General features: G+C 69.2%; 52 protein-coding genes and 3 pseudogenes (2 of these 55 running past the window's edge). 28 read left to right on the top strand and 27 right to left on the bottom strand.

The annotated features are described in order from the left end of the window. The 4 genes in view from LG388_RS12610 to LG388_RS12625 are tightly spaced (at most 38 nt apart) and all read right to left on the bottom strand, a layout consistent with a single transcriptional unit that may run on beyond the window. Nucleotides 1-132, bottom strand: partial view of an oxaloacetate decarboxylase gene (locus LG388_RS12610; RefSeq protein WP_225783081.1) — the 5' end (the start) only. The gene continues 729 nt to the left of window position 1, outside the view; the window shows 132 of its 861 coding nt (coding positions 1-132); its start codon is at nt 130-132; its stop codon lies off the left edge, out of view. Nucleotides 133-134: 2 nt separating this feature from the next. Beyond that, nucleotides 135-1,586, bottom strand: a complete 1,452-nt coding sequence (locus tag LG388_RS12615) for a bifunctional 2-methylcitrate dehydratase/aconitate hydratase (RefSeq protein WP_225783082.1) — start codon at nt 1,584-1,586, stop codon at nt 135-137. Nucleotides 1,587-1,624: 38 nt separating this feature from the next. Continuing rightward, nucleotides 1,625-2,782: a 2-methylcitrate synthase gene (prpC, locus tag LG388_RS12620; RefSeq protein WP_225783083.1), complete on the bottom strand. Its 1,158-nt coding sequence runs from the start codon at nt 2,780-2,782 to the stop codon at nt 1,625-1,627. Then, nucleotides 2,779-3,174, bottom strand: coding sequence for an acyl-CoA thioesterase (locus LG388_RS12625; protein WP_225783084.1), 396 nt, complete (start codon nt 3,172-3,174; stop codon nt 2,779-2,781). Before LG388_RS12625 ends, prpC begins: the two co-directional genes overlap by 4 nt. 126 nt (nt 3,175-3,300) lie before the next feature. Here LG388_RS12625 and LG388_RS12630 point away from each other — a divergent pair, with 126 nt between their 5' ends. Then, complete coding sequence (locus tag LG388_RS12630) at nt 3,301-4,713, top strand: short-chain fatty acyl-CoA regulator family protein (protein ID WP_225783085.1); 1,413 nt, start codon at nt 3,301-3,303, stop codon at nt 4,711-4,713. A gap of 5 nt (nt 4,714-4,718) precedes the next feature. On the opposite strand, the gene LG388_RS12635 is transcribed toward LG388_RS12630, so the two are convergent. After that, nucleotides 4,719-5,015, bottom strand: a complete 297-nt coding sequence (locus tag LG388_RS12635) for a hypothetical protein (protein WP_225783086.1) — start codon at nt 5,013-5,015, stop codon at nt 4,719-4,721. A 504-nt stretch (nt 5,016-5,519) separates the two neighbouring features. Between LG388_RS12635 and LG388_RS12640 the strand changes: the two genes are divergently transcribed. The 8 genes from LG388_RS12640 to LG388_RS12675 all read left to right on the top strand — a co-directional run bounded on the left by LG388_RS12640 (nt 5,520) and on the right by LG388_RS12675 (nt 14,562). Further along, nucleotides 5,520-6,318 (top strand): IS5 family transposase gene (locus LG388_RS12640; RefSeq protein ID WP_370630155.1). Its coding sequence is split into 2 segments (ribosomal slippage): nt 5,520-5,792 and nt 5,794-6,318, totalling 798 coding nucleotides; the frame shifts between segments, so codons are not numbered across the junction. Between the two features lie 249 nt (nt 6,319-6,567). After that, nucleotides 6,568-8,961 carry a TonB-dependent hemoglobin/transferrin/lactoferrin family receptor gene (locus LG388_RS12645; RefSeq protein WP_225783088.1) on the top strand — a complete coding sequence of 798 codons (2,394 nt, stop codon included), beginning with the start codon at nt 6,568-6,570 and terminating at the stop codon, nt 8,959-8,961. A 42-nt stretch (nt 8,962-9,003) separates the two neighbouring features. Continuing rightward, a complete protein-coding gene (locus tag LG388_RS12650) occupies nt 9,004-9,513 on the top strand; it encodes a hypothetical protein (RefSeq protein WP_225783089.1) in 510 nt (169 codons plus the stop codon). Between the two features lie 14 nt (nt 9,514-9,527). Then, a complete protein-coding gene (locus LG388_RS12655; protein WP_225783090.1) occupies nt 9,528-10,076 on the top strand; it encodes a DUF2271 domain-containing protein in 549 nt (182 codons plus the stop codon). A 62-nt stretch (nt 10,077-10,138) separates the two neighbouring features. Further along, nucleotides 10,139-11,314: a YncE family protein gene (locus LG388_RS12660; RefSeq protein ID WP_225783091.1), complete on the top strand. Its 1,176-nt coding sequence runs from the start codon at nt 10,139-10,141 to the stop codon at nt 11,312-11,314. A 123-nt stretch (nt 11,315-11,437) separates the two neighbouring features. Further along, on the top strand, nt 11,438-12,043 hold the full coding sequence (locus tag LG388_RS12665) for a PepSY-associated TM helix domain-containing protein (protein ID WP_225783092.1): 606 nt from the start codon (nt 11,438-11,440) through the stop codon (nt 12,041-12,043). Continuing rightward, nucleotides 12,036-13,100: an FAD:protein FMN transferase gene (locus LG388_RS12670; protein ID WP_225783093.1), complete on the top strand. Its 1,065-nt coding sequence runs from the start codon at nt 12,036-12,038 to the stop codon at nt 13,098-13,100. The genes LG388_RS12665 and LG388_RS12670 overlap by 8 nt, the downstream gene beginning before the upstream one ends. 19 nt (nt 13,101-13,119) lie before the next feature. After that, nucleotides 13,120-14,562, top strand: a complete 1,443-nt coding sequence (locus tag LG388_RS12675) for a flavodoxin domain-containing protein (protein WP_225783094.1) — start codon at nt 13,120-13,122, stop codon at nt 14,560-14,562. A gap of 85 nt (nt 14,563-14,647) precedes the next feature. Here LG388_RS12675 and LG388_RS12680 read toward each other — a convergent pair whose 3' ends face one another. Next, nucleotides 14,648-15,547 carry a DUF3014 domain-containing protein gene (locus LG388_RS12680; RefSeq protein WP_225783095.1) on the bottom strand — a complete coding sequence of 300 codons (900 nt, stop codon included), beginning with the start codon at nt 15,545-15,547 and terminating at the stop codon, nt 14,648-14,650. 141 nt (nt 15,548-15,688) lie between these two features. Further along, on the bottom strand, nt 15,689-16,141 hold the full coding sequence (aroQ, locus tag LG388_RS12685; protein ID WP_225783096.1) for a type II 3-dehydroquinate dehydratase: 453 nt from the start codon (nt 16,139-16,141) through the stop codon (nt 15,689-15,691). Between the two features lie 136 nt (nt 16,142-16,277). Between aroQ and frmR the strand changes: the two genes are divergently transcribed. The 5 genes from frmR to LG388_RS12710 all read left to right on the top strand — a co-directional run bounded on the left by frmR (nt 16,278) and on the right by LG388_RS12710 (nt 20,708). Continuing rightward, nucleotides 16,278-16,547: a formaldehyde-responsive transcriptional repressor FrmR gene (gene frmR / locus LG388_RS12690; RefSeq protein WP_225783097.1), complete on the top strand. Its 270-nt coding sequence runs from the start codon at nt 16,278-16,280 to the stop codon at nt 16,545-16,547. A gap of 50 nt (nt 16,548-16,597) precedes the next feature. Further along, complete coding sequence (locus tag LG388_RS12695; protein WP_225783098.1) at nt 16,598-17,710, top strand: S-(hydroxymethyl)glutathione dehydrogenase/class III alcohol dehydrogenase; 1,113 nt, start codon at nt 16,598-16,600, stop codon at nt 17,708-17,710. A gap of 9 nt (nt 17,711-17,719) precedes the next feature. Next, complete coding sequence (gene fghA / locus LG388_RS12700; RefSeq protein WP_225783099.1) at nt 17,720-18,556, top strand: S-formylglutathione hydrolase; 837 nt, start codon at nt 17,720-17,722, stop codon at nt 18,554-18,556. Between the two features lie 353 nt (nt 18,557-18,909). Next, nucleotides 18,910-19,911: a DUF72 domain-containing protein gene (locus LG388_RS12705; protein ID WP_225783100.1), complete on the top strand. Its 1,002-nt coding sequence runs from the start codon at nt 18,910-18,912 to the stop codon at nt 19,909-19,911. Between the two features lie 317 nt (nt 19,912-20,228). After that, entirely contained in the window at nt 20,229-20,708 is a 480-nt protein-coding gene (locus LG388_RS12710) for a TfoX/Sxy family protein (RefSeq protein ID WP_225783101.1), read from the top strand. 8 nt (nt 20,709-20,716) lie between these two features. Here LG388_RS12710 and LG388_RS12715 read toward each other — a convergent pair whose 3' ends face one another. Both LG388_RS12715 and LG388_RS12720 read right to left on the bottom strand, forming a co-directional pair. Beyond that, nucleotides 20,717-21,853 carry a porin gene (locus LG388_RS12715; RefSeq protein WP_225783102.1) on the bottom strand — a complete coding sequence of 379 codons (1,137 nt, stop codon included), beginning with the start codon at nt 21,851-21,853 and terminating at the stop codon, nt 20,717-20,719. A gap of 319 nt (nt 21,854-22,172) precedes the next feature. Then, nucleotides 22,173-22,700: a gluconokinase gene (locus LG388_RS12720; RefSeq protein ID WP_225783103.1), complete on the bottom strand. Its 528-nt coding sequence runs from the start codon at nt 22,698-22,700 to the stop codon at nt 22,173-22,175. Nucleotides 22,701-22,753: 53 nt separating this feature from the next. Between LG388_RS12720 and LG388_RS12725 the strand changes: the two genes are divergently transcribed. Next, nucleotides 22,754-23,434: a 3'-5' exonuclease gene (locus tag LG388_RS12725; RefSeq protein ID WP_225783104.1), complete on the top strand. Its 681-nt coding sequence runs from the start codon at nt 22,754-22,756 to the stop codon at nt 23,432-23,434. A 130-nt stretch (nt 23,435-23,564) separates the two neighbouring features. Here LG388_RS12725 and LG388_RS12730 read toward each other — a convergent pair whose 3' ends face one another. The 3 genes and pseudogenes from LG388_RS12730 to LG388_RS12740 form a co-directional block, all read right to left on the bottom strand. Beyond that, entirely contained in the window at nt 23,565-24,653 is a 1,089-nt protein-coding gene (locus LG388_RS12730; RefSeq protein WP_225783105.1) for a PA0069 family radical SAM protein, read from the bottom strand. A 76-nt stretch (nt 24,654-24,729) separates the two neighbouring features. Then, nucleotides 24,730-25,768: pseudogene (locus LG388_RS12735) on the bottom strand (IS1595 family transposase). Nucleotides 25,769-25,849: 81 nt separating this feature from the next. Continuing rightward, entirely contained in the window at nt 25,850-26,086 is a 237-nt protein-coding gene (locus tag LG388_RS12740) for a hypothetical protein (RefSeq protein WP_225783106.1), read from the bottom strand. Nucleotides 26,087-26,262: 176 nt separating this feature from the next. On the opposite strand from LG388_RS12740, the pseudogene LG388_RS12745 reads away from it, so the two are divergent. The 7 genes and pseudogenes from LG388_RS12745 to LG388_RS12775 form a co-directional block, all read left to right on the top strand. Beyond that, nucleotides 26,263-26,709 (top strand): annotated as a pseudogene (locus LG388_RS12745) (leucyl/phenylalanyl-tRNA--protein transferase); the annotation flags it as partial. Between the two features lie 78 nt (nt 26,710-26,787). Further along, nucleotides 26,788-27,210 (top strand): hypothetical protein, encoded by a 423-nt coding sequence (locus LG388_RS12750; RefSeq protein ID WP_003060859.1) that lies wholly within the window; start codon nt 26,788-26,790, stop codon nt 27,208-27,210. Nucleotides 27,211-27,276: 66 nt separating this feature from the next. Further along, entirely contained in the window at nt 27,277-27,672 is a 396-nt protein-coding gene (locus LG388_RS12755) for a hypothetical protein (protein WP_225783107.1), read from the top strand. Nucleotides 27,673-27,696: 24 nt separating this feature from the next. Next, on the top strand, nt 27,697-29,112 hold the full coding sequence (locus tag LG388_RS12760) for an ISL3 family transposase (protein WP_003060862.1): 1,416 nt from the start codon (nt 27,697-27,699) through the stop codon (nt 29,110-29,112). A 2-nt stretch (nt 29,113-29,114) separates the two neighbouring features. Beyond that, nucleotides 29,115-29,447: pseudogene (locus LG388_RS12765) on the top strand (leucyl/phenylalanyl-tRNA--protein transferase); the annotation flags it as partial. A gap of 50 nt (nt 29,448-29,497) precedes the next feature. After that, nucleotides 29,498-30,232: an arginyltransferase gene (locus tag LG388_RS12770; protein WP_225783108.1), complete on the top strand. Its 735-nt coding sequence runs from the start codon at nt 29,498-29,500 to the stop codon at nt 30,230-30,232. Between the two features lie 56 nt (nt 30,233-30,288). Further along, a complete protein-coding gene (locus LG388_RS12775; protein ID WP_225783109.1) occupies nt 30,289-31,104 on the top strand; it encodes an IclR family transcriptional regulator in 816 nt (271 codons plus the stop codon). 101 nt (nt 31,105-31,205) lie between these two features. Here the strand turns inward: LG388_RS12775 and LG388_RS12780 are convergent, their stop codons facing one another. From LG388_RS12780 to LG388_RS12810, 7 genes are all read right to left on the bottom strand, one after another. After that, nucleotides 31,206-32,372 (bottom strand): serine hydrolase, encoded by a 1,167-nt coding sequence (locus LG388_RS12780; RefSeq protein WP_225783594.1) that lies wholly within the window; start codon nt 32,370-32,372, stop codon nt 31,206-31,208. Nucleotides 32,373-32,596: 224 nt separating this feature from the next. Next, complete coding sequence (locus tag LG388_RS12785; protein ID WP_225783110.1) at nt 32,597-33,190, bottom strand: hypothetical protein; 594 nt, start codon at nt 33,188-33,190, stop codon at nt 32,597-32,599. A 54-nt stretch (nt 33,191-33,244) separates the two neighbouring features. Further along, a complete protein-coding gene (locus LG388_RS12790; RefSeq protein WP_225783111.1) occupies nt 33,245-34,783 on the bottom strand; it encodes a 2-isopropylmalate synthase in 1,539 nt (512 codons plus the stop codon). A gap of 113 nt (nt 34,784-34,896) precedes the next feature. Further along, entirely contained in the window at nt 34,897-36,612 is a 1,716-nt protein-coding gene (leuA, locus tag LG388_RS12795) for a 2-isopropylmalate synthase (protein ID WP_225783112.1), read from the bottom strand. Nucleotides 36,613-36,855: 243 nt separating this feature from the next. Further along, the gene (pssA, locus tag LG388_RS12800) at nt 36,856-37,680 is read right to left on the bottom strand and encodes a CDP-diacylglycerol--serine O-phosphatidyltransferase (protein ID WP_225783113.1); all 825 of its coding nucleotides are present in this window, start codon (nt 37,678-37,680) and stop codon (nt 36,856-36,858) included. Nucleotides 37,681-37,904: 224 nt separating this feature from the next. Next, the gene (locus LG388_RS12805) at nt 37,905-38,243 is read right to left on the bottom strand and encodes a P-II family nitrogen regulator (RefSeq protein ID WP_225783114.1); all 339 of its coding nucleotides are present in this window, start codon (nt 38,241-38,243) and stop codon (nt 37,905-37,907) included. Then, on the bottom strand, nt 38,240-39,937 hold the full coding sequence (locus LG388_RS12810; protein ID WP_225783115.1) for an NAD+ synthase: 1,698 nt from the start codon (nt 39,935-39,937) through the stop codon (nt 38,240-38,242). The genes LG388_RS12805 and LG388_RS12810 overlap by 4 nt, the downstream gene beginning before the upstream one ends. A 112-nt stretch (nt 39,938-40,049) precedes the next feature. Between LG388_RS12810 and LG388_RS12815 the strand changes: the two genes are divergently transcribed. Next, complete coding sequence (locus LG388_RS12815) at nt 40,050-40,994, top strand: DMT family transporter (protein ID WP_225783116.1); 945 nt, start codon at nt 40,050-40,052, stop codon at nt 40,992-40,994. Beyond that, nucleotides 40,991-42,280 carry a GNAT family N-acetyltransferase gene (locus LG388_RS12820; RefSeq protein WP_225783117.1) on the top strand — a complete coding sequence of 430 codons (1,290 nt, stop codon included), beginning with the start codon at nt 40,991-40,993 and terminating at the stop codon, nt 42,278-42,280. The genes LG388_RS12815 and LG388_RS12820 overlap by 4 nt, the downstream gene beginning before the upstream one ends. Here LG388_RS12820 and LG388_RS12825 read toward each other — a convergent pair. Beyond that, nucleotides 42,269-43,222: a LysR family transcriptional regulator gene (locus tag LG388_RS12825; protein ID WP_225783118.1), complete on the bottom strand. Its 954-nt coding sequence runs from the start codon at nt 43,220-43,222 to the stop codon at nt 42,269-42,271. The two genes, LG388_RS12820 and LG388_RS12825, sit on opposite strands and share 12 nt — an antisense overlap. 113 nt (nt 43,223-43,335) lie before the next feature. On the opposite strand from LG388_RS12825, the gene LG388_RS12830 reads away from it, so the two are divergent. From LG388_RS12830 to LG388_RS12845, 4 genes are all read left to right on the top strand, one after another. Continuing rightward, complete coding sequence (locus LG388_RS12830) at nt 43,336-44,757, top strand: M20 family metallopeptidase (protein ID WP_225783119.1); 1,422 nt, start codon at nt 43,336-43,338, stop codon at nt 44,755-44,757. Nucleotides 44,758-44,814: 57 nt separating this feature from the next. Continuing rightward, nucleotides 44,815-45,813, top strand: coding sequence for a tripartite tricarboxylate transporter substrate binding protein (locus tag LG388_RS12835; RefSeq protein WP_225783120.1), 999 nt, complete (start codon nt 44,815-44,817; stop codon nt 45,811-45,813). Nucleotides 45,814-46,027: 214 nt separating this feature from the next. Continuing rightward, nucleotides 46,028-47,431: a polyhydroxyalkanoate depolymerase gene (locus LG388_RS12840; RefSeq protein ID WP_225783121.1), complete on the top strand. Its 1,404-nt coding sequence runs from the start codon at nt 46,028-46,030 to the stop codon at nt 47,429-47,431. A 107-nt stretch (nt 47,432-47,538) separates the two neighbouring features. Next, complete coding sequence (locus LG388_RS12845) at nt 47,539-48,183, top strand: RnfABCDGE type electron transport complex subunit B (protein ID WP_225783122.1); 645 nt, start codon at nt 47,539-47,541, stop codon at nt 48,181-48,183. Between the two features lie 10 nt (nt 48,184-48,193). On the opposite strand, the gene LG388_RS12850 is transcribed toward LG388_RS12845, so the two are convergent. The 7 genes in view from LG388_RS12850 to scpA are tightly spaced (at most 33 nt apart) and all read right to left on the bottom strand, a layout consistent with a single transcriptional unit that may run on beyond the window. Then, nucleotides 48,194-48,697: a VOC family protein gene (locus tag LG388_RS12850; RefSeq protein ID WP_225783123.1), complete on the bottom strand. Its 504-nt coding sequence runs from the start codon at nt 48,695-48,697 to the stop codon at nt 48,194-48,196. After that, nucleotides 48,694-49,722 carry a biotin synthase BioB gene (gene bioB / locus LG388_RS12855; protein WP_225783124.1) on the bottom strand — a complete coding sequence of 343 codons (1,029 nt, stop codon included), beginning with the start codon at nt 49,720-49,722 and terminating at the stop codon, nt 48,694-48,696. Before bioB ends, LG388_RS12850 begins: the two co-directional genes overlap by 4 nt. Beyond that, on the bottom strand, nt 49,722-51,776 hold the full coding sequence (gene accC / locus LG388_RS12860) for an acetyl-CoA carboxylase biotin carboxylase subunit (RefSeq protein WP_225783125.1): 2,055 nt from the start codon (nt 51,774-51,776) through the stop codon (nt 49,722-49,724). Before accC ends, bioB begins: the two co-directional genes overlap by 1 nt. Before the next feature lie 21 nt (nt 51,777-51,797). After that, nucleotides 51,798-52,436: a hypothetical protein gene (locus tag LG388_RS12865; RefSeq protein WP_225783126.1), complete on the bottom strand. Its 639-nt coding sequence runs from the start codon at nt 52,434-52,436 to the stop codon at nt 51,798-51,800. Between the two features lie 17 nt (nt 52,437-52,453). Then, nucleotides 52,454-53,998: an acyl-CoA carboxylase subunit beta gene (locus LG388_RS12870; RefSeq protein WP_225783127.1), complete on the bottom strand. Its 1,545-nt coding sequence runs from the start codon at nt 53,996-53,998 to the stop codon at nt 52,454-52,456. A 33-nt stretch (nt 53,999-54,031) separates the two neighbouring features. Continuing rightward, nucleotides 54,032-55,054, bottom strand: coding sequence for a methylmalonyl Co-A mutase-associated GTPase MeaB (meaB, locus tag LG388_RS12875; RefSeq protein ID WP_225783128.1), 1,023 nt, complete (start codon nt 55,052-55,054; stop codon nt 54,032-54,034). Continuing rightward, on the bottom strand, nt 55,051-55,844 hold the 3' portion of the coding sequence (gene scpA, locus LG388_RS12880; protein ID WP_225783129.1) for a methylmalonyl-CoA mutase. 1,363 nt of this gene lie beyond the right edge of the window; only the last 794 of its 2,157 coding nucleotides appear in the window; its start codon lies beyond the right edge, outside the window — the gene reads right to left on this strand; the stop codon is at nt 55,051-55,053. The genes meaB and scpA overlap by 4 nt, the downstream gene beginning before the upstream one ends.

Genomic DNA, 55,844 nt, shown 5'->3' on the forward strand with positions numbered 1-55,844 from the left:
GGCGCCGGTGACGTAGATAGCCTCGAAGCCCAGGTCCTCGATGACCTTGGCGGACAGCGCATTGAACGCGCCGGGCACGAGCACGCCGCGGCGGGCTTCGGCCAGCGCGCGCAGCTTCTTGCGGGTTTCCATGCTCAGATCACGTACAGGTCCACATACTCGTGCACCGGCATCGCCGCCAGCGCCTGCGCGTCGAGCGAGGCGGCGAGGATGGCGTCCTGCTGCTTCTTCGGAAAGCGCCGCGCCAGGTTGGTCCGAAACTTGGCTTCGAGCAGCGGAATGCCCTCGGCGCGGCGGCGCTTGTGGCCGATGGGGTATTCGACGGCCACCTCGGGCAGCGTGCCGCCGTCCTTGAACTGCACGGTGAGCGCGTTGGCGATGCTGCGCTTGTCGGGGTCGTGGTAGTCCCGGGTGTACTGCGCGTCTTCCACGCAGTGGATGCGCGCGCGCAGTGCGTCGATGCGCGGGTCCGCTGCCGCTTCGTCCTCGTAGTCGGCGGCCGTCAGGTGGCCCTTGATGAGCGGCACGGCCACCATGTACTGGATGCAGTGGTCGCGGTCGGCCGGGTTGTTAAGTGGGCCCTGCTTGTCGATGATGCGGATGCAGGCCTCGTGCGTGCGGATGGTGATCTTTTCGATGTCGTCGATGCTCCTGCCCGCGTCACGCAACTGCCGGTGCAGCGTCACGGCGGCCTCGACGGCGGTCTGGCTGTGGAACTCGGCCGGGAAGCTGATCTTGAACAGCACGTTCTCGCTCACGTAGCTGCCATAGGTGCGCTGGAACTTGAACGGCCGGCCCTTGAACAGCACGTCGTAGAAACCCCAGGTCCTGGCCGTGAGCGCGCTGGGGTAGCCCATCTCGCCGGTCTGCGCGATCAGCGCCAGGCGCACGGCACGGCTGGTGGCGTCGCCCGCCGCCCAGCTCTTGCGGCTGCCCGCGTTGGGTGCGTGACGGTAGGTGCGCAGGCTCTGCCCATCGACCCACGCCAGCGACACGGCGGCCAGCGCCTCGTCGCGCGTCAGCCCCAGCAGCTTGCCGACCACGGCGGTGGAGGCGACCTTGACCAGCAGCACGTGATCCAGACCCACCTTGTTGAAGGAATTTTCCAGCGCGATCACGCCCTGGATCTCGTGCGCCTTCACGATGCCGCGCAGCACCTCGATCATCGTCAACGGCGGCTTGCCGGCGGCCACCGCGGTGCGGCTGATCCAGTCGGCCACGGCCAGGATGCCGCCCAGGTTGTCGCTGGGATGGCCCCACTCCGCGGCCAGCCAGGTGTCGTTGAAGTCCAGCCAGCGGATGAGCAGCCCGATGTTGAAGGCGGCCTGCACCGGATCGAGCTGGAACTGCGTGCCCGGCACCTTGGCGCCGTGGGGCACGGCGGTGCCCTTGACCACGGGACCGAGCAGCTTGCAGGCGGCCGGGTATTCCAGCGCCTCCAGCCCGCAGCCGAGCGTGTCGATGAGGATGTGGCGCGCAGTCTCGATGGCGAGCTCGGACTCGACTTCGTACTTCAGCGCGTAGTCGACGATGTCCTGGATGACCTGGTCGTAGTCGGGACGGATGTTGGAGATGGGGGAAGACATGGAAAGCTCTCGGGAGAAATGCTCGGCAGGGATGGACATCAGGCGCGCTGGTCGATGGGCACGAAGCTCCGGTCATCCGGGCCGGTGTAGTTCGCGCTCGGCCGGATGATCTTGTTGTCGACGCGCTGCTCGATCACGTGGGCGGCCCAGCCGCTGGTGCGCGCGATGACGAACAGCGGCGTGAACATGGCCGTGGGCACGCCCATCATGTGGTAGCTCACGGCGCTGAACCAGTCGAGGTTGGGGAACATCTTTTTGACCTCCCACATCACCGACTCCAGCCGCTCGGCGATGTCGAACATCTTGGTGGAGCCGGCCTCCTCCGACAGCCGCCGGGCCACGCCCTTGATGACGACGTTGCGCGGGTCGCTCACCGTGTAGACGGGATGGCCGAAGCCGATCACGACCTCCTTGGCCTCGACGCGGCGGCGGATGTCGGCCTCGGCCTCGTCGGGGTTGTCGTAGCGCTTCTGGATCTCGAAGGCCACCTCGTTGGCGCCCCCGTGCTTGGGCCCGCGCAGCGCGCCGATGGCGCCGGCGATGGACGAGTACATGTCGCTGCCGGTGCCGGCGATCACGCGCGCCGTGAAGGTGCTGGCGTTGAACTCGTGCTCGGCGTAGAGGTTGAGCGAGGTGTGCATCGCGCCCACCCAGGCCTGCGATGGCTTGCGCCCGTGCAGCAGGTGCAGGAAGTGCCCGCCGATGGAGTCGTCGTCGGTCTCGACCTCGATGCGCTTGCCGTGCGTGCTCCAGTGGTACCAGTACAGCAGCATCGAGCCCAGCGAGGCCATCAGCCGGTCGGCGATGTCGCGCGCGCCGGCCAGGTTGTGGTCCTCCTTCTCCGGCAGCACGCAGCCCAGGGCCGAGACGCCGGTGCGCATCACGTCCATGGGGTGCGCACCCGCGGGCAGGCTTTCGAGGGCCTCCTTCACGCTCACGGGCAGACCGCGCATGGCCTTCAGCCGGTTCTTGTAGGCGCGCAGCTCGGCCCGCGTGGGCAGCTTGCCATGCACCAGCAGGTGGGCGATCTCCTCGAACTCGCACACCTCGGCGATGTCGAGGATGTCGTAGCCGCGATAGTGCAGGTCGTTGCCGCTGCGGCCGACGGTGCACAGGGCGGTGTTGCCGGCGGCGACGCCCGACAGGGCGACGGATTTCTTGGGCCTGAAGGGGGCCGTCTCGGTGGCGGTGGTCATGTCGTTTCCTTGTCCAGGTAGGAGCGGTCGATGCAGGTGGGGCGGCCGGCGGCGTCCACGGCCACCATCTCGAAGACACCCTTGAACACTTCCTCGGCGGGCACGCCGGGCTGGTCCGCCAGCCCGGTGACGCACACGGTCATCGAGCTGCGGCCCACGCGGCTGACCCAGGCACGCAGGACGAGCTGGCTGCCCACGGGGATGGGCGAGAGGAAGTCGGCGCCGGTCACGCCGGCCATCACGACCTCGCGCTGCGCCAGGCCGCGCGCCGCCGGGAAGGCGGCCCCGGCCATCCACAGCAGGCCCTGCCCGGCGAACAGGGTGCCGTGGTGGTTCGCGTGGGCGGGCAGGACCAGCTCGCGCAGTTCCACTGTTCCCCGGGGTGTTGTCATGCTTCGCAATTTACGCAAAATCCACCCCTCCGCCCATGACTGAAATGGCGAAAGATTGCGAATGAAAAACCTGCGAATTGCGAATTCTGCGAATGATGTGCGCCACGGCTGCGCCGGAGCCCATCGGTGAAGAAGACCTTCATGGGCGTGCGCCTGCGCAAGCTGCGCGCCGAGCGCGGCCTGTCGCAGGTGGCGCTGGCGCATGCGCTGGGCCTGTCGCCGAGCTACCTGAACCAGCTGGAGCAGAACCAGCGGCCGCTCACGGTGGCCGTGCTGCTGAGGATCCACCGCGCCCTGGGCGTGGACATCCAGCAGTTCTCCGAGGACGAGGAAGCCCGCCTGGTGGCCGGCCTGCGCGAGGCGCTGGCCGACGCGCCCGAGCCGGTCACGCTGCCCGAGCTGAAGGAGGTGGCCGCTCAGATGCCGGCGCTGGGCCGCGCCCTGATCGCCCTGCACCGCCGCACCGTCGCGGCGCAGGAGCAGATCGAGACCATGGCCCTGCGCATGGGCGACGACCGCGCCGGCATCGCCGCGCCGCGCGCCATGCCCTTCGAGGTGGTGCGCGACTTCTTCTTCGCCCACCAGAACCACTTCGACGAAGTGGACCGCCAGGCGGAGGTCCTGGCGGCCGAGGCCGGCGCGTCAGGCGGCGCGCTGGCCGACTGGCTGGTGCAGCGCCTGCAGCAGCGCCACAAGGTCCGCGTGCTGGCCGGCACGGGCGATCACGAAGGCAAGCGGCAGTTCGATCCGGCGCGGCGCACGCTGAGGCTGTCGGCGTCGCTGGACGCAGCACAGCAGGTGTTCCAGCTCGGCACGCAACTGGCGCTGGTCGAGCACGCCGGGCTGATCGACGCGCTGGTGGACGCGCCCCCCTTCCACGGCGACGAGCCCTCGCGCCGGCTGGCGCGGGTCGGGCTAGCCAACTACTTCGCGGGCGCCCTGCTGCTGCCCTATGCGCCGTTCCTGCAGGCGGCCGAGCGGCTGCGCTACGACATCGACCTGCTGGGGCAGCAGTTCGGCGTCGGCTTCGAGACCGTCTGCCACCGGCTCAGCACGCTGCAGCGGCCCGGCGCGCCGGGCGTACCCTTCTTCTTCGTGCGGGTGGACCGGGCGGGCAACATCTCCAAGCGGCAGTCGGCCACGCACTTCCACTTCAGCCGCACCGGCGGCACCTGCCCGCTGTGGAACGTGTACGAGGCCTTCGCGCAGCCGGGGCGCATCGTTCCGCAGCTGGCGCGCATGCCGGACGGGCGCTCGTACCTGTGGATCGCGCGCACGGTGGCCAGCCGCCCGGGCGGCTACGGTTCGCCGGGGCGGGTGTTCTCGATCGGGCTGGGGTGCGACATCCGGCACGCGCCGCGGCTGGTCTACGCGAAGGGGCTGGACCTGCGCGACCCGGAGGCCGCCACGCCCATCGGCATGGGCTGCAAGGTCTGCGAGCGCCCGGACTGCCCGCAGCGCGCCTTCCCCTTCGTCGGCCGGCCGCTGGACGTGGACGAGAACCAGAGCCGGTTCACGCCGTACGGCGTGGCGCCATGAGCCGCTCAGGGCCGGCCCGGCGGCAGCGGCGAGAACTCGGCCGGCACCCAGGCGTAGCCCTGCCCCTCGGGCCGCACGTGGCCCAGCCCCGGGAAGGGCAGGTGCGCGCCGGCCACCCACCAGCCCTCGCGCGCGGCCTGCGCCAGCAGGCGCCGGCGCGAGGCGACGGCCTGGGCACGGTCCACGTCGGGCTCGTAGCTGGCCGCGGGCCGTGCGAACTGCACGACGTGGTAGTGCACCACGTCCCCCCACACCAGCAGTTGCCGGCCGTCGCCGGTGCCGAACGCCGCCGGACAGCGCATCGCCGGGCCCGAAGGTGCACAGCCGGCCCACCGCCTGGTAGGGCGCCAGCGCGCGCTGCGTCAGCCGGAAGCGATGGGCCGCACCCTGGTGTACGACATCGCCTTCGACACGCGTAATTCTTGCCGCAGTTCGCCGATCGCATATGGGCGCCGGCATCGGGTTGGCGTTCCTTTCTTGCTCCCACTCAACAGCTGCAATCGGCAAAGGAGAAAAATTCCTATCGCACTGCTGAGCGCCATTTCGCAGCCGCCCTGCGACTGCTGTGGACGACACAAAGAACTTTCGAGCATCCCTCGCCTGCCCGACGACGGACTGGTCCAGGGCATCGCCGGCGTAACGAAAAGAAAACGGGTCCTGCGGACACGCCGTGGTCACGTGGTCCGCGCTGATCCGCGGCGCCTGGCACGGACCGACCGTTTCTGCACCGGCCTCATCCCTCCTGGACGTGCTCGGCGACTTGCCTTAGAACGTGTTTACGATCTTCCCCCGCCGACAATCGGGAGGTGAAGAGAAAGCCGTACGCCAGCGACATCAGCCGAGAGAAGTTTGCCGAGATTGAGCCACTGCTGCGAGGCGTTCGGCGCAGCACCAAGCCGATCAAGCTGGACCTGTACGAAGTGTTCTGCGCAGTGCTGTACCTGCTGCGCACGGGCTGTCAGTGGCGGTATCTGCCACCGGACTTCCCCAAGTGGCAGAACGTGTATGCCTACTGGCGCAAGTGGAGCGAGCCTGACCCGCACGGCGTGAGCGTGCTGGAGCAGGCACTCAAAAAATCAGGTTGGCGCGGCCCGCGAGAGACTGGGGCGCAACGCCTGCAGCACGCTCTTGATCGTGGACGCGCAGAGCGTGAAGAACGCCGACACGGCGAGCCTGAAGGGCTATGACGCGGGCAAGAAGGTCTCTGGGATCAAGCGCCACATCTGCGTGGATACCCAGGGGCTGCCGCACGCGGTGGCCGTGACAACGGCCGAGGTGACGGATCGCAAAGGGGCCTTGGCGGCGCTCAAGCGTTGCAAGCCCAGGCTCGCAGGGGTGCAAAGCCTGCTGTGCGACAGCGCCTACGCGGGCCAGCCCTTTGCGCAGGGTGTGCAAGAAATTCTGGGCGGGCATGTGACGGTGCAGATCGCCAAGAGAAGCGACCTGCGCACCTTCAAGGTCATGCCCAAGCGCTGGGTGGTGGAGCGCAGCTTTGCGTGGCTGCAGAAGAACCGCAGGCTGTGGAAGAACTGCGAGAGGCTGCTCAACACCAGCTTGCAGTTCATCCACATGGCGTTCTTGGGGCTGCTACTCAGAAGATCGTAAACACGTTCTTAGTGCACAGCGCCGATTCCCATAGTGCTTCTCTCGATGCTGAGGTGGTCAGACCGTCCGGACAGTGGACCCGCTTGGACCGCCCCTGAGGCTCCTGCGAGACATCCCGTGACACGCAAGGGCGCAATTGATACTAATTTTCATTTGCGTGATAATAGGAACGACCTAGCCAGATGTTGTCTGCCCTGCTTCAGAGGGACGCAGTCCAGCGATCTCCCCTCTGAATTCCAAGGCAGAACCATGGCCCAGCCCGACCTTGTGGCGCCGTCGCGCGCCCGCACCCACGCTTTTCTCCCCTCTTTCCCCTGCCCCAGCCTCGTCGCCCTCGCCGTGCAGGGCCTGATGCTGGCCGGCGCCGCGCCTGCCCTGGCGCAAAGCACCGCAACATCCACCGTGGATGTCAACCGCAGCGTGCTGCCGGCCATCGAGGTCAATGCCGACACGCTGCGCCAGGAGCCCGGCGCCAAGACCGTGATCACGCAGGAAGAGCTGGAGCGCACCGGCGCCACCGGCATCGCGGACGTGATCCGCTACCAGCCGCTGGTGGAAGCGCCGGGCACGGTGCAGGGCGCGACCAAGGGCGCCAGCCGCTACGACCGCGGCGGCACCACCGGCTACAACATTCGCGGCATCGAAGGCAACCGCATCGGCCTGGACGTGGACGGCATCGAGATGCCCGACGCCATCAGCCGCGCGCCGCTGACCAACCGCGCGCAGGACGGCACCTTCGGCATGGGCCGCGACTTCATCGAGCCCGAGATGTATTCCTCGGTGGAAATCCAGTCGGGCACCACCAACGCGCAGCGCACGGCCGGCGGCATTGGCGGCGCGGTGAGCTTCCGCACCAAGTCGCCCGAAGAGTACGTGAGCGTGACCAAGCCCTGGTACGCGGGCGCCAAGCTGGGCTACAACGAAGCCAACCGCGCCTGGACCAAGGGCGTGACGGCCGCCGGCCTGTGGGGCAGCACCAGCGCGCTCGTCAGCTACGTGCGCCGCGACGGCGAGCAGACCGAGAACCACGGCGACAGCACGGTGGCCAGCTTCCCGGACGACTGGAGTTCCGACGCCCTGCTGCTCAAGGGCGTGACGCGGCTGAACAGCGAGCACAAGCTGGAACTGGCGGCCGACCTGTACCGCAAGCGCAGCCGGTCGCAGTTCGAGACCTGGAACTCGGCCGCCACGGCCGTCTCGGGCTGGTCCACGCAGGACGCGCGCACCCGCCGCGACACGCTCTCTCTGAGCCACACCTGGACGCCCGCCGGCGGCTTCATCGACCGCCTGGAAAGCCGGCTCTTTTACCAGAAGTCGGATATGGACGACGTGACCGACACCGTGCTGAGCGCCACAGCCGCCGCCCCGGCTCGCCTGGGCAAGGATCTGTCGCAGAACACCACCCACCAGGTCGGCTTCTCCACCGTGGGCGACAAGCGCATCGCCAACCACCTGCTGAAGTTCGGCTTCAACTACTCGCGCACGAAGAACGAGCACCCGTTCACGTCCACCATCGACACCTCGACCTACCAGCCCTTCCCCGACACACTCACCACGCGCTGGGGCTTGTTTGCCGAAGACACCATCGACTTCCAGGTGGGCGGGCGCCGCCTGGCGCTGGTGCCGGGCCTGCGCGTGGACCGCGTCAAGCCCGAGATCCGCAACGCGGCGGACTTTGACCAGCCCCGGCTCGATGCATCGCAACTGGAAAACCTTTTCGGCAACGCGCCCGCCAACACCATCGTCAGCCCCAGCTTTGCGGTGCTGTACGACATCCAGCCGCGCCTGACGGCCTACGCGCAGTGGAAGCGCGGCGGCCGCGCGCCCACCAACAGCGAGATCTTCGGCTACTGGAACGGCGGCGGCCCCACCTACGCTCTGCTGGGCGACAAGAACCTCAAGAAGGAAACCAGCAACGCCTTCGAACTCGGCCTCAAGGGCTCGCCCACGCCCGGCGTGTCGCTCAACGGCTCGGTCTTCTACACGCGCTACAAGAACTTCATCTCCTACACCCGCTACACCAAGGCGGCCAATCCCGAGAAGTTCACGAACACGCCGCCGGCGTTGACCATCCTGTACCAGGCCAGCAACCGCGACGAAGCCACCATCTACGGCACCGAGCTAGCCGTGCGCCTGGACCACGGCGCCTGGGCACCCTCGGTCAAGGGCCTGTACAGCACCTGGGCCTTCGGCTACAGCAAGGGCGATTCCAGGTCCAGCTACCTGGGCGACAGGGACGTGCCCCTGGACACCGTGCAGCCCGGCAAGGCCATCATCGGCGTGGGCTACGACGCACCCGAAAAGCGATGGGGTATCAACCTGACCGGCACCTTCGTGCGCGGCAAGCAGGCCGAAGCTACCAACCGCCAGTCTTTCAGTAACGACCCGGGCGCCACGCTCACGGATTCCGCCGTGACCTACTACCGCATTCCCGGCTACGCCCGCTTCGACCTGAGCGGCTACTGGCGCGTGGGTCGCAATGTGCGCCTAACGGCCGGCATCTACAACCTGACGGACAAGAAGTACTGGGCCTACAGCAACACGCGCAACCTGGAGCCGGCGCTGGCGCAGGACCGCCGCCAGCTCGAACTCTCCACCGCGCCCGGCCGCACCTATGCGGTCAACCTGAACGTGGACTTCTGATCCGCCCCGCCGTTTCATCCCACCCCAACGAGGAACACACGCATGACGTCTTACCCCACACCTCTTCTGGCCGGCCTGGCGCTGGCTGCCCTGCTGTCTGCCTGCGCTGCGCCCCAGCCGGCACAGGGCCCGACCCGACCCGCCGGCGGCCATGGCCTGGACGCCTTCCTGGGCAGCTACGACGCCGACCGCGACGGCCAGGTGACGCGCGCCGAGTTCGATGCCATCCGCCTGCAGCGCTTCAAGAGCGCCGACACCAACGGCGACGGCGTACTGAGCGAAGCCGAGTACGTGGCCGAATACGAAGGCCGCCTCAAGCGCCAGTACTTCGACCAGGGCCGCCAGCCCGACAAGGCCTACGAGAACAACATCAAGCAGGCGCATGTGCGCTACGCCATCGTCAACCGCGCCCGCGACGGCAAGTTCACATGGGCCGAAGACCAAGCCATCGCCGACAAGACCTTCAAGGCCCTGGACACCAACGGCGACGGCGTGGTGTCGAAGGCCGACCCGCAGCGCACGCCCGAGCAGCGCCGCCAGGCCAACAACTGAGCCGGCTGCCGCGCATGTCCCAGCCTGAAGAAGCACGAGACGCCGCCCGGCTGACGCTGTGTGCCGCCACCCTGGCGGCGCTGGCCGCCAGCAGCCCGGCCGCGGCGGCCTCGCTGACCGTGCAGCTCACGCTGCCCTCCATCGACACCGCCACCTACTACCGCCCCTACCTGGCGGCGTGGGTGGAGAAGGCCGACGACAGGGCGACGGTCGGGCCGCTGGCCGTCTGGTACGACACGAAGCTGCGCGACAACCTGGGCCAGAGCTGGCTGCGCCAGTTGCGCACTTGGTGGCGCAGCAGCGGCGAGAAGCTCGCGTTGCCCGCCGATGGCATCAGCGGCGCCACGCGGCCCGCCGGCACCCACACGCTGCAGTTCAGCGACGCCAAAGGGGTTCTGGCCGGCCTGCCCGCCGGCCGCTACCAACTGGCCGTGGAAGTGGCCCGCGAACAGGGCGAACGCGAACTGCTGCGCGTGCCCTTCGATTGGGGCGGTAGCGCCAATGATGCCAGGGCGCAGGGCCGCAAGGAACTGGGGCCGGTGTCGGTACGCGTGCAGCCCTGAACCTCCGCCGAAGCTCCCGCGCGGTCGGCCACGCCGCCCGCGCCACTCAACAGGAACCCGACATGAAGAACCGCTACACCCTGTCTCTTTCGCTGCTCGCCGCCGCCCTGGTCGCAGCCTGCGGCACGACCTCCTCGCCGACGCCCGGCGCCTCGGCCCCGTACCGGGTCGTGCAAGCCGCGCAGATCCAGCGTGCCGCCGTGGCGCCGGCCGTGTACGAGCTGGCCTACTCCGCACGCCAGAACGCCGTCTTCGTGGCCTCGGCCGGCGGCTTCGGCGACAACGCGCCCGCCAGCAAGCTGCTGCGCCTGCATCCCACCACCCTGGCCGTGCAGGCCGAGCTGCCGCTGCGCGGCTTCGGCGTCGCGCTGGACGACGCCGCCAACCGCCTCTACATCGGCAACACCACCCAGGGCTCCATCACGGTGGTGGACACAGCCACCTTCCAGGTGATCAAGACCATCGAGATGATGGACAAGGTCAAGGGCGCCGACGGCAAGGAGAAGTACGAGCATCACTTCCGCGAACTGGTGATCGACAGCGCCAACCACCGCGTCTACGCGCCGGGCCTGAGTTCGGACGGCAGCTCGCTGTACGTGCTGAACACGCGCACGCTCACGCGCGAGAAGGTCATCCCGGGCTTCGGCCAGGTCGCCACCGGCATCGCGCTCGATGCGGTCAACCACCGTCTGTTCGTCTCTAACCTGCGCGGCGGGCTGTACGAGGTGGACACCCGCACCCTGAGCATCACCAAGAGCCACGCGGTGGCCGCCGACCAGCTGCTGAACCTGGCGTACGACGCGCAAGGCCAGCGCCTGTTCGCGGTGGACCAGGGCCTGTCCACCATCAGCGAACGCCGGCAGAAGGCCGAGCCCAGCTTCAAGCCCACGCCCGGCAACCGCGTGGTGGTGTTCGACCCCGACACGGCCGCGATCCGCGCCAGCCTGCCCACGGGCGACGGCCCCATTGCGCCGCTGTTCGATGCCCAGCGTCAGCGCCTGTACGTGACCAACCGCGGCGCCGGCACCGTGAGCGTGTTCGACGCGCGCAGCCAGCAGTTGCTGCAGACCCTCGCCGTGCCCACGCACCCGAACAGCCTGACGCTGGACAGCCGCAACAACGTGCTCTACGTGACGGTGAAGAACGGCCGCGACGCCGCGCGTGGCAGCCACGAGTCCGTGGTCCGGATCGCCCTCGGAGAAACAACCCCCAGGCCGCTTCGCGGCTCCTCCTTCTGATTCCCGAAGGGGGCGCATCCAGTGGCCGGGCAAAGCCCGCTCCACGGGTGCCCTCGGGGCTGCGCTGCGCTTGCCTTGCCTGGCACTCGGGCAGGCATGCGCACGACACGTTGAAACAATGACATGCGCGCCTTCTGGCTCAAGCAACTGCACACCTGGCACTGGATCTCGGCCGCGCTGAGCCTGACCGGCATGCTGCTGTTCGCCGTCACCGGGCTGACCCTGAACCACGCCGACTGGTTCGCGGCCCATCCCAGCCGCCACGAACAGACGGCGGACATCCCGGCCGAACTGCGCGCCGCACTGGAAGCCATGGCGGACAGCGGTGAGCAGCCCCTGCCGCCCGCGCTGGCCGGCTGGGTGCGCGAGACCTTCGGCGCCGACGTGCGACAACTGGCTGCCGAGGCCGACCCCGACGAGCTGTACCTGAGCCGGTCCCTGCCGGGCGGCGAGGCCAGCCTTCGCATCGACCGAACCTCCGCCACCGCCACCTACATGCGCAGCAGCCGCGGCTGGATCGCTTACTTCAACGACCTGCACAAAGGCCGGCATACGGGTGGCGTGTGGTCGGCCTTCATCGACCTGCTGGCCATCAGCTGCATCGTGTTCACGCTCACGGGCCTGGCGCTGCTGTGGATGCACGGCCGCACACGCCCGCTGACCTGGCCGGTCACGGGGCTGAGCCTGCTCGCGCCCTTGCTGATCGCACTGCTGTTCATCCATGGCTGAAACCCTCGGCGCCACCCGGCCCCACGAGGTCTTTGTGCCTGCCGACGAAACGCAGGCGCTGCCGGTGCGGCCGGCGGCCGACTGGCAGGCGCATCGCTTCGCGGGCACGGCGATGGGCACTTCCTGGGCCGTGAAGGCCTGGGCGCCGGCCGGCGCGACCGGCGAGGCGCTGCAGGCCGCCATCCATGCGCAGCTGCAACGCACCGTCGACCTGTTCAGCCACTGGCACGCGCACAGCGAGATCGGTCGCTTCAACGATGCGCCCGCCGGCGCCTTCGGCTTCTCGGAAGCGGCCTGGCCTGTGATCGAACGCAGCCTCGCGCTGGCCCAGGCCACGCAAGGCGCCGTCGACCCCACGCTGGGCGCGCTGATCGACCTGTGGGGCTTCGGCCCGGCCGGGCCGCGGGAGCCGCCCGACGCGGCAGTGCCCGACGCGGCCCGGATCAACGCCGCGCTGCAGGTCAGCGGCTGGCAGCGCGTGCGGGTCGACGCCGCCACGCGCAGCCTGCACAAGCCCGCCGGCCTGCGGCTGGACCTGGGCGGCATCGCCAAGGGCTGGGCAGTGGACCAGGTCTCGGCCGCGCTGCTGCGCGCAGGCGCCGCCGTGCACCTGGTCGAAGTCGGCGGCGAGCTCAAGGCCCGTGGACTCAAGCCCGACCTTCAACCCTGGTGGGTGGAGCTGGAGTCCCCGTCTTCGGAAGCCCGGCCGCGCGAGGACGGTCGGCGCAGCCTGCTCGCGCTGGTCGACGCGGCTATTGCCACGTCGGGCGACGGGCAGCGCCACTTCGAGCACGAGGGCCAGCGCCTGGCCCACACCCTCGACGGCCGCACCGGGTGCCCGGCAGGGCATGGCATCGCGACCGTCAGCGTGCTGCATGCGAGCGCGATGGAGGCCGACGCGCTGGCCACCGCGCTGACCGTGATGGGCCTTACGCGCGCGCTGGCCTGGACCGCCCACAACGGCCTGGCCGCGCGCATCACAGTCCGCGGCGCGCAAGGCCTCTCGCACCACCTCAGCCCGGCCATGCAAGCCTTGCGATGCACGCAAGAAGCCTGATCCACCGCGGAGTCTGCGTTTGAGCGCCGACGCCACCCGCTGGGCCTGGGCGCTACTCTGCGTCGGCCTGTGGCTGAGCCTCTGGCTGCTGCCCTGGCGCCAGCGGCAGCGGCAGCGGCAGCGGATCCGGCCGACCCGCGGCAGCGACGCGCCACCGCTGCTGGTGGCCTTCGCGAGCCAGAGCGGCGAAGGCGCCCAGTGGGCGGAACGCACGGCCCGCCTGCTGGCGGCGCAGGGTCGCGCCGTGCGCCTGCTGCCGCTGGACCGCGTGCAGGCCGCCGAGCTGGACCGCGCGGGTGAGGTGTTGCTGATCGCCAGCACCACGGGCGCCGGCGACGCGCCCGACAACGCCGCCGGCTTCGAGACGCGGCTGATGCGCACGCCGCACGCCTGGCCGCAGCTGCGCTATGGGCTGCTGGCGCGCGGCGACCGCAGCTATGCGCACTTCTGCGCCTTCGGCCAGCGCCTGGATGCCTGGCTGCGCGCCAGCGGTGCCACGCCTGCCTTCGAGCGCATGGAGGTGGACGGCGACGACCGCCTGATGCTGAACCGCTGGCTGCGCGAAGCGGCACGGCTGGCGGGGGCCGAAGATCCGGCCCCATCCGCTCCGGATGCCCCAGAGGCCGTGGACGCCGGGGAAGAAGCCGCGCCCGCTGCCCTGTCGGCTCCGCAGCCCTGGCGCCTGCTGCAGCGCCAGGTGCTCAACGCCGGCAGCCCCGGCGCTCCCGTGCATCACCTCGTGCTACAGCCGCTGGAAACCGGGGTGCAGTGGCAGGCCGGCGATGTCGCACGCCTGCATCTGCCCGCGCAGAACGGCGAGCCCGCCGCCTGGCGCGAATACAGCCTGGCCTCGCTGCCGCGTGAAGATCCTGAAAGCCCGGACAGCCGCGCCGAGTTCCTGCTGCGCGAAGTACGGCGGCCCGATGGCTCGCGTGGCCGCGGCTCGGGCTGGCTGTGCCACGCGCTGCCGCTGGGCGGCACCGTGCAGCTGCAGCTGCGCCGCAACCCGGGCTTTCATGCGCCCGAGCCCGAAGTGCCGCTGGTCCTGATCGGCAACGGCACCGGCCTGGCGGGGCTCGTCGCCCACATCCAGCAACGCGAACACGCGAGCAAGGCCGGCCGGCGCGTGGGCCCGATCTGGCTGCTGCATGGCGAGCGCAGCCGCGCCTTCGACACGCACTGGCGCGCGAAGCTGCAGACCTGGCGCGCCCAGGGCCTGCTGCATCGTCTGGACCAGGCTTTCTCACGCGACGCGGATGCGCACGCGCGTTACGTGCAGGACCTCATCGCGCCAGCCGCGCAACGGCTGCACCACTGGGTGGCCGACGGCGCGGCCCTGTACGTGTGCGGCCAGCGCCAGGGCATGGCTCAGGGCGTGGACGATGCGCTGGCCCAGGTGCTGGGCCGCGAAGCGCTGGACGCGCTGCAGGCGGCCGGCCGCTACCGCCGCGACCTGTACTGAGCTTTGCGCGGCCGGTGCGCCGAAGGATGGCGGCGAAGCCTCACTGCGCGGGTTTGGCGGCCACCTTGAGGAGGGCGGCGAAGCCTCACTGCGCGGGTTTGGCGGCCACCTTGGCCACCTGCGCCCGCCAGCCGCGCAGCACGGCCTTGAGCCGCTGCGCGTTCTCGCCGCCCATGCGCAGCATCATCTTCTGGCCCGCCGACAGCGATTGCAGGCGCGGGTCGGCGAATTCGTAGCGCATCCATGGGCGCTCGCTCGGCACCTCGCCGCGCACCTCGACGACGCGGATGGCCAGCGGGCCCTCGGCGGCCGGCGCGGCCAGCAGGTGATCGATGACGGCGATCAGCCGGTCGTTGAAGTAGCGGCCCGGGTAGCCCAGCTCCTCGTAGGCCTGCTGGAACAGCGGGTAGAGCCGCGCGTAGACGCGGGCGCCGCCGGCGCTGTCCATCGCCTCGGCAAAACGCACGAAGGCCGTGTAGCGCGCGCTGTTTTCCGGCGCCAGGGTACGCAGGTCGCCCTCGCCCTGCAGCGCCATGCGGCCAGTGGTCGGGCGCACGGGCCACAGCGCGGGCGCGGCATGCTCGCGCGGCAGGTTGTCGACCGTGGCGACCACGCGGCGCACGAAGCCGTCGACCTGCAGCCATTCGCCCATGCGCCCGGCGCCGATCAGGCCTGCGATCGCCTCACGCACGACCGCGTCGGCATCGGCCAGGGCTGGCAGGGCCGGATCGGGCGGCGCGATCGCGTCGACCGGATTCTGCGGGCCCGTGTCGGCAGGGGCGGCGGCCGGGGCCGGCTCGGGCCGGTCTTCCGGGGAGGACGTCCGCGCGACGGGCGCCGGCGCAGGCGCCTGGTGCTGCTGCCAGGCCCGGTAGCCGAAGAAGCCCGCGACGGCCAGGATGACCACCAGCACCGCCCAGGGCAGCGGCGAACGGGCGGCGGGAGGGCGGTAGTCGGCGTCGCGGTGGGACTCGGATTCGGTCATGGGCAAGGGCTCCGGCGTTCGGGTGAGCATGGCACAGGCGGCCATGCCGCGCCACCCTTTGGACGCGCGGGTGCGCCGCAGTTCCGTCACTCCATGTAAATGCGCCGTCTTCGGCCTGGCGAAAGAGCTGCCTTTGCGTGCTCAGGACGCCGCCAGGGGCGCCAGCGCGTCGATCGCCAGCTCGTACCCGCGCACGCCCAGCCCGACGATGATGCCCTTGGCCACGGGCGAGATGTAGGAGTGGTGGCGGAAGGCCTCTCGCGCATGCACGTTGGAGATGTGTACCTCGATCACGGGCACGTTGGCCCCCTTGATCGCGTCATGGAGGGCCACCGAGGTGTGGGTGTAGGCGCCCGCATTGAGCACCACCCCCAGCAGCGTGCCCGCCGCGGCTTCGCGCCCGGCTTCGTGCAGCCAGTCCAGCAGCAGGCCTTCGTGGTTGCTCTGGCGGCATTCGATGGCCACGCCGCGCGCCCGGCCGGCCGCCTCGCACAGCTGTTGCACGTCGGCCAGGGTGTGATGGCCGTACTGCGCGGGCTCGCGCGTGCCCAGCAGGTTGAGGTTGGGACCGTTGAGGACGAGGATCTTCTTCATGGCGGGCACGCAAACGGATGAGCGGAGAGGGCGGGCATGTTAGCGCGGCGCGCCCATGCGGCCGCCTGGGCGCCAGGCCCCGGCACAGCACTGGGGCACTGGATTCCTATACTCCCCCGGGGTATAGTGCGCACCCATGCCCCACTCCCCCGCCGAGAAGAAGAAGGCCCTCGTGCGCGTGCGCCGCATCCGCGGTCAGACCGACGCGCTGGAGCGCGCGCTGGAAGCCGGCGCCGACTGCAGCGCCGTGCTGCAGCAGCTCGCGGCCATCCGCGGCGCCGTCAACGGCCTGATGGCGGAGGTGCTGGAGTCCCACATCCGCGAGGAGTTCGCCGGCCCGGCGGATGCGCGGCAGGCGCAGCGCGTGCGGGACATGACCACCCTCGTGCGCACTTACTTGAAATGACACCCCCGGCGGCATGCCCCGCATGACGCCCCACCCAGGAGCCCCCACCCATGAAATCCAGAGCCGCTGTCGCCTTCAAGGCCGGAGAACCCCTGCAGATCGTCGAGATCGACGTGGCACCACCCCAGAAGGGCGAGGTGCTGGTGAAGATCACGCACACGGGCGTGTGCCACACCGACGCCTTCACCCTCTCGGGCGACGACCCCGAAGGCATCTTCCCCGCCGTGCTGGGCCATGAAGGCGCGGGCATCGTGGTCGAGGTCGGCGAAGGCGTGACTAGCGTCAAGCCCGGCGACCACGTGATCCCGCTGTACACCGCCGAATGCGGCGAATGCCTGTTCTGCAAGAGCGGCAAGACCAACCTGTGCGTGGCCGTGCGCGCCACCCAGGGCAAGGGTGTGATGCCCGACGGCACCACCCGCTTCAGCTACAACGGCCAGCCCGTCTACCACTACATGGGCTGCTCCACTTTCAGCGAGTACACGGTCGTCGCCGAGGTTTCGCTGGCCAAGATCAACCCTGACGCGAACCCCGAGCAGGTCTGCCTGCTGGGCTGCGGCGTGACCACGGGCCTGGGCGCGGTCTGGAACACCGCCAAGGTGCAGGAGGGCGACACGGTGGCCGTGTTCGGCCTGGGCGGCATCGGCCTGGCGGTGGTCCAGGGCGCGAAGAAGGCCAAGGCCGGCCGCATCATTGCCGTGGACACCAACCCCGACAAGTTCGCGCTGGCCAAGACCTTCGGCGCCACCGACTGCGTGAACCCCAAGGACTTCGACAAGCCCATCCAGCAGGTCATCGTCGAGATGACGGGCTGGGGCGTGGACCATTCCTTCGAGTGCATCGGCAACGTGAACGTCATGCGCGCCGCGCTGGAGTGCGCGCACCGCGGCTGGGGCCAGAGCGTGATCATCGGCGTGGCCGGCGCGGGCCAGGAAATCTCCACACGCCCCTTCCAGCTGGTGACGGGCCGCAAGTGGCTGGGCACGGCCTTCGGCGGCGTGAAGGGCCGCAGCCAGCTGCCCGGCATGGTCGAAGACGCGATGAAGGGCGAGATCCAGCTCGCGCCCTTCGTCACCCACACCATGCCGCTGACCGGCATCAACGAAGCCTTCGACCTGATGCGCGAGGGCAAGTCCATTCGCTCCGTGGTGCACTACGCCTGAGGCTGCAGCATGGAGCGCGTTGAACAGCACGCCAGCTTCGGCGGCCGGCAGGAGGTGTGGAAGCACGCCTCGTCCACACTGGGCGTGGAGATGAAGGTGGGCGTGTACCTGCCGCCCGCCGCCCTGCGTGGCGACACCTGCCCGGTGCTCTACTGGCTCTCGGGCCTGACCTGCACCGAGCAGAACTTCATCACCAAGGCCGGGGCCCAGGCGCTGGCCGCGAAGCACGGCTTCATCGTGGTCGCGCCCGACACCAGCCCGCGCGGCGAAGGCGTGGCCGACGACCCGGCCTATGACCTGGGCCAGGGCGCCGGCTTCTATCTGAACGCCACGCAGGCGCCGTGGGCGCCGCATTTCCGCATGCAGGACTACGTGGCGCTGGAGCTGCCGGCGCTCATCGAGCAGCACTTTCCGGCCAGCCAGGCGCGCGGCATCTTCGGCCATTCGATGGGCGGCCACGGCGCACTCGTCACGGCCCTGCGCCACCCGGGCCGCTACCGGAGCGTGTCGGCCTTCTCCCCCATCGTCGCGCCCACGCAGGTGCCCTGGGGCCAGAAGGCTTTCACCGCGTACCTGGGCGAGGACCGTGCGGCGTGGAAGGCGTGGGATGCCGTGGAACTGGTGAAGACGGCGCAGGAAAAGTTGCCGCTGCTGGTGGACCAGGGCGAAGCCGATGAATTCCTGGCGGGCCAATTGCGGCCCGAGCTGCTGCGGGCCGCCTGCGAGGCCGCGGGCCATGCGCTCACCTTGCGCCTGCAACCGGGCTACGACCACAGCTACTACTTCATCGCCACTTTCCTGGGCGATCACTTCGCGCACCATGCACGCGGCCTGAGCGCTGGCTGACCCCTTGCCCGCCCGGGCCGCCGCCTGGGCAGGGCGCGCTGCCGGCGTGGAGCCCGGCGCGGCCATCCGCCGCAACCGCCACGGCGATCCGGCGCGCTCCTACATGGCGTTCGTGTCGGGCCCGCCATCGTGGCGGCTCGCCGCCTGCTGCTGCCCTGCGGGGGATGGCTCCGTGACGAATCTTCCCTGCGCCCTCCTCCTTCTTCCCAAATGCCGCGGCTGTCGGCCGGCGGGATCGCACGCGTGCCACCAGAAGGCCCGCTCCCACTGGGGCGCTCTTGCGGGCCGGGTTCGCGGCGGTGACACGGCCGCCCGCCAGGCACACGGGCGTCTGGGCCTGTCGAGGTCGGCGCTTGGCTCGACGGGCTGAAAGCCGAGCGACGTCGCCGGCCGGCAAGGGGCGCGGCGACATCCGCATCGGCATTTCCGGCTGGCGCTACGCCCCGTGGCGGGGGCGCTTCTATCCGCGCGGCCTGGTGCAGCGCCAGGAACTGGCCTATGCCTCCCGGATGCTGCCGAGCATCGAGCTCAACGGATCGTTCTATGCGCTGCAGCGCCCCGCGTCCTACCAGGCATGGCACGACGAGACGCCGGAGGGCTTCGTGTTCGCGGTCAAGGGCTCGCGCTACATCACGCACATGCTGCAGCTCGACGACATGCGCACGGCGCTGGCGAACTTCCTGGCGTCGGGCGTGCTGGCGCTGGGGCGCAAGCTGGGTCCGTTCCTCTGGCAGCTGCCGCCGCGCATGCGCTTCGACCCGCAGCGGATGGAGAACTTCCTCGCGCTGCTGCCGCACGACGCAAAGGCCGCGCTGGCCCTGGCGCGCGCACACGACGAACGGATGAACGGCCGCACCTTCCTCCACGCACCGCGCGGCCTGCGGCTGCGCCACGCGGTCGAGGTGCGCCATCGCAGCTTCGTCGACCCCGCCTTTATCGCCCTGTTGCGCCGGCACGGCGTGGCGCTGGTGGTCGCCGACACGGCGGGGCGATGGCCCCTCGTGGAGGACCTGACGGCGGACTTCGTCTACATCCGCCTGCACGGCGACAAGGAGCTCTACGCGAGCGGCTACGGCGACGCCGCGCTCGACCGCTGGGCCGCGCGCATCCGGGCCTGGCAGGCCGGGCGGCAGGTGGCCGATACGGCCCTGGCCTCGCCCATTGCCGCGCGGCGCGGCAGGCGCGACATCTACTGCTATTTCGACAACGACACGAAGGTCCACGCGCCCTACGACGCGGCCCGCCTGGCCCAGCGCCTGGGCCTTCCCACGGGCCTGGGTGCCGACGGGCGGTTTGCCGACGCGGGGAATGCCGGCGGCATCGAACGGGCAGCAGCGTCCAGCGGCAAGCCCTGAGTTCGCGCGCTGCGCCCACCGGCCTGCCCCTGCAGCGGTCCATCCCTGGCCATGCACCAGCGGCCTGGCCGATCACATCGGGCACCGGGCGAAGGCCGGGGCCTGGAGAGCGCCGGCCGGGCGGCGCCGACCGCGGGCAGCAGGCAGCAGGCAGCGGGCAGCGGGCAGCGGGCAGCGGGCAGCGGCACAATGGCATTCCCCGCTCGACGGTCCGTGCTGCATGGGTGCCGGGGACGGCGAAAGCGTGGCATCGGACCCGGGCCCCGCCACGTCGAGATCACGGCCTGAACACCTGACACCTCTGCCCCTCGGACCTCATGAGCCAGTTCGCCGACAGCCTGCACGAAGTCTTCGCCGCCCTCGGCCCGGTGCAGATCCGGCGCATGTTCGGCGGCCATGGCGTTTTCCATGACGGCCTGATGTGCGCGATCGTGATCCGCGACACGCTGTATCTCAAGTGCGACCCGCAGACGCAGCCGCACTTCGAGGCGCTAGGCCTGGAGCCCTTCAGCTACGAGCGCCAGGGCAAGCGCCTGCCGATGTCCTACCGGCTGGCGCCAGAGACGGTGTTCGAGGACCGTGCCGACGCCGCCCTGTGGTCGCGCCGCGCCTTCGAGGCGGCGCTGCGCGTGGCCAATGCCAGGCCGCCGGCCGCACCGAAGCGCAAGGCGGCGGCTAAGAAGGCCCCGGCCCGCACGAAGGCGGCCGCGAAGGACGCCGCGAGGCCGGCCGAGAGGACGCCCGCGAGAGCGCCCATGAGAGCGCCCGTGAAGGCGCGGCGCGGGAAGGCCGCCTGAAGCCGCACTCAGAATGCGTGCGTCATGCCGACCGCATAGCCCAGGGCCGAGCGGCGGCCCTGGTCATCGGTGAACCTCCATTGCACGCGTGACAGGTCCGCGAACAGGCGGGTGCGCCTGGACAACGCGTAGGCATAGCCCACGCTGACCTGGGTGATCGGGCCCGAGTGGTGCGTGCCGGCATCGGCAAACGTGCTGCCGATGTAGTTGAAGCCATCGGTCGCGCCCTGAAAGTCGCGCGCGTAGCCCAGCTTGAAGCTGGACGCGCCCACCGTGTAGATGCCGCTCAGCGTCAGCGCCGTGCGCTTGGCGTGGGGCTGGCTGGCGCCTGCCCAGTTGGTCCAGGCAGCGCCGAAGATCTCGCCCTCGCGGTTGAGCTTGACATGGCTGTAGCCTGCCATGAGCTGCAGTTGCGGCAGCAGCTGGTAGCTCGCCCCGACGAAGGCCACTTCGTCCTTCTGGCTGTTGCGCTCCAGGCCGACCATGGCCGACAGCGGGCCGGACTGGTAGCGGACGGCGCCGCTCAGGCCGCGCGCGAGGTCCTGCTCGTCGCGCTGCACGGCGGCCGAGACATGGGCGCTGAAGCCGTTCCAGGTCGGCGAGTCGTAGAAGATGCCGTTGTTCAGGCGGCTGTACTCGCGCGTCTGCGGGTTCGACAGATAGTCGGGCGCGAAGGCGAACCATTGCGGCGAAGCGATGCGGTCGTTGTTGTACCAGGCGTCATAGGCCCAGGAGAGCTCCCACAGCGGCGTGAGCGCCCGACCCAGCCGAACGGCGCCGAAGCCGCCCTTGAGGCCCACGGTGGACTCGGCTTTCCAGTACGGCCGTTGCGCGTCCGAGTCTTCCTGCGTGCCGGTGTCCACGTCGAAGCGCGTGTTCAGCTTGAAGGTGGCCGCCAGGCCGCCGCCCAGATCCTCGGTGCCCGAAAACGCCAGATTGCTGCGGCCGATGGTGCCCAGGTGCGTGGTGCCGCCGGTCTTTCTGCTGACGCCGATGTCCAGCGTGCCGGAGATGGTGACGCTGGACTGCGCCTGGGCCAGGCCGGCCAGGGTCAGGCCGGCGGCCAGCAGGGCCAGCGGTCGGACCGTCGAGCGCAGGGCGCGGCGAGAAGAAAAACGAGGAAGACAGCGGGATGCCAGAGTCATGCGAATAAAAATGCGCGCAGGGGCGCAGACTGAGGCCGGAATTACAAAGACCTGCAGCACCGGGCGGGGCCGGCATGCAACCCTTCGTCCCGGACCGGGGCGGAAAGGCACGTGGCACGCAGAACCCAAGCAGGTCTGCAGCGCCACGCAAGGCGGACTGGCGCTTTCGCAGTCATCGCGCAGCGATGCACCAAAGGCCAGGGGGACAGGGCACAGGGCGTGCCCCAAAGACAGCCCGCAAGGCGCGGGCCGGGTCTGATTGTAACTGCCTGCTTCTTGAGCAATGGATCCGGCGGGCGCGGCGGGCCCGCCCGGGCGCTCAGGGGCGGCTCGGTCCCGCCATCGTCGCCAACCAGTCCCGGACGGTCTGCACCGACACCGCCAGCGGCGCCCCGGCGCCCACCGTCAGCACACCGGCCTCGCCCTCGGGCGACTCCAGGGTGGCGAACTGGCTGGCGACCAGGCTGGCCGGAAACATGTGGGCCCCCGCCCGCTCGGCCACCCGCCGCTGGGCTTCTTCGGCCTCGATGCGCATGAAGACGAAGCGCAGCCCCGGCGCCGCAGTGCGCAGCTGGTCTCGGTAGGCTCGCTTGAGCGCCGAGCAGGTCAGCACCGCGCCCTGCGCATGGCCTTGCAACCGCTCGCCCAGCGTGCGCAGCCAGTCCTCACGGTCTGCGTCGACCAGCGGGATGCCCGCGCGCATTTTGGCGATGTTGGCCGGCGGGTGAAAATCATCGCCTTCGATCAGCGGCAACGCCAAGGCCTGCGACAGCGCCAGGCCCAGGCTGGACTTGCCGCAGCCCGACACCCCCATCACCACCATCCGAAGCGGCTGCTCGTCTTGCATGGCCTGCACTGTAGCGTGCGCCGCCGCCTCTGCCGCCCTGCCCTGTCGTCTTGATGAACACTGCGCGCCTCCTTTCGCCCGAAGAACGCCCCGCGCCGGCCCGTGCGCCGCACGCATTGCGCCCGCCGCGCCCTCTGCCTCCTTCGCGCGAAGAGATCGCGGCCCTGCCGCCTTTCGAGCCGCTGCCGCTGGGCCGGATCGCGCGTGTGGCCAGCGCGGAGGCCGCGGCACAGGCGCGGGCACAGATCCGCAACCACGCCTGGCTGGGCTTCGACACCGAGTCCAAGCCCACCTTCCGCAAGGACGAACACTCCACCGGCCCGCACACCTTGCAGCTGGCCAGCGCGGAGCGGGCCTGGGTGATCCAGCTGATCGACCCGGCCTGCCGTGCGCTGGCAGCCGAACTGCTGGCGGATGCGTCGCTGCAAAAGGTCGGCTTCGGCCTGGACGGCGACCGCACGCAGATCCGCGCACAGCTCGCCATCGAGCCGCAAGGCGTGCTGGACCTGGACACCGTGTTCCGCCGGCAGGGCTTTCGGCAGAGCATCGGGGTCAAGACCGCGGTGGCCCTCGTGTTCGGCCAGCGCTTCACCAAGTCGCGCAAGCAGAGCACGACCAACTGGGCCGCGCCGGTGCTCAGCGAGGGGCAACTGCGCTATGCGGCCAATGACGCCTGGGCGGCCTTGCGCGTGGCGCAGGCGCTGGGCATCGTGCCGGCCGCGGCGCACGGCTGAAGAAGCCGCTTGCGCCGCCACGCCCAGGGCGGCGCTCAAGCACGGCGTCCATGTGCTGAAACGTCCGCAGGAAGCCGCTCGATGCGCGCCTGCAGGCCGTGCCGCAACGGGATCCCGCTGACAGGCGGTCTCAAAACAGTTCGCCCTGCCCCAGGTCACCGCGGGGCCGGAACGCCTCGGTCCCCAGCAAGATGCGCTCGCGGTTGAAGCCCAGCCGGTGCGTGGCCTTCTGGAAGCGCTGGCGGATCAGCTCCGCCCACAGGCCGTCGCCCTTCATGCGCGTGGCGAAATCCGCGTCATAGTCCCGGCCGCCGCGCATGTCGTGGATGCGCGCCAGGATGCGCTGGGCGCGCTGCGGATAATGCAGCTGCAGCCATTCGCGAAACAGCGGCGCCACCTCCCAGGGCAGGCGCAGCACCGTGTAGAAAGCCGAGCGCGCGCCCGCTTCCCAGGCGGCTTCCAACACCTGCTCCATGTCTTCGTTCACGAAGGGAATCTGCGGCGCCACGCTCACGCCCACCGGCACGCCGGCCTGGGCCAGCGTGCGGATGGTGCGCAGCCGCCGCTGCGGGGCGGCGGCGCGCGGCTCCAGCTTGCGGGCCAGTTCGCCATCGAGCGTGGTGACGGTGATGTAGACCGCGGCCAGGCCCTGCGCGGCCATCGGTGCGATCAGGTCGAGGTCGCGCTCGACCAGGCTGGACTTGCTGACCAGGGCGAAGGGATGGCGCGCGTCGCGCAGCACCTCCATCACCGCGCGCGTGAGTTTCAGTTCGCGCTCCACCGGCTGGTAGCAATCGGTCGCGGTGCCGATGGCGATCTCGGCCGGCTGGTAGCCGCGCCGGGCGATCTCGCGCCGCAGCAGATCGGCGATGTTGCGCTTGGCGATCAGCTTGGTCTCGAAGTCCAGGCCGGGCGACAGGTTGAGGTAGCTGTGCGTGGGCCGCGCGAAGCAGTAGATGCAGCCGTGCTCGCAGCCGCGGTAGGGATTGAGCGAACGGTCGAAGGGGATGTCCGGCGATTCGTTGCGGCTCAGGGCCGAGCGCGCGTCCTCGAAACGCAGCTCGGTCGCGGGCGGGCGCGGCGCGGCGGCCTCGTCGTCACCGAGCGACGCCCAGCCGTCGTCGAAGGCCTGCCGCGCCTCGCTTTCGAAGCGGTGCGCCAGGCGCGAGGCCGCACCGCGGCCCTTGATGGCTTGCAGAGGAATGAAGGTATCGCCCACGCGACAACTGTATATTCATATGGGGTATCCAATTAGCTCCAATTCGAGCCAACTGCTGGATGTTCATACAGCCATCCTACTCCGAGTTGGCAACCACGGGTTGCCGACTGACGACATCGTTGTAAGTGAGCGGATCGGTGATGACGGCTTGCTGCAGCAGCCGGTAGAACAGCAGACCACGAGAGCCGGAGGTCCGCCGGTTGAAGCGGAAGACGAACTCGTCCAGGTAGGCGTCGAGATGGCCCGGCTGGACAGCGCCATGGTGGGTTCCGAGGATCCATCGCTTGACCAGCGATGCCACGCGATGGACGCCGACCATGGAGACGTGAGCGGGAACGTCGGAGCCCAGCATGACGGTGCGCTGGTGGGTGTAGCCGCGCTGCGTCAACGAACGGTAAGCCGCCGAGCCGTCGGTCCTCACCACGGAGCCTGGTTCGATGTTCGCCTCGACGAATGGCACGACGCAGACGTCCGCGTCGCTGTCGACGCGCTGCAGCCGGATGCGGCCGAACCCCTTGGGCTCATGCACCTCCACGGCTATGGCGATGAGCACCTTGCTGGTGTTGTTCTTGCGCTTGGCCTTGGAGATGGGCGCTTCACGGTCGGTGATCGCCAGGTAGGTTTCGTCGACCTCGACCAATCCGCCCAGCCGCTCCCGATCCAGGCGGACCATCGCCTTGCGGAACCGATGCAGCATCGTCCACGCTGTCTGATAGCCACCCAGCCCCAGCACCCGCTGTAGGCCAAGCGCGCTGACCCCCAGCTTCTGGTTGGTCACGTACCAGGCGCCAGCCAGCCACACCCGCAGTGGCGTGCGCGTCTTGTCGAAGATCGTGCCTGCGGTGACCGTACTCTGATGGCCACAGTCTTTGCACAGCAGCCGACCGCGACTGACGCGTGAAGGCGAGGATGCGACTGCGCAACGCGGGCAGACGAACCCCTGCGGCCAACGCAACGCCTCCAGGTAGGTGAGGCAGGCCTCCTCAGTCGGAAAGCGGGCGAGAAATTCGCTCCACGTGCGCGGATAGGGGTTGACTCCGCCGGAGTCGATTGCTGTATATTTATCCAGCACTTTTTGGGCATCCTGGAGCTAACAGGATACCCCATATATTCATACAGTCTTTCTGGCAATGCATCGTCTTGCGGATCCCTGGACCGCAGGCGCGGAATGCAGGAGAAAGAGAAAGAGGAAGGGCTCAGCGCCGGCGCGCCGGCAGCGGGAAGCGGCGCAGCATCTGGCGCCCCAGCGGCGTGATGGCCGTGACGGTGGCCGGCGGCTGGTGATACCCTTCGAGCGTGCGCACGGGCCTGGGCACCTCGGCACGGATGTGGCCGGCCAAGGCCAGCAGGCGCACCCCGTCGACGTCCTGCCCGTCCGTCACCGAGACGGGCAGGCGCTCCAGGGCGAGGCGATGCAGCAGTTCCATGGGCATGCGAAGCAGTATGCGCGTGCTGGTGAAGAAGCCGCCAAAAGGACGTTCAAGAGCTCGAATCCCGTGCATATTGCGCAGTTGCGCGGCGCTGGCCGGCCCGGGCAGGCATGTTGTCCGGCAAGGCTGCGCGCAGCGCATGGCGAAAATCCCGGCCTTTCCCGCCTTCGCGCCGACCCTTGACCCACCCGTCCGCTTCCCTGCCCTGGCTGCTGCCGGGCGATGATTTCCCGCCCCTGGAAAGCGCCTGGGGTGCACAAGACCCTGCCCCGGGCCTGCTGGCCGGGGGCGGGGCGCTGGACGTGGCGACCCTGGTCAACGCCTACTCGCACGGCATCTTTCCCTGGTACAGCGGCAACCAGCCGATCCTCTGGTGGAGCCCGGATCCGCGAATGGTGCTCCCGACCGCCGAGTTCAGGCTGCACCGGTCGCTGAAGAAGACGCTGCGGCGCTTCCGGGAGACCGAGGGTTGCGAAGTCCGTGTGGACCAGGACTTCGAGGGGGTGCTGCGCGCCTGTGCGCAGGCGCCGCGCCACGGGCAGTCCGGCACCTGGATCGGTCCCGACATGATCCGCGCCTACGCCGAGCTGCACCGCGCCGGCCATGCGCACAGCTTCGAAACCTGGGCTCTCCGGAATAACTTGTGGAACAGGTGACCATGCAGTATCCTCCTGAGTCGGATTTTCGTGTGGAAAGGAAACCAAGTGAAACTGCATCCTAAGACCGCCGCCCTTGTGGACCGGTTCGCCGCAGCTCTGAAGGAAAAACTCGCCGCCGCAGAGGAGAAGTACGGCTACTCCGACGGGTGGGCGACTGACGACTGGATGGGCGAGTGTCGCAAGGAACTGCGGAAGCACGTTGCAAAAGGGGACCCACTGGATGTGGCGGCCTACTGCGCATTCCTGTGGCATCACGGCGAGGCGACCACCGGCCCATGTCCGCACGCAGACTACTGCAACGAGACGGGCTCCTGCGCGAACGGATGCGATGACCGGATGCCTCGGCTGACGGACCAAGATGTGGCCGACTGCTTGGGTCGGTCGTTCGATGCGGCGGGGAATATCCTGCCCAGCACCTTCGCACGCGAGGTTCTCCGGGCGGCTCAAGTCTTGGTCCGAGAGAAGTGAATTGACTGCCTTTTTCTTCATCTGCGCAGCCCTGTACTGCGCGTGGTTCATCCTGAGGTTCCTGCTATGAACGAGAATTACGAGGGCGCGCTGGCCAAGATTGACGCTGCAAGGAAACTGGCCCGGCAGACGATGGGGAAGCATGGCAAAGAGGAGGTGTGCGACCCGCCAATGGGCATCGACACGCCCCAGAGGCCGGCGCTGCCGGCTTGGCAGGACGTGTTGGGCGCTGCCGAGCAGCTCGTCCGGCAGAAGCCCGCCTTCCCCAAGTACATCAAGGGCACGGTCTTGGAGAACGATGTGCCGGTGTGGATTGCCACCTTCACCCAGCAAATGCTGGTGCGCGAGCTGTCTCGCATCCGGGCTGTCATCGCTTCCGACCGCTGTGACGGTGATACCGACTACGCAGCGGGAGCCAACGCCGCCCGAGCCAAGTACCTCGCCGCCATTGACAAGCGGTGACCCCATCCACACGACAATCCGGGGATGACGGACATCCTCGACCTGAAGGGCTGGACGGTGCTGGGTCGCACCGAGGAGGACGGGGCGGACGTGCTGGAGGCGGAGTACCCGCTGCCCATGCCTACCGCCTGCCCAAAGTGCGGCACCCTCGACTGCATCTACCGGCACGGCACCAAAGCTACTACTTACGTCGACATTCCGATGCGCGGGAAGCCGGCCAAGCTGCGGGCGAAGGTCCAGCGATACCGGTGCACCTCCTGCAAGGAGACCTTCCTGCAGCCGCTGGGCGGCATCTTGGAGGGCCGGCGCATGACGGAGCGCTGCGCCACCTACATCAAGGCCCACAGCCTGCGGGACACCTTCACCCGCATCGCGGAGAACGTGGGGTGCGACGACAAGACGGTCCGGACGCTGGGGGCGGAGTACATGGCCGAACTGGAGGCCAGCCACCGGCCGGAGATGCCAGACTGGCTGGGCATCGACGAGACCCAAATCGACGGGAAGATGCGCTGCGTCCTGACGGACATCGGGGAGCGCCGCATCCTCGACATGCTGCCGGACCGGGACAAGGCGACCTTGGCGGGGTGGCTGCACCGGTTCAAGGACCGGCACTGGGTCAAGGGCGTGGCCATCGACATGTGGCGGCCGTACCGGGACGTGTCGCACCAGATGTTCCCTGGCCGACCGGTGGTCATCGACAAGTTCCACGTCGTCCGCATGGCGAACTACTGCATGGAGCGGGTCCGCATCCGGCTCCAGAAGCAGCGCAAGGCTGGCGAGCGGCGCCTGTGGCTCCAGTCCAAGGCGATGCTGAACATGCGGTACGCCAAGCTGGCCGAGAAGGGCCGGTTCAATCTGGACATGTGGCTGGCCAACGAGCCCGAGCTGGCCGCCGCCTACGGGCTGAAAGAGGCGTTCTACAACATCTACGACCTGCCCAAGGCGCAGGCCGTGGCGGCCTTCGACGCCTTCCCGGGGACCATCCCAGCCAGCCTGAAGGCGGACTTCAAGACTCTCACGACCGCCATGAAGAACTGGCGGACGGAGATTCTGGCGTACTTCGACCACCCCATCACCAACGCCTACACCGAGGCGCTGAACGGGGTCGCCAAGACCATCAACCGGCAGGGCCGGGGGTACACCTTCGAGGTGCTGCGCGCCCGTCTCCTGTACGGCAAGGGGCCGCTGGAGCCGTGGCGGCTGGCGACCGTCTACCCTGCCAACCCCACCCAGTTGCAGCTCCTGAAGCGGGAACAGGGCAACCGGTGCCAGAGCTGCGGCTGCGAGCTGGGACGGACCAAGGACGACAAGGCGAACGTGGTCGTTCTGGTGCGCGGCAACACCCGCCGGCAGCAGCTCATTTGCGGGCTGTGCAACGTCGGTTTCCACACGGAGGCACTCAATCACCGGAAGCCTCCTTCAACACAGAAATCCGGATAGCCGAAACCTGGATGCACGGCGAGTGCGTGGGCGGCCTCTACGTGGTGAGCGTGGGCCGCGCGGTGTTCGGCGAATCCATGTTCGCGCATCGCACGGACGCCTCGAAGATCGCACTGGCGGCGCTGGTGGCCTTCAGCCGACGCCACGGCATTGCCGTGGTCGACTGCCAGCAGAACACGGCCCATCTGGCCAGCCTGGGCGCGCGCGAATGGCCACGCGCGCGCTTCGCGGCCCACATCGGCCGCGCGCGCGCCCTGCCCGCGCCGCCGGCCTGGCGCTTCGAGCCCGCCGACTGGGAATTCGTCCTGGCGCCGGGGGCCTTGCCCTTGGCCTGATTCGTCGCCACCATGGCGCTCAGCCCTGCCGAATCCGTTGCCTTCGCTCCATGACCAAACCCCAGGAACTGCCGCTGCAGACCCTGCAGTTCTACGCCACGGCGCCCTACCCGTGCAGCTACCTGCCCGAGCGGCAGGCGCGCTCGCAGGTCGCGACGCCCAGCCACCTGATCCACAGCGACGCCTACTCCGACCTGGTGCTGCGCGGCTTCCGTCGCAGCGGCCTGTTCACCTACCGGCCGTATTGCGACGGTTGCCGCGCGTGCGTGCCGTTGCGCGTGCGTGTCGATGACTTCGCGCCCACGCGCAGCCAGCGCCGCGCCGCCCGCAAGCACGGCAGCCTGCACGCGCGCGCGCTGCGCCTGGGTTTCATGCCCGAGCACTACCAGCTCTACCTGCGCTACCAGAACGGCCGGCACGCTGGCGGCGGCATGGACCAGGACAGCATCGACCAGTACACCCAGTTCCTGCTGCAAAGCCGCGTGAACTCGCGGCTGGTGGAATTTCGCGAGCCCGCCGCCCCGGGCCAGGCCGGCGCATTGCGCATGGTCAGCATCCTGGACGTGCTCAACGATGGCCTCTCGGCCGTCTACACCTTCTACGAGCCCGACGCCGCGGCCGCCTACGGCACCTACGGCGTGCTGTGGCAGATCGAGCAGGCCCGGCGGCTGCGGCTGCCCTACGTGTACCTGGGCTACTGGATCGCGGGCAGCAGCAAGATGGATTACAAGGCCCGTTTCGGCCCGCACGAGCTGCTGCGCGAGGGGCGCTGGGAACCGGCGTGACGGCGCCTTCAAATTTCACGAGATAAGATGACGCGCCTTCGTTCACGCGCGCATCCATGAGAAAAGCCCAAGCTGACATTCCGGCCACGCCCGTCATCCAGGTCATCGAGCGCATGTTCGCGCTGATCGACGTGCTGGCTTCGCGCGAGGAGGCCATCTCGCTCAAGGAAATCAGCGAAAAGACCGGGCTGCATCCTTCGACCACCCACCGCATCCTCAACGACCTGGCCGTGGGCCGCTTCGTCGACCGGCCCGAGGCCGGCAGCTACCGGCTGGGCATGCGGCTGCTGGAGCTGGGCAACCTCGTGAAGGCGCGGCTCAACGTGCGCGACGCGGCGCTCATCCCCATGCGCGAACTGCACCGCCTGACGCAGCAGCCCGTGAACCTGAGCCTGCGCCAGGGCGACGAGATCGTGTATGTGGAGCGCGCCTTCAGCGAGCGCTCGGGCATGCAGGTGGTTCGCGCCATCGGCGGCCGCGCGCCGCTGCACCTCACCTCTACCGGCAAGCTCTTCCTGGCGGCCGACGACCCGCAACGCGTGCGCAGCTACGCCACGCGCACCGGCCTGGCCGGCCACACGCGCAACAGCATCACGCAGTTGCCGGTGCTGGAGCGCGAACTGGCCAAGGCCCGCCAGTACGGCATCGCGCGCGACAACGAGGAGCTGGAACTGGGCGTGCGATGCATGGCCGCCGGCATCTACGACGACCAGGGCAAGCTGGTGGCCGGCCTGTCGATCTCGGCACCCGCGGACCGGCTGGACGAAGGCTGGCTGCCCAAGCTGCAGGCCACGGCCAACCAGATCTCGGAGGCGCTGGGCTATTCGCGCACCTCGCCCGGCGGCGGCGGGCTGGACTCCCGCGCCGGCTGAGGGCGGCGGCAGCTCTTCCCGGCCTCGGCAACGACAAAGGCGGCCGAAGCCGCCTTTCCTGTGCTGCGAGCGTCCGCCTGCCCCGGCAGGCGCCGGGCCGCTCAATCGCCCGCGATCTGCAGGCCGCGCGCCGGCAGGTGCGTGGCTTCGACCCAGCGGCGCACGCGCTCGGCATCCGCCAGCCGGCTCACGCGGCCGGTCGCGTCCAGGAAGACCATGATCAGCTTGCGCCCTGCCACCTTGGCCTGCATGACCAGGCACTGGCCGGCCTCGGAGATGTAGCCCGTCTTCTGCAGGCCGATGTCCCAGTCGGCGCTGCGCACCAGGCGGTTGGTGGTGTTGAACTGCAGCGTGCGGCTGCCCACCTCGACCTGGTGTTCGGGCGACACGGACAGCTGGCGCACCAATGGGTCCTGCGAGGCGGCGCTGACCAGCAGGGCCAGGTCCTGCGCCGTCGACTGGTTGCGCGGCGACAGGCCGGTGGGTTCCACATAGCGCGTGTCCTTCATGCCCAGCAGGCGCGCCTTGCCGTTCATCACGCTGACGAAGGTCGCCATGCCGCCCGGGTAGGTGCGGCCCAGCGCATGTGCGGCGCGGTTCTCGCTGGACATCAGCGCCAGGTGCAGCAGTTCGCCTCGCGACAGCGTGGTGCCCACCGCCAGGCGCGAGCGGCTGAATTTCTCGGTGTCCACGTCGTCCTGCGTGATGGTGATCATCTCATCCATCGGCAGGCGGGCCTCGCTGATCAGCAGGCCGGTCATGAGCTTGGTGAGCGACGCGATGGGCAGCACCGCGTGGTCGTTCTTGCTGAACAGCACCTCGTGCGTGTCCTGGTCCACCACCAGCGCCACGCTGGAGCTCAGGTCCAGCACGTCGTTGGTCTGGTGCAGGCCGGCCATCTGCCCGTAGGACAGGCGGGGCGCGGGCGGATCAACCCGCACCACTGAACGCTTCTGCACCGCCACCACCGTCTTGCCACCGCGCTTTTCCACGGTGGCCGTCACGTTGCGGCCCGCGCGCGTGCTCTTGCTCGCCGTCGCTTGGGCCTTGCTGCTGGAGGCCACCTGGCGCTTGGGCGCCGCAGCGCGGGCACTCTTGCCGGCCGATGCGCTGCGCTTGTTCTCGCTGGCGACCGCCTTCTTGCTGGTGGCGGGCTTCTTGGAGCTCTGGGCGTACGCGCCCGGCATCAAAAAAGCCGTCGCACAGAGGGCGACAGCAATCAGCCGGCAAGCGGCCTTGAAATGCTGGAGGGAGGGGCGGCGCAACATCAGTTGCTGGGGGGCTTCAGGCATCCAATTTCTCCAGCGGCGAGCAGTAGGCGGCAGAGTCTAACGAAAGGAAAAAACACATGCAATATCAGAGACTTGCAAATGCTTCTTCAAAGATACGACATCAAGCGTTGTCCTACAGAGGAATCACATCCAGATTTTCAGTTTGGCGCCCTAAGTGCTTGATTCCATGAGGAGGAAGGGAGCAAAGCTCTCACCCTCGATCAGCGCTGACTGCCCTGCCTGACTGAGCCACGGCGCCGCAGCGCCTGCACCATCAGCGTGGGCACCAGGATCAAGACGAACAAGGGCAGCCACACCGCACCCAGCGCCAGCGCGGTTCCCATCGGCACACCGCGCATGACGGAGCCGGAACCGGAGGTGTCGGCTGCCACGAGAAACTCGCCGCCGTACCGATCCAGAACGTCTGCGCACTCGACAACGATCGGCCCCGCCTTTTCGCCGACCGTTTGCAGCTGCCAGCGCTGAACAAAGCCCTGGCGCGGCGTGAACCACCACAGGGTGTCCTCCCACCCGAGCGCATTCACGCGCCGCAAGGGCAAGGATTCGGTGCCCGCACGGGCCGTGCAACGCACGGTGCCCAGCAGCGCGGACGCGCCACTGACCCAGATGCCGGCCCTTTCATCCGCCGAAAGGACGACGGACAGCGACTGCCCCAAGTCAACGGGCGTCGCGCGCTCGACGCTGTGAGCCACCGGCAGCACCCATCCCACCCAGATCAGTGTCCAGGCCAGCAGGCATCCGGCGGCCAGCGCCCACAGCAGTTGGCGACGCGCACGCTCGTGCGCGCGAGCCATCGCATCAGGCGCCGCCCGTGTCGCCGCCATCACCGGCTGTGGACAAGGCGACGATCAACCCTGCGCCGCGACCCTTTCGGACTGGCTCTGCAGCTTGTTGAGGGCGCTCAGATAGGCCTTGGCGGATGCGACGACGATGTCTGGATCGGCGCCCACGCCGTTGACCACGCGGCCCGCGTTCTGCAGCCGCACCGTCACCTCGCCCTGGCTCTCGGTCGAGCCGCTGATGGCGTTGACCGAGTACAGCACCATCTCGGCGCCGCTGTTCACGTGCGATTCGATGGCCTTGAGCGAGGCATCGACCGGCCCGTTGCCATCGGACTCGCCCACCACTTCCTGGCCGGCGACCGAGAACACCACACGCGCGTGCGGCCGTTCGCCCGTTTCGCTGTGCTGGGCGAGCGACACGAACGCGAACTTCTCGCCCACGCTCGAGCCGCCCTCCCCGCTGACCAGGGCCAGGATGTCCTCGTCGAAGATTTCGGCCTTGCGGTCGGCCAGCTCCTTGAAGCGCAGGAAGGCGGCATTGGTGTCGGCCTCGCTGTCCAGTTCGACGCCCAGCTCCTGCAGGCGCTGCTTGAAGGCGTTGCGGCCCGAGAGCTTGCCCAGCACGATCTTGTTGGCCGTCCAGCCCACGTCCTCCGCGCGCATGATCTCGTAGGTGTCGCGGGCCTTGAGCACGCCGTCCTGGTGGATGCCCGAGGCATGCGCGAAGGCGTTGGCGCCCACCACCGCCTTGTTGGGCTGCACCACGAAACCCGTGGTCTGGCTCACCATGCGGCTGGCGGCCACGATGTGCTGGGTGTCGATGCCCAGCTCCAGGCCGAAGTAGTCCTTGCGGGTCTTCACCGCCATCACGATTTCCTCGAGCGAGCAGTTGCCGGCGCGCTCGCCCAGGCCGTTGATGGTGCATTCCACCTGGCGCGCGCCGCCGATCTTCACGCCGGCCAGCGAATTCGCCACGGCCATGCCGAGGTCGTTGTGGCAGTGCACCGACCAGATCGCCTTGTCGCTGTTGGGGATGCGCTCGCGCAGGGTCTTGATGAAGTTGCCGTAGAGCTCGGGAATGGCATAGCCCACGGTGTCGGGCACGTTGATGGTGGTGGCGCCTTCGGCGATCACGGTTTCGAGCACGCGGCACAGGAAGTCCATGTCGCTGCGGTAGCCGTCCTCGGGGCTGAACTCCACGTCGGCCACCTTGTTGCGCGCAAAGCGCACGGCCAGCCGGGCCTGCTCATGCACCTCGTCGGGCGTCATGCGCAGCTTCTTTTCCATGTGCAGCGGGCTGGTGGCGATGAAGGTGTGGATGCGCGCGCGCGCGGCGCCCTGAAGCGCCTCGGCCGCGCGTGCGATGTCGCGGTCGTTGGCGCGCGACAGGCCGCACACGGTGGAGTCCTTGATCGCATTGGCGATGGCCTGCACGGCCTCGAAGTCCCCGTTCGAGCTGGCCGGGAAGCCGGCTTCGATCACGTCGACCTTCAGCCGCTCCAGTTGCTTGGCGATGCGCATCTTCTCGTCGCGCGTCATGGAAGCGCCGGGCGATTGCTCACCGTCGCGCAAGGTGGTGTCGAAAATGATCAGCTTGTCGGTCATCGGGGTTCTCTCCAAGGGGGCGGCCTGCCGCTTGCGCCGCCTGCGGACCACGGCAGCAGGCTGCACCGTGGACCGCGGCGGGGCGGCCGGTTTCGAGCGCAGCTTCGCTCAGGTCAGGCCGTGGCAACCTGCGATTGTGCGCCCTGCGCGGGACGGCCGGCGCCGCGGGCCCGCGCGCGCTGCACGCCCGAGATGATGGCCTTGTGCGCGGCGGCGATGGTGTCGCTGTCGATGCCGACGCCGAACAGCGTCTGGCTGTCGTCCACGCGCAGTTCCAGGTAGGCGATCGAGCGCGCATCGGCACCGGCGCCGATCGCGTGCTGGTGGTAGTCGATCACGCGGATGTCGTGGCCGGTGGCGGCGCTCAGGGCCTGCGTGAAGGCGTCGATGGGGCCGTTGCCCTCGCCTTCGATCACGCGCGAGGCGCCGTCCCAGGCCACTTCGCCGCGCAGGGTCACGCGCCCTTCCCCACCATCCGTGCCCACGCGCTCCTGCAGGCGGCGCTGCTGCAGGCCGCGCGCGCCTTCGATGCGGTACTCGTGGTTGAAGATCTGCCAGAGGTCGGCGGCCGTGAGTTCCTTGCCCTCGACGTCCATCACGCGCTGCACGACCTGGCTGAACTCGATCTGCAGGCGGCGCGGCATCTCGATGCCGTACTCGCTTTCGAGCAGGTAGGCCATGCCGCCCTTGCCCGACTGGCTGTTCACGCGGATCACGGCCTCGTAGTTGCGCCCGAGGTCCTTGGGATCGATGGGCAGGTAGGGAACCTGCCACACATCGCCTTCGCGGCGTGCCGCGAAAGCCTTCTTGATCGCGTCCTGGTGCGAACCCGAGAAGGAGGTGTAGACCAGATCGCCCGCATAGGGATGGCGCGGGTGCACCGGCAACTGGTTGCAATGCTCCACGGTGGCGCGGATCTCGTCGATGTGGGAGAAGTCCAGCTCCGGCGACACGCCCTGGGTGTACAGGTTCAACGCCACGTTCACCACGTCCAGGTTGCCGGTGCGCTCGCCATTGCCGAAGAGACAGCCCTCGACGCGGCGCGCGCCGGCCATCAAGGCCAGTTCTGCGGCCGCCGTGCCCGTGCCGCGGTCGTTGTGCGGATGCACCGACAGCACCACGTGCGGACGGTCGAAGAAGCGTCGGCTCATCCACTCGATCTGGTCGGCGAACACGTTCGGCGTGGCGTTCTCCACCGTGGTGGGCAGGTTGAGGATGATGGGGCGCCCCGCGCCCCAGGCCGCCACAGCGGTTTCGCAGGCCTGGGCGGACACCTCCAGTTCGGCCAGCGAGAAGGTCTCGGGCGAGTACTGCAGCACCCATTCCGTTTGCGGCTGCGCGTCGGTCAGGCGGCGCAGCTGCGTCACGCTGCGCTCGACCAGCTGCATCACCTGCGCCACGCTCATGCCGAACACCACCTCGCGCCAGGCCGGCGCCACGGCGTTGTAGATGTGCACGATGGCCCGACGCGCGCCGCTCAGCGATTCCACCGTGCGCGCGATGAGTTCCTCGCGCGCCGGCGTCATGACCTGGATGGTCACGTCATCCGGGATCCGGCCTTCGTCGATGAGCTTGCGCACGAAGTCGTACTCCACCTGCGAGGCCGCCGGGAAGCCGACCTCGATCTCCTTGAAGCCGATCTTCACCAGCATCTCGAACATGCGCATCTTGCGCGCGAGGTCCATGGGCTCGACCAGGGCCTGGTTGCCATCGCGCAGGTCGGTCGACAGCCAGATCGGAGCACGGGTCAGCACGGCGTCGGGCCAGGTGCGGTCCGGCAGGGCGATGGGCGCGAAGGCGCGGTACTTGGTCTGCGGTTGCTTCAACATGTCGATCTCTTGCGTGATGTGCGAAGGTTTGAATCGACCAGCAACCCCCAAAGACAAAACGGCCCGTTGCTGGTGCGAACGGGCCGTGATGGTGGAAAGTGCGCGCGCGCCCTACCGTCTCCGCCCGTAGGGGATGGCTAGTAGGGACAGGGCGAACTTGCTCATGGGTGTGGCGACTCTATCACAACGCCTGCGGATCGGCGCAAGGCCTGCGCCGCTGCTGTCGCATGCGCGGCAGGGCCATCAGTTGTGCAGGCCGCGCTCGTCCGGCTCGTCGGTCGAGACGCTGATCACGCTCGCCGGCTCGCCCTTGGCCTTGCGCCAGGCGTAGATCACGTAGCCGCTCAGGCCATAGGCCACGAACAGGCCGAACAGCACGGTGGGCGGATGGATGTTGATGACGGCGATGCCCAGCGCGATCAGCACGATCACGGCGAAGGGCACGCTGCGCTTCACGTGGATGTCCTTGAAGCTGTAGAAGGGCGCGTTGGTCACCATGGTCAGGCCCGCGTAGAGCGTGAACACGAAGGTGATCCAGGTGATCTGGTTCCAGCTCAGGTACAGCACGTCGCTGCCGCGGCGGCCCCATTCGGTCATGAGCCAGATGAAGCCCGTGACCAGCGCCGCGGCGGCCGGCGACGGCAGGCCCTGGAACCAGCGCTTGTCGACCACGCCCGTGTTGACGTTGAAGCGCGCCAGGCGCAGCGCGGCGCAGGCGCAGTAGACGAAGGCCGCGATCCAGCCCCAGCGGCCCAGGCCCTTGAGCGACCACTCGTAGGCGATGAGGGCCGGCGCGGCGCCGAAGGACACCATGTCCGACAGCGAGTCCATCTGCTCGCCGAAGGCGCTCTGTGTGTGGGTCATGCGCGCCACGCGCCCGTCCAGGCTGTCGAGCACCATGGCGGCGAACACGCCCAGCGCGGCCAGGTCGAAGCGCGCGTTCATCGCCATCACGATGGCGTAGAAGCCGCCGAACAGCGCGGCCAGCGTGAACAGGTTGGGCAGGACGTAGATGCCCTTGCGACGCTTGCGCGGCAGCGTGTCGCCCAGGGGCGTTTCGTCTTGCATGAAGGAGGCCTCCAGTGCCGCGGGTCCGGACCCGCAGGCGGCTGTGTGAAAGTGCGCTGCGACCGTGCAGCGGCGAGCCGGCCAGTGTAGTCAACTCGACTGCCCGCCCCGGCCCCTTTTCCCTGGGGCGCCGGCCTGATCGCCCCCGCCCGCGGACGCAAAAAAGCCGGGGCAGGCCCGGCGTTCGAAGGCTGGGTCGGAGGCCCGTGCGCCCCGCGACGCATTCAGATCGCGCTCTCGTTCTCCTCGCCGGTGCGGATGCGCACCACGCGCTCCACGTTGGTGACGAAGATCTTGCCGTCGCCGATCTTGCCGGTGCGCGCGGCCGCCACGATGGCGTCCACGCAGCGCTCGACGTCGGCGTCATTGACCACGACCTCGATCTTCATCTTGGGCAGGAAGTCGACCACGTACTCGGCGCCGCGGTACAGCTCGGTGTGGCCCTTCTGGCGGCCGAATCCCTTGATCTCGGTGACCGTGAGGCCCGACACGCCGACCTGCGCCAAGGCCTCACGCACGTCGTCGAGCTTGAAGGGTTTGACGATGGCGGTGATCTGCTTCATGGGGGGTTCTTTCCTCGGGCGGTTTCGTTGAACTTGCTGGTGATAGGGTAACGCCAATCCTTGCCGAAGCTGCGGTGGGTGACCCGGATGCCCACGGGGGCCTGGCGGCGTTTGTATTCGTTGAGCTTGACCAGCCGTGTCACGCGCTCGACCACGGCGCGTTCATAGCCCGCGGCCACGATGGCCTCCACGCTCTCGTCGTCTTGCATGTAGCGCGCCAGGATGCCGTCCAGCACGTCGTAGGGCGGCAGGCTGTCCTGGTCGGTCTGGTCAGGCCGCAGTTCGGCGCTGGGCGGGCGCGTGATGATGCGCTCGGGGATGGGCTCGCGGCCGGTGCCGTAGGGGTCGTGCGTGTTGCGCCAGCGGGCCAGCGCGAACACGGTGGTTTTCAGCAGGTCCTTGATGACCGCGAAGCCGCCGGCCATGTCGCCGTACAGCGTGCAGTACCCCGTCGCCATTTCGCTCTTGTTGCCCGTGGTCAGCACGATGGCGCCGAACTTGTTCGACAGTGCCATCAGCAGCGTGCCGCGGATGCGCGCCTGCAGGTTCTCCTCGGTCGTGTCTTCGGCCAGGCCGGCAAACTCGGGCGCCAGCGCGGCCTTGAAGGACTCGAAGGTGGGCTTGATGGAAATCTCGTCGTAGCGCACCCCCAGCCGCTCGGCCATGTCGCGCGCGTCGATCCAGCTGATGTCGGCCGTGTACGGCGAGGGCATCATCACCGCGCGCACCTGGTCCTTGCCCAGCGCGTCCACGGCGATGGCCAGCACCAGCGCCGAGTCGATGCCGCCCGACAGGCCCAGGATCGCACCCGGAAAGCCGTTCTTGCCCACGTAGTCGCGCACGCCCAGCACCAGCGCGTCCCACAGCTGGGCTTCGGCCTCGCGCGGGGCGGGCAGCTGCGCCGGATCGGCGTCCACGTGCACGCCCTGCGGGCCGGCCGCCAGCGGCACCTGCACCAGCGCCTCCTGGAAGCCGGGCGCCTGCACGGCCAGCCGGCCGTCCGCCTGCAGCGCGAAGGAGGCGCCATCGAACACCACCTCGTCCTGCCCACCGACCAGGTGCGCGTAGATCAGCGGCAGGCCCACGGCGCGCGCGCGCTCGGCCATGCGGGCCACGCGCTCGTTTTCCTTGCCCACGTGGTAGGGCGAGGCGTTGATCACGGCCAGCACCTGCGCGCCCGCGGCCTGTGCCAGCGCGGCGGGCTCCTCGAACCAGGCGTCCTCGCAGATCAGGAGGCCCACGCGCACGCCCTGCACCTCGACCACGCACACGCCCTGGCCGGGGGCGAAGTAGCGCCGCTCGTCGAACACCTGGTAGTTGGGCAGCTCCCGCTTGGCGTAGGTGGCCAGCACCTGCCCGCCGCGCAGCACGCTGGCGGCGTTGAAGCGCTGCTGCACCGCCACCGAGCGGCTGCGCAGGCTGCCGCCCGTGGGATGGCCCACCACCACGGTCATGTCGGGCAGATCGGCCAGGTCGGCCGCGATGCCGAGCACGGCCTCGTCGCAGGCGGCCGTGAAGGCCGGGCGCAGGAACAGGTCCTCGGCCGCATAGCCGGCGATGGAGAGTTCGGGCGTGAGCAGCACGCGCGCGCCTTTGGCATGCGCCTGGCGGGCGGCGGCGACGATGCGGCGGGCATTGCCGGCGATGTCGCCCACCACGTAGTTGAGCTGCGCGATGGCGATCTGGAGCGTCATGGGGAACACGCGGCGCAAAGCCGCAGAAGAAGCGAGCCGGGATGTTACCCGCGGCTCGCGCGGCGCCCCTGCGCCGGCAGGCCCCGCGCGGCGCTGGTACGCTCGCTTTTCCATGCCGCTCCAACCGTCTCCCGCCGCCGCCACCCGCTGGGGCCAGGCCTGGCGCTGGTTCAACCACCAGGCGCCGCTGCTGCTGATCCTCACCACGCTGATCTGGGGCTGCAACGCCGTCGCGGCCCGGCTGGCCGTGGGCGAGATCTCGCCCATGATGCTGACCACCGCGCGCTGGAGCATCTGCTGCGTGGCCCTGTGGTTCAGCGCGCGGCGCGACATCGCCACGCATTGGCGCAGCCTGCGCCCGCACTGGCGCTACCTGGCCGTCATGGGCACGGCCGGGTTCACGGCCTTCAACGCCCTGTTCTACACCGCGGCGCACCACACCACGGCCATCAACATCGCCATCATCCAGGGCACCATCCCGGTGCTGGTGCTGCTGGGCGGCTTCCTGTTCGCGGGCCTGCGCGCCACGCCGCTGCAGATGCTGGGCGTGGGCATCACGCTGGCCGGCATCGGGGTGGTGGCCTCGCGCGGCGATCTCGCGGTGCTCACGGGGCTGGGCTTCAATGTGGGCGACGTCTGGATCCTGATCGCCTCGCTGCTCTATGCCGGCTACATGCTGGGCCTGCGCCGGCGCCCGGCCGTGCCGCCCATCGTGTTCTTCGCCGCGCTGGCGGCCGTGGCTTCCCTCGCGTCGCTGCCGCTGCTGGCCGTGGAGGTGGCGCGCGGCGAGTTCTTCGCGCCCACGCCCACGGGCTGGCTGATCATGCTGTTCGTGGGCCTGCTGCCCTCCTTCGTGTCACAGATCACCTTCATCCAGGCCGTGGCGCTGATCGGCCCGGCGCGCGCGGGCGTGTACCTGAACCTCACGCCCATCTTCGGGCCGCTGCTGGCCGTGGGGGTGCTGGGCGAACCCCTGTCGCTGTACCACGGCGTGGCGCTGGCGCTGGTGCTGGGCGGCATCTGGATCGCCGAACACCTGGGGCAGCGGCGCGCATGAGCACCGCCGGGCCGCCCCAAGGTGCTCGCGCCGCAGCCGAAGGCGAAGGTACTCCAGTGCGCGATGACGCGAGCGAAGGCGCAGTGCTGCGCCTGCATACCGAGCTGGCGGACCTGGACGCCGCCGCCTGGGACGCGCTGCTCGCGCAGCAGTCGCTGCCCACGCCTTTCATGCGCCACGCCTACCTGGCCGCGCTGCAGGCCAGCGGCAGCGCCACGCCCGACACCGGCTGGGCCGCGGCCTTCGCCACGCTGCATGAGGACGGCTTGCTCACGGCCGCCTGCCCGCTCTACGTCAAGAACCACTCCTACGGCGAATACGTGTTCGACTGGGCCTGGGCCAACGCCTATGAACAGCATGGACTGAGTTACTACCCCAAGGCGGTGGTGGCCGTGCCCTTCACGCCCGTGCCGGGCTCGCGCCTGCTGGCGCGCGACGCCGCCAGCCGCGCGCGGCTGGCGCAGGGCTTGCTGCAGTGGTGCGGGCAGATGGCGCTGTCGTCGCTGCATGTGCTGTTCGGCAGCGACGAGGACATGGCCGCCTGCGAGCAGGCGGGCCTGATGCGCCGACAAACGGTTCAGTTCCACTGGAACAACGAGGCGCCGCCAGGCGCCGACACGTTCGGCGCCTGGCCCGACTTCGAGGCCTTCCTGGCCAGCCTGTCGCAGGAAAAGCGCAAGAAGATCCGCCAGGAACGCCGCAAGGTGGCCGAGGCCGGCGTGCGCTTTCGCTGGGCGCGCGGCGCCGGCATCGCGCCGGCGGACTGGGACTTCTTCTACCGCTGCTACGCCCGCACCTACCGCGAGCACGGCAACCCGCCCTACCTCTCGCGCGAGTTCTTCCGCCTGCAGGCGCAGCAGCAGCCCGAGTCGTGGCTGCTTTTCATCGCCGAGCGCGGCGGCCGGCCCATCGCCAGCAGCCTGATTGCGCTGGGCGCCGACGCGGACGGCACTCCGGTGGCCTACGGCCGCTACTGGGGCGCGCTGGAACGCGTGGACTGCCTGCATTTCGAGGCGTGCTACTACCAGCCGCTCGCCTGGTGCCTCGCCCATGGCTTCCGGCGCTTCGAAGGCGGCGCGCAGGGCGAGCACAAGATGGCCCGCGCGCTGATGCCCGTGGCCACGCACAGCGCCCACTGGCTCGCGCACCCCGGCTTCGCCGATGCGGTGGAGCGCTTTCTGCAGCGCGAAGGCGCGGGCATCGCGCACTACATGGACGACCTCGCGGCGCGCAACCCCTTCCGCCACCGCCCGCCGGGCCCGGCCGACGACGGGTCAGTCCGCTGAGCCCGGCGCCGAACGCCTCGCCCGCCCCAGCCGGCGCCGTGCGGCGCCCGCGATGGCCCGCACCAGGTGCGCCACGAAGGCCTGCGCCAGCGGCGGCAGCGTGCGGCCGTCCAGCGCCAGCACCTGCAGCCGGCGCTGCTGCAGCACCGCGTCGGCAAAAGGCCGCGCCACTACCTCGCCGCCTTCGATCAGGTGCAGCACCGTGAGGTGCCCCGACAGCAGCAGGCCCGGCGTACGCAGCAGCGGCAACAGCACCCCCGAGAAGTTGCTGACGAAATGCGGCTGGTACTGCACGCCCTGCGCGCTGCAGGCCAGGTCGAAGAGCTGCCGCGTGGTCACGCCGCGCCCGCCCAGCGACAGCGGATAGCGCGCCACCTCAGCCACCTGCACCACGCGCTGGCGGGCCAGCGGATGGTCGGGCTGCATCACGGCATAGACCGGCGCCTGCGCATCGTGCAGCACGCGCAGGCCGGGCTCGGGCGCCACGGTGTACTTGAGCGCGAGGTCGGCCTCGCCGCGCATCAGCAGTTGGCTCACCTGCTCGGGCGAATCCACCTGCAGTTCGATGCGGCTGCCGGCGTGGGCGTCCTGGAAGCTGCGCATCAGCGCCGGCATGAAATGGGTGGCGAAGCCCTCGGTGCAGGCCATGCGCACGCGGCCCGCCTGCTGCGCGCCCAGTGCGCGCACCTGCTCGATGACCTGCTCGGCATCGAGCACGGCCGTGCCCAGGTGCCCGGCCAGCCGCTGCCCGGCCGCCGTGAGCGCCATGCCGCGAGCCTGCCGCTCGAACAGCGGCGTGCCCAGCGATTCCTCCAGCCGCGTGATCTGCCGGCTGATCGCCGACGGCGCCACATACAGGCGCGCAGCCGCCTGGCTCACGGAGCCGCTGCGCGCCACCTCCAGGAAATGGCGCAGGGGAATGCTCAGGAGCGGAATGGCCATGTGCAGCGACTTTTGCCTTCAAGGCAATGGTAGCTTGCCAATTCGGTACTGGAAGCAATGCTCATCTGGCCTTTTACTTGCGAGCCTGCCGACGACCAGACACGACCTCGCCCATGAGCCGATCCCACGCCCTTGAAAACGCCACCGCCTACTTCGACGACGGCCGCTTCTTCACCGACCTGCAACGCCGCGTGGCCCTGCGCACCGAAAGCGACACCGGCGGTGTGCCGCCCGCGCTCGCGGCCTACCTGAGCGACGAGCTGATGCCGCGCCTGGCGGCCCAAGGCTTCGATTGCCGCATCGTGCCCAACCCCGATCCGCGCGGCGGCCCCTTCCTGATCGCGCGCCGCGAGGAGGACCCGGCCCTGCCTACCGTGCTGAGCTACGGCCATGGCGACGTCGTGAGCGGCCAGGAAGGCCAGTGGCGCGAGGGCTTGGACCCGTGGCAGTTGCGCGCGGAAGGCGACCGCCTGTACGGCCGCGGCACGGCCGACAACAAGGGCCAGCACACCATCGCCCTGGGTGCGCTGGAGGCGGTGCTGGCCGCGCGCGGCGGCCGGCTGGGCTACAACCTCTGCTGGCTCATCGAGACCGGCGAGGAAGCCGCCTCGCCCGGCCTGGCCGCCGTCTGCGCGCAGGAGCGCGAGGCCCTGCGCGCCGACCTGTTCATCGCCAGCGACGGCCCGCGCGTGCAGGCCGGCCGGCCCACGCTGTTCCTGGGTTCGCGCGGCGCCGTCAACTTCACCCTGACACTGAACAGCCGCCCGCGCGGCTACCACTCGGGCAACTGGGGCGGCGTGCTGGTCAACCCGGCCACACGACTCGCGCATGCGCTGGGCACGCTGGTCGACGCGCGCGGCCGCATCCGGGTCGAAGACCTGCGGCCGCCGGCATTGGACGAGCCGCTGCGCGCCGCGCTGCGCACCCTGCAAATCGGCGGCGGCCCGGACGACCCGGCCCTGGACGACGGCTGGGGCGAGCCCGGCCTGACGGCGGCCGAACGCCTGGTCGGCTGGAACACGCTGGAAGTGCTGGCCCTGGGCGCCGGCAACCCGCAACGCCCCGTGGGCGCCATTCCGCCGCAGGCCGTGGCGCATTGCCAGCTGCGCTTCGTGGTCGGCACACCCTGGCAGCAGCTCAAGGAAATCGTTCGCGCGCATCTGGACGAATGCGGCTTCGAGGACATCGAGGTGGCCGTGACGCTCACAGGCGCTGCCACGCGCCTGCCGCTGGACAACCCGTGGGTGAGCTGGGCGCTCCAGTCCATCGCGCGCAGCTGCGGCCAGCGCGCCGACCTGCTGCCCAACCTGGCGGGCTCGCTGCCCAACGAGATCTTCGCCGGCCTGCTGGGCCTGCCCACCTTGTGGGTGCCGCATTCCTACCCGGCCTGCGCGCAGCACGCACCCAACGAGCACCTGCTGGCCTCCGTCGCGCGCGAAGGCCTGCAGATCATGGCCGGCCTGTACTGGGACCTCGGCGAGCCCGGCCAGGCCCCCTGGCAGGCCGGCGCGCTGAAGGCCGGCGCACCGGCCTGAGCTCATGCACCCGCCCGCCGCTCCTCATCCCCACCCTTTCGCTTTCCAAGGAACCCCATGAAGACCCCCGCTCGCACGCGCCGCCGCGCGCTCTGCCTCGCACTGGCCCTGTCGGCCGCCGGCCTCGCGCCCGTCAGCGCGCTGCACGCCCAGGAGCCCTGGCCCGCCAAGCCGATCAAGCTGGTCGTGCCCTTCCCGCCCGGCGGCGGCACCGACCTGGTGGCCCGCGCCCTGGGCCAGAAGCTGTCGGAGCGGCTCAAGCAGGCGATCGTGATCGACAACAAGCCGGGCGCCGCCACCCTCATCGGCACCGACGCCGTGGCCAAGGCCCCGGCCGACGGCTACACGCTGCTGCTCTCGGGCTCCACCAGCTACACCGTCAACCCGGCGCTGCGCGCCAAGCTGCCCTACGACCCGGTCAAGGACCTGGCGCCCATCGCCGTGGTGGCACGCACGCCCCTGGTGCTCGTCGTGAAGGGCGACGCCCCGTATGCGAGCGTCGATGCCCTGGTGGCCGCCGCCAAGGCCAGGCCGCAATCCATCCGCTATGCCAGCTTCGGCAGCGGTTCGGGCCCGCACCTGGCCGGCGAGCTGTTCGCGCTGGCCGCGGGCGTCAAGCTGCAGGAAGTGCCCTACCGCGGCAGCGCCCAGGCCACGATGGCCGTGATTTCGGGCGAGATCGAGATGGGCATCGACACCGTGGCCGCCGCGGCGCCGCACATCCAGGCCGGCAAGCTGCGCGCACTGGGCATCGTGGGTCCCAGCCGCTCCAGCCTGCTGCCCGAGGTGAAGACGATGGCCGAGCTGAAGCTGCCCGACGCCACCTTCGACGCGTGGTACGGCTTTGCCGCGCCCGGCGGCACGCCCGCGCCCGTGGTGCAGCGCCTGGCCACCGAAGTGAAGGCCGTGATGGCGGACCCCGCCCTGCAAAAGCAGCTGCGCACCCAGGGCATGGAGCCGGTGGTGATCGAAGCGGCCGCTTTCCGCACGCTGATCGACACGGAAATCGCGCGCTACCTGGCGCTGGCGCATCGCGCTGGTATTGCTCCCCAATAGGCCGGCGCGTGCGGCCTGACGGGGGCGGTGGGCACCCATGCGGGCCCGCCGGCTTCGGGGCCGCGGCCCGCGGCGCCGTCTCAAACGTGACTTTCGTCACATCTTCGGTGCGCCTGCCGTGCGGTTCTTCGCACCCGGCAGCGGCTTCGCGCCCTGCGCGCGCCGCCCCGCGCTGATATATTGCACTGCAGCGAAACCACCCGCCCCACCTGCGATGCTGTACCAACTCTATGAAACCCAGCGCTCCCTGATGGAGCCCTTCGCGGATTTCGCCCAGGCCGCATCCAAGCTCTTTTCCTCGGGCGCCGTGTTCAGCCAGCTGCCGATGGCCCAGCGCGTGGCCGCGGGCTACGATCTGCTCTACCGCCTGGGCAAGGACTACGAGAAGCCCGAATTCGAGATCAAGACCGTGCAGGTGGACGGGACCGACGTGGTGATCCTCGAGGTCATCGCGCTCGAGAAGCCGTTCTGCCAGCTGCGCCGCTTCAAGCGCTTCACCGACGACGTCGGCACCCTGGCCACGCTCAAGAGCCAGCCCGTGGTGCTCATCGTGGCCCCGCTGTCGGGCCACTACGCCACGCTGCTGCGCGACACCGTGCGCACCATGCTGCAGGGCCACAAGGTCTACATCACCGACTGGAAGAACGCCCGCCTCGTGCCGCTGTCCGAGGGCGAATTCCACCTGGACGACTACATCCACTACGTGCAGGACTTCATCCGCCACCTGCAGGCGGAGTACGGCAACTGCCACGTGATGAGCGTGTGCCAGCCCACCGTGCCGGTGCTGGCGGCCATTTCGCTGATGGCCAGCCGCGGCGAGACGCTGCCGCTGTCCATGACCATGATGGGCGGCCCCATCGACGCGCGCCGCTCGCCCACCTCGGTGAACAACCTGGCGACCAACAAGAGCTTCGAGTGGTTCGAGAACAACGTGATCTACCGGGTGCCGCAGGGCTTCCCGGGCGAAGGCCGCCGCGTGTACCCGGGCTTCCTCCAGTACACGGGTTTCGTGGCCATGAACCCCGACCGCCACGCGAACAGCCACTGGGACTATTTCAAGGACCTGATCAAGGGCGATGACGCCAGCGCCGAGGCGCACCGCAAGTTCTACGACGAGTACAACGCCGTGCTCGACATGGACGCGGACTACTACCTCGAGACCATCCGCACCGTGTTCCAGGAATTCGACCTCGTCAACGGCACCTGGGACGTGAAGAGTCCCAGCGGCGAAGTGGAGCGCGTGCGGCCGCAGGACATCCGGAACTCGGCCCTGCTGACCATTGAAGGCGAACTGGACGACATCTCCGGCTCCGGCCAGACCCAGGCCGCGCACGACCTGTGCACGGGCATCGAGAACGGCCAGCACTTCGAGGTCAAGGGCGCCGGCCACTACGGCATCTTCAGCGGCCGCCGCTGGCGCGAGCAGGTGTACCCGCGCGTGCGCGACTTCATCGCCGCGAACGACCAGCGCCCGGCGCGCGCCGCGCGCGAAGAACTGGCCCTGGCGGCCGAGGACGCCGCCCCTGCCGGCGGGGCGCTGGCGGTACGCAAGCGCACGGCCGTGGCCGCGCCGCGCAAGACAGCCGCCGCCAGCCGCGCGCCCGCCAAGCGCGCCTGATCCGCGCTGCGCCCCTGCCGGCGCCCCCATCGCGGGCGCCGGTGCTTTTCCGGCCTACGATTCCGCCGCGCCGGCCTGGCCAGGCCGGGCGCGGCATACTTGCCCGCATGACCCGCCTTGCCGACCGCCTGCTCGATGCCCTGCCCCAGACGCAGTGCACCCGCTGCGGCTACCCGGACTGCGCAGGCTATGCCGAAGCCATCGAACGCGGCGAAGCCGGCATCGACCAGTGCCCGCCCGGCGGCGATGAAGGCGTGCGTCGGCTGGCCGCGCTCACGGGCGCTGCCGCGCGCACGCTGAACCCGGCCTTCGGCACCGAAGGCCCGCGCCTGCTGGCCGTGATCGACGAAGCCTGGTGCATCGGCTGCACGCGCTGCCTGGACGCCTGCCCCACGGACGCCATCCTCGGCGTCAACAAGCACATGCACACGGTCATCGCCGCGCAGTGCACGGGCTGCGAGCTGTGCCTGCCCGCCTGCCCCGTGGATTGCATCGCCTTCGAAGACGCCGCGCCCGGCCGCACGGGCTGGCAAGCCTGGTCCGCACCGCAGGCCGAGGCGGCCCGCGCGCGCTACGCCGCCCACCGCGCGCGGCGGCAGGCGCCCCCAAGCCCGGGCCGGCAGCCCGCCGCGCCGGTCGACGCCGCCGCGACCGAGGACGCCGCCACGCAACAGGCGGCCCGCAAGCGCAGCGTGGTGGAAGCCGCGCTGGCCCGCGCGCGCGCCGCGGCCCAGGCGCGCCAGGGCGCCTGACGGGCGAGCGTCAGCCGCCCGGGGCAGCCGCCAGGGCCGCGAAGGCCTTCACCACCTCGGGCGGCGCCTGCACCAGCTCGATCAGCACCCCTTCGCCACTGATCGGGAACGCCTCGTTGCCCTTGGGGTGCAGGAAGCAGATGTCGAAGCCTGCCGCGCCGCGGCGGATGCCGCCGGGCGCGAAGCGCACGCCCTGCGCGCTGAGCCAGTTCACTGCCTGCGGCAGGTCGTCGATCCACAGGCCGACATGGTTGAGCGGCGTGGCGTGCACCGCCGGCTTCTTCTCCGGGTCCAGCGGCTGCATCAGGTCCACCTCGACCTTGAACGGGCCTTCGCCGATCGCGCAGATGTCCTCGTCGACGTTCTCGCGCTCGCTCTGGAAGGTGCCCGTCACGGCCAGGCCCAGCATGTCCACCCAGAGCGTCTTGAGCTTGTGCTTGTCCAGCGCACCGATGGCGATCTGCTGGATGCCCAGCACCTTGAAGGGCCGCGTGGGGTTCATCGCCGTGTTCATGCGTGCGCTCCGTGTTCGTGCTGCGTCACCTGCACCTGCCGCGTGCCGTAGCCCAGCTTGTCGAGCAGGCGCCGGTCGGCGTCGGCGTCGGGATTGCCCGTCACCAGCAGCTTGTCGCCGTAGAAGATGGAGTTGGCGCCGGCCAGGAAGCACAGCGCCTGCACCGGCTCGCCCAGTTGCTGGCGGCCCGCCGACAGGCGCACGCGCGCCTGGGGCATCAGGATGCGCGCCACGGCGATCACGCGCACGAAGTCCAGCGGATCGATCGGCTCGCTGTCCGCCAGCGGCGTGCCGGGCACGCGCACCAGGCTGTTGATGGGCACCGACTCGGGGTACGGATCGAGGTTGGCCAGCTGGGCCAGGAGGCCTGCGCGGTGCACCGGCGCCTCGCCCATGCCCACGATGCCGCCGCAGCACACGCGGATGCCGGCTGCGCGCACATGCGCCAGCGTGTCCAGCCGGTCCTGGTAGCTGCGCGTGTCCACCACGTCGCCGTAGTACTCGGGCGCGGTGTCGAGGTTGTGGTTGTAGTAATCCAGGCCCGCTTCGCGCAGGGCCTGCGCCTGGTGCGATTCGAGCATGCCCAGCGTGGCGCAGGACTGCATCCCCAGCCCCTTCACGGCCTGGATCAGCTCGGCCACTTTCTCGATGTCACGGTCCTTGGGCGCGCGCCAGGCCGCGCCCATGCAAAAGCGCGTAGCCCCGGCGTCCTTGGCCGCCTGGGCGGCGCGCGTCACCTCCTCCACGCTCATGAGCTTCTGCGCCTTCACGCCGGTGTCGAACTCGGCGGATTGCGGGCAGTAGCCGCAGTTCTCGGGGCAGCCGCCGGTCTTCACCGACAGCAGCGTGGCCAGCTCGATGTCGCGCGCGGGCCAGTGCGCGCGGTGCACGGTCTGGGCGCGGAACATCAGCTCGTCGAAGGGCAGGTCCAGCAGTTCCTGCACCGCTTCCACCGACCAGCGGCCCTGCGGCGCGGCGGCCGCCGGACGGCGGACCCGGATCACGGACAACGCATTCGCGTCCATCAGACGAACTCCAGGATCACCTGATCCACCGCCAGCGACTCGCCCTTGGCGGCCGAAATCTTGCCCACCACGCCGTCCTGCGCGGCGAACAGCACGTTCTCCATCTTCATGGCTTCGATCACGGCCAGCTTCTCGCCGGCCTGCACCTGCTGCCCCTCCTTGACGGCCACGTCGACCAGCAGGCCGGGCATGGGCGACATGAGGAACTTGCTCAGGTCCGGCGGGGCCTTGAAGGGCATCAGCTGATGCAGGCGCGCGCCCAGGGGCGACAGCACCAGGGCCTCGATCTGCGTGCCTGCGTGCTGCACGCGCAGCGCCAGCGGGTTCTTGCCCGCGCCACGCTCCACCTGGGCCGTGAAGGCCTGGCCGTTCACGTGGCCCTGCACCCGGATGCTGCCGAGCGCCGAGCGGCTGTCGATGCGGTAGGCCTTCTCGCCCACCTGCACGGCGCTGGTGCCGGTGCGGCCCTCATAGTCGCTCACGGCAACGGGCGTGTGCACATGCCGCCCATCGGCCGCCAGGGTGACGACCACGAACTGCTCGCCCACCTTCACGCCATGGCCGGCCAGCTGGCCGCTGATGCCCGAGGCCCGCGCGCGCAAGCGGCGGTGCATGTAGGCCGCCAGCGCGACCAGGAACTGCGGATCGCTGTGCGGCACGTCTTCGGCGCGGAAGCCCTGGCCGTAGTGTTCGGCGATGAAGCCGGTGTTGAAGTCGCCCGCGACGAATTTGGGATGCGCCAGCAGCGCCGCCTGGAAAGGGATGTTGCTGTGGATGCCGCGGATCACGAAGCCATTGAGCGCCTCGCGCATCAGCTCGATCGCATGCGCGCGGTCACGCCCGTGCACGATCAGCTTGGCGATCATCGAGTCGTAGTACATCGGGATCTCGCCGCCCTCGTACACGCCGGTGTCCACGCGCACCCCATATTCATCGGCCGCATTGGGCTGCGAGGCCGACAGTTGCTCGTCCGGCGGCTGGAACTTCACCAGCCGGCCGGTGGAGGGCAGGAAGTTGCGGAACGGGTCCTCGGCGTTGATGCGGCATTCGATGGACCAGCCCTCGCGCTTCACGTCTTCCTGGCGGATCGCGAGCTTCTCGCCCGCGGCGACGCGGATCATCTGCTCCACCAGGTCCAGCCCCGTGATGCACTCGGTCACCGGGTGCTCCACCTGCAGGCGCGTGTTCATCTCCAGGAAGTAGAAGTCCTGGTTCTTGCCGACCACGAACTCCACCGTGCCCGCGCTCTGGTACTTGACGGCCTTTGCCAGTGCCACGGCCTGCTCGCCCATGGCCTTGCGCGTGGCCTCGCTGATGAAGGGCGACGGCGCCTCCTCGATGACCTTCTGGTGGCGGCGCTGGATGGAGCATTCGCGCTCGTTCAGGTAGATCACGTTGCCATGTGCGTCGCCCAGCACCTGGATCTCGATGTGGCGCGGCTGTTCGACGAACTTTTCGATGAAGATGCGGTCGTCGCCGAAGGAGTTGCGCGCCTCGTTCTGGCAGGCCGTGAAACCTTCCAGCGCTTCCTTGTCGTTGAAGGCCACGCGCAGGCCCTTGCCGCCACCGCCGGCGCTGGCCTTGATCATCACCGGGTAGCCGATGTCCTTCGCGATCTGCACCGCGCGCTCGGCCGATTCGATGGCGTCGTTCCAGCCCGGGATGGTGTTGACCTTGGCCTCGTTGGCGAGCTTCTTGGAGGCGATCTTGTCGCCCATGGCCGCGATGGAATAGTGCTTGGGGCCGATGAAGGCGATGCCCTCTTCTTCCACGCGCTTGGCGAAGGCCTCGTTCTCCGACAGGAAGCCGTAGCCCGGGTGCACGGCTTCGGCGCCGGTCTTCTTGCAGGCTTCGATGATGCGGTCGGCCTGCAGGTAGGACTCGCGCGAGGGCGCCGCGCCGATGTGCACGGCCTCGTCGGCCAGCTCCACGTGGCGCGCGTCCTTGTCGGCGTCCGAGTACACGGCCACCGTCAGGATGCCCATCTTGCGGGCCGTCTTGATGACGCGGCAGGCGATCTCGCCGCGGTTGGCGATGAGTATTTTCTTGAACATGATGATCTTCTTGCCCGCGCTTCAGACAGCGCAGTTGTCCAACAGCGTTTGAATATTGGCTTTCCGCTCTGAGGCTGGCGGCATCCGGGTGAGCAACGATTGCGGGCCACCTCTACGTGTCACCATCTTCTTCAGCGAAATCTCGTGCCATCCGAGGTTGAAGCACACCTCGTCGGAATGATCTGCTGTTGCAAAGAACTCGACGAAGCTCCAATCGGGAAGGTGATCATTGATCCACCACGCCAGCGCCTCGTAGGGCACCGTTCCCGCAAAGATCGCACGCGAGACACGGGGAATGCTGATGCAAGCAGTTGCGCCCATCCCATTCTTGGCACTCGGGTGGTCCCAGGTGTGAAAGCCATCGTTATCTGAGGCGCAGTTCGCCTTGCCGACGCCTGCCGCATTCACGGCCCTGCTCCGATAGCCTGAGCGAACGTGGATTCGGCCGAACCGCGCCTGCAACGGCTCCAGCAGCAACGCACAGAGCCTGGAGCCAGCCTCAATGGCAAAGTCGACTCGTTCTTTGTCAGGAACATTGCGCAGTTTGTGATGCACGGCGAGTTCACTGTAGAGAAATTCTCGGAAATGAAAGCTCGCCGACAAAGGCACTCTGCCTAGCCTGTCCAAACCAGAGTAGCTATCGGGATCGAAGCGTGCCATAGCTTGCACTCGGTGGCTCACAGCGGAATGTTCCCGTGCTTGCGCCACGGGTTCTCGAGCTTCTTCTCGCGCAGCATCACCAGCGAGCGGCAGATGCGCTTGCGCGTCTCGCGCGGCAGGATCACGTCGTCGATGTAGCCGCGCGCCCCTGCCACGAAGGGGTTGGCGAAGCGGGCCTTGTACTCGGCCTCGCGGGCAGCGAGCTTCTCGGGGTCGTTCTTGTCCTCGCGGAAGATGATCTCCACCGCGCCCTTGGCGCCCATCACCGCGATCTCGGCGCGCGGCCAGGCCAGGTTGACGTCGCCGCGCAGGTGCTTGGAGGCCATCACGTCGTAGGCGCCGCCGTAGGCCTTGCGGGTGATGACGGTGATCTTGGGCACCGTGCATTCGGCGTACGCGTACAGCAGCTTGGCGCCGTGCTTGATGATGCCGCCGTACTCCTGGCTGGTGCCAGGCATGAAGCCGGGCACGTCGACGAAGGTCACGACGGGGATGTTGAAGGCATCGCAGAAGCGCACGAAGCGCGCCGCCTTGATGGAGCTCTTGATGTCCAGGCAGCCGGCCAGCACCAGCGGCTGGTTGGCGACGATACCCACGGTCTGCCCTTCCATGCGGGCGAAGCCGATGACGATGTTCTTCGCGTAGTCGGGCTGCAGCTCGAAGAAGTCGCCGTCGTCCACCACCTTGGCGATCAGCTCCTTCATGTCGTAGGGCTTGTTCGGGTTGTCAGGCACCAGCGTGTCCAGCGACGCATCGGCGCGGTCGGCCGGGTCGCCCAGGCCGTCGTTGCCCAGGCGCACGGGCGGCTTCTCGCGGTTGTTGAGCGGCAGGTAGTTGTACAAGCGGCGCAGCATCAGCAGCGCCTCCACGTCGTTCTCGAAGGCCAGGTCGGCCACGCCGCTCTTGGTGCTGTGCGTGATGGCGCCGCCCAGCTCCTCGGCCGTCACGCTCTCGTGCGTCACGGTCTTCACCACCTCGGGGCCGGTGACGAACATGTAGCTGGAGTCCTTCACCATGAAGATGAAGTCGGTCATGGCCGGCGAGTACACGGCGCCGCCGGCGCACGGGCCCATGATCAGGCTGATCTGCGGCACCACGCCCGAGGCCATCACGTTGCGCTGGAACACGTCGGCATAGCCGCCCAGCGAGGCCACGCCTTCCTGGATGCGGGCGCCGCCCGAGTCGTTGAGGCCGATCACCGGCGCCCCGACCTTCATGGCCTGGTCCATCACCTTGCAGATCTTCTCGGCATGGGCCTCGCTGAGCGCGCCGCCGAAGACCGTGAAGTCCTGGCTGAAGGCGAAGGCCAGACGGCCGTTGATCATGCCGTAGCCGATCACCACACCGTCGCCCGGGATCTTCTGCTCGGCCATGCCGAAGTCCACGCAGCGGTGCTCGACGAACATGTCCCATTCCTCGAAGGTGCCGTCGTCGAACAGCAGCTCCAGCCGTTCGCGCGCGGTGAGCTTGCCCTTGGCATGCTGGGCCGCGATGCGCTTCTCGCCGCCGCCCAGTCGCGCCGCGGCGCGCTTTTTCTCCAACTGTTCCAGGATGTCTTGCATGGTGCTCGGGGTTGAGGGTCCGGATGAAAGATGTCAGGCCATGCGCACGGGCGCGGCCTGCGCGGCCAGCAGCTGGCGCGCGGCGGTGGATGCGGCGATGCGGCCGGCCGCCACCTCGCCTTGCAGCGAGGGCAGCAGCTCGCACACCTGCGGATGCTGGCGGAAGGCCTGCTTGAGCCCGGCGTCGATGCGTTCCCACATCCAGGCCAGGGCCTGTTTCTCGCGCCGCGCGGCCAGGCGGCCATTGGCGGCCTGCAGCTGGCGGAAATCCTGCACCGCCTGCCAGAAGGCGTCGATGCCCTGACCCCGCAATGCGCTGAGCTGCATCACGCGCGGATGCCAGCGTGCCTCGTCATGGCGTGCGTGGTCGGGGTTCCCGTGCAGCCCCAGCAGGCGCAGGCTCGACGTGATCTGCGCCTCGGCGCGCGTGGCGGCAGCCTGGTCCAGGTCGGCCTTGTTGATCACCACCAGGTCGGCGATCTCCATCACGCCCTTCTTGATGGCCTGCAGGTCGTCGCCCGCGTTGGGCAACTGCAGCAGCACGAAGATGTCGGTCATGCCGGCCACGGCGATCTCGCTCTGGCCCACGCCCACGGTCTCGACGATCACCACGTCATAGCCCGCGGCTTCGCACACCAGCATGGCCTCGCGCGTCTTCTCGGCCACGCCGCCCAGCGTGCCCGAGGAAGGGCTGGGCCGGATGTAGGCGCGCTCATCCATCGACAGCCGCTCCATGCGCGTCTTGTCGCCCAGGATGGAGCCGCCCGAGACGGTGGAAGAAGGATCGATGGTCAGCACGGCCACGCGGTGGCGCTGGCCGATCAGGTGCAGGCCCAGGGCCTCGATGAAGGTGCTCTTGCCGACGCCGGGCACGCCGCTGATGCCCAGGCGAAAGGCCTGGCCCGTGCGCGGCAGCAGCGCCGTCAGCAGCTCGTCGCCCTGCGCGCGGTGGTCGGCGCGCGTCGATTCCAGCAGCGTGATGGCCTTGGCCATCGCGCGCCGCTGCACGGCCGACGGGCCGCCCGTGATGCCGTCGATGAGGGCCGCAGGCCTCACGCCACGGCCTTGCGGATCTGCTCCAGCACGTCCTTGGCGCTGGCCGGGATCGGCGTGCCGGGGCCGTACACGCCCTTCACGCCGGCTTCGTACAGGAAGTCGTAATCCTGCGCCGGGATCACGCCGCCCACGAACACGATGATGTCGTCGGCGCCCTGGTCCTTGAGCGACTGGATGATGGCCGGCACCAGCGTCTTGTGGCCGGCGGCCAGCGTGCTCACGCCCACGGCATGCACATCGTTCTCGATGGCCTGGCGCGCGCATTCCTCGGGGGTCTGGAACAGCGGGCCCATGTCCACGTCGAAGCCGAGGTCGGCGAAGGCCGTGGCCACCACCTTGGCGCCGCGGTCGTGGCCGTCCTGCCCCAGCTTGGCGATCATCACGCGCGGGCGCCGGCCTTCGGCTTCGGCGAATTCGTCGATCTCGGCCTTGAGTTTTTCCCAGCCCTCGGCCGAGTCATAAGCGGCTGCGTACACCCCGGTCACCTTCTGCGTATCGGCGCGGTGGCGCCCGAAGACCTTTTCCAGCGCGTCGCTGACCTCGCCCACCGTCGCGCGCAGGCGGATGGCCTGGATGGACAGCTCCAGCAGATTGCCCTCGCCGCTTTGGGCGGCGGCCGTGAGCGCGTCCAGCGCCTGCTGCACGGCGGCGGCATCGCGCGTGGCGCGGATCTTGGCCAGGCGTGCAATCTGCCCCTCGCGCACCTTCATGTTGTCGATCTCGAGGATGTCGACCGGGTCTTCCTTGGCCAGCTTGTACTTGTTGACGCCGACGATCACGTCCTTGCCCG

The organism is Xenophilus sp. Marseille-Q4582, from assembly GCF_916700565.1.
In the GTDB taxonomy this organism is placed as follows: Bacteria; Pseudomonadota; Gammaproteobacteria; order Burkholderiales; family Burkholderiaceae_C; genus Xenophilus.

What these genes read in the sequence shown, in the direction of transcription:
- LG388_RS12770 (WP_225783108.1), top strand. Translation starts at nt 29,498, where the DNA reads ATGACCAAACCCCAGGAACTGCCGCTGCAGACCCTGCAGTTCTACGCC.
- LG388_RS12790 (WP_225783111.1), bottom strand. Translation starts at nt 34,783, where the DNA reads ATGACCGACAAGCTGATCATTTTCGACACCACCTTGCGCGACGGTGAG.
- accC (WP_225783125.1), bottom strand. Translation starts at nt 51,776, where the DNA reads ATGTTCAAGAAAATACTCATCGCCAACCGCGGCGAGATCGCCTGCCGC.
- pssA (WP_225783113.1), bottom strand. Translation starts at nt 37,680, where the DNA reads ATGCAAGACGAAACGCCCCTGGGCGACACGCTGCCGCGCAAGCGTCGC.
- LG388_RS12810 (WP_225783115.1), bottom strand. Translation starts at nt 39,937, where the DNA reads ATGACGCTCCAGATCGCCATCGCGCAGCTCAACTACGTGGTGGGCGAC.
- LG388_RS12635 (WP_225783086.1), bottom strand. Translation starts at nt 5,015, where the DNA reads ATGCGCTGTCCGGCGGCGTTCGGCACCGGCGACGGCCGGCAACTGCTG.
- bioB (WP_225783124.1), bottom strand. Translation starts at nt 49,722, where the DNA reads ATGGACGCGAATGCGTTGTCCGTGATCCGGGTCCGCCGTCCGGCGGCC.
- LG388_RS12740 (WP_225783106.1), bottom strand. Translation starts at nt 26,086, where the DNA reads ATGCCCATGGAACTGCTGCATCGCCTCGCCCTGGAGCGCCTGCCCGTC.
- LG388_RS12850 (WP_225783123.1), bottom strand. Translation starts at nt 48,697, where the DNA reads ATGAACACGGCGATGAACCCCACGCGGCCCTTCAAGGTGCTGGGCATC.
- LG388_RS12710 (WP_225783101.1), top strand. Translation starts at nt 20,229, where the DNA reads ATGAGCCAGTTCGCCGACAGCCTGCACGAAGTCTTCGCCGCCCTCGGC.
- LG388_RS12775 (WP_225783109.1), top strand. Translation starts at nt 30,289, where the DNA reads ATGAGAAAAGCCCAAGCTGACATTCCGGCCACGCCCGTCATCCAGGTC.
- LG388_RS12670 (WP_225783093.1), top strand. Translation starts at nt 12,036, where the DNA reads ATGGCTGAAACCCTCGGCGCCACCCGGCCCCACGAGGTCTTTGTGCCT.
- LG388_RS12840 (WP_225783121.1), top strand. Translation starts at nt 46,028, where the DNA reads ATGCTGTACCAACTCTATGAAACCCAGCGCTCCCTGATGGAGCCCTTC.
- LG388_RS12660 (WP_225783091.1), top strand. Translation starts at nt 10,139, where the DNA reads ATGAAGAACCGCTACACCCTGTCTCTTTCGCTGCTCGCCGCCGCCCTG.
- LG388_RS12805 (WP_225783114.1), bottom strand. Translation starts at nt 38,243, where the DNA reads ATGAAGCAGATCACCGCCATCGTCAAACCCTTCAAGCTCGACGACGTG.
- LG388_RS12865 (WP_225783126.1), bottom strand. Translation starts at nt 52,436, where the DNA reads ATGGCACGCTTCGATCCCGATAGCTACTCTGGTTTGGACAGGCTAGGC.
- LG388_RS12625 (WP_225783084.1), bottom strand. Translation starts at nt 3,174, where the DNA reads ATGACAACACCCCGGGGAACAGTGGAACTGCGCGAGCTGGTCCTGCCC.
- LG388_RS12645 (WP_225783088.1), top strand. Translation starts at nt 6,568, where the DNA reads ATGGCCCAGCCCGACCTTGTGGCGCCGTCGCGCGCCCGCACCCACGCT.
- LG388_RS12715 (WP_225783102.1), bottom strand. Translation starts at nt 21,853, where the DNA reads ATGACTCTGGCATCCCGCTGTCTTCCTCGTTTTTCTTCTCGCCGCGCC.
- frmR (WP_225783097.1), top strand. Translation starts at nt 16,278, where the DNA reads ATGCCCCACTCCCCCGCCGAGAAGAAGAAGGCCCTCGTGCGCGTGCGC.
- LG388_RS12615 (WP_225783082.1), bottom strand. Translation starts at nt 1,586, where the DNA reads ATGTCTTCCCCCATCTCCAACATCCGTCCCGACTACGACCAGGTCATC.
- LG388_RS12695 (WP_225783098.1), top strand. Translation starts at nt 16,598, where the DNA reads ATGAAATCCAGAGCCGCTGTCGCCTTCAAGGCCGGAGAACCCCTGCAG.
- LG388_RS12870 (WP_225783127.1), bottom strand. Translation starts at nt 53,998, where the DNA reads ATGCAAGACATCCTGGAACAGTTGGAGAAAAAGCGCGCCGCGGCGCGA.
- LG388_RS12680 (WP_225783095.1), bottom strand. Translation starts at nt 15,547, where the DNA reads ATGACCGAATCCGAGTCCCACCGCGACGCCGACTACCGCCCTCCCGCC.
- LG388_RS12650 (WP_225783089.1), top strand. Translation starts at nt 9,004, where the DNA reads ATGACGTCTTACCCCACACCTCTTCTGGCCGGCCTGGCGCTGGCTGCC.
- LG388_RS12755 (WP_225783107.1), top strand. Translation starts at nt 27,277, where the DNA reads ATGAACGAGAATTACGAGGGCGCGCTGGCCAAGATTGACGCTGCAAGG.
- LG388_RS12825 (WP_225783118.1), bottom strand. Translation starts at nt 43,222, where the DNA reads ATGGCCATTCCGCTCCTGAGCATTCCCCTGCGCCATTTCCTGGAGGTG.
- LG388_RS12815 (WP_225783116.1), top strand. Translation starts at nt 40,050, where the DNA reads ATGCCGCTCCAACCGTCTCCCGCCGCCGCCACCCGCTGGGGCCAGGCC.
- LG388_RS12665 (WP_225783092.1), top strand. Translation starts at nt 11,438, where the DNA reads ATGCGCGCCTTCTGGCTCAAGCAACTGCACACCTGGCACTGGATCTCG.
- LG388_RS12725 (WP_225783104.1), top strand. Translation starts at nt 22,754, where the DNA reads ATGAACACTGCGCGCCTCCTTTCGCCCGAAGAACGCCCCGCGCCGGCC.
- LG388_RS12785 (WP_225783110.1), bottom strand. Translation starts at nt 33,190, where the DNA reads ATGGCTCGCGCGCACGAGCGTGCGCGTCGCCAACTGCTGTGGGCGCTG.
- fghA (WP_225783099.1), top strand. Translation starts at nt 17,720, where the DNA reads ATGGAGCGCGTTGAACAGCACGCCAGCTTCGGCGGCCGGCAGGAGGTG.
- prpC (WP_225783083.1), bottom strand. Translation starts at nt 2,782, where the DNA reads ATGACCACCGCCACCGAGACGGCCCCCTTCAGGCCCAAGAAATCCGTC.
- LG388_RS12780 (WP_225783594.1), bottom strand. Translation starts at nt 32,372, where the DNA reads ATGTTGCGCCGCCCCTCCCTCCAGCATTTCAAGGCCGCTTGCCGGCTG.
- leuA (WP_225783112.1), bottom strand. Translation starts at nt 36,612, where the DNA reads ATGTTGAAGCAACCGCAGACCAAGTACCGCGCCTTCGCGCCCATCGCC.
- LG388_RS12835 (WP_225783120.1), top strand. Translation starts at nt 44,815, where the DNA reads ATGAAGACCCCCGCTCGCACGCGCCGCCGCGCGCTCTGCCTCGCACTG.
- LG388_RS12760 (WP_003060862.1), top strand. Translation starts at nt 27,697, where the DNA reads ATGACGGACATCCTCGACCTGAAGGGCTGGACGGTGCTGGGTCGCACC.
- LG388_RS12845 (WP_225783122.1), top strand. Translation starts at nt 47,539, where the DNA reads ATGACCCGCCTTGCCGACCGCCTGCTCGATGCCCTGCCCCAGACGCAG.
- LG388_RS12830 (WP_225783119.1), top strand. Translation starts at nt 43,336, where the DNA reads ATGAGCCGATCCCACGCCCTTGAAAACGCCACCGCCTACTTCGACGAC.
- LG388_RS12655 (WP_225783090.1), top strand. Translation starts at nt 9,528, where the DNA reads ATGTCCCAGCCTGAAGAAGCACGAGACGCCGCCCGGCTGACGCTGTGT.
- LG388_RS12820 (WP_225783117.1), top strand. Translation starts at nt 40,991, where the DNA reads ATGAGCACCGCCGGGCCGCCCCAAGGTGCTCGCGCCGCAGCCGAAGGC.
- aroQ (WP_225783096.1), bottom strand. Translation starts at nt 16,141, where the DNA reads ATGAAGAAGATCCTCGTCCTCAACGGTCCCAACCTCAACCTGCTGGGC.
- LG388_RS12720 (WP_225783103.1), bottom strand. Translation starts at nt 22,700, where the DNA reads ATGCAAGACGAGCAGCCGCTTCGGATGGTGGTGATGGGGGTGTCGGGC.